Source organism: Arthrobacter sp. CAN_A2, from assembly GCF_015752045.1.
In the GTDB taxonomy this organism is placed as follows: domain Bacteria; phylum Actinomycetota; class Actinomycetes; order Actinomycetales; family Micrococcaceae; genus Arthrobacter_D.
In genome coordinates, this window is record NZ_JADOUS010000007.1 from 1 (window position 1) to 57,373 (window position 57,373).

The 57,373-nt window shown below is 69.3% G+C and carries 52 protein-coding genes (1 of these 52 cut by a window edge); 19 read left to right on the forward strand and 33 right to left on the reverse strand.

Annotated features, from left to right (window positions below):
• Positions 1-74: 74 nt before the first annotated feature.
• From IWX63_RS10395 to IWX63_RS10405, 3 genes are all read right to left on the reverse strand, one after another.
• A complete protein-coding gene (locus IWX63_RS10395; RefSeq protein WP_334685793.1) occupies positions 75-725 on the reverse strand; it encodes an MFS transporter in 651 nt (216 codons plus the stop codon).
• The gene (locus tag IWX63_RS16820) at positions 719-928 is read right to left on the reverse strand and encodes a hypothetical protein (protein ID WP_334685794.1); all 210 of its coding nucleotides are present in this window, start codon (positions 926-928) and stop codon (positions 719-721) included. Before IWX63_RS16820 ends, IWX63_RS10395 begins: the two co-directional genes overlap by 7 nt.
• Before the next feature lie 991 nt (positions 929-1,919).
• Positions 1,920-2,387 (reverse strand): VOC family protein, encoded by a 468-nt coding sequence (locus IWX63_RS10405; RefSeq protein ID WP_199278112.1) that lies wholly within the window; start codon positions 2,385-2,387, stop codon positions 1,920-1,922.
• 92 nt (positions 2,388-2,479) lie between these two features.
• Between IWX63_RS10405 and IWX63_RS10410 the strand changes: the two genes are divergently transcribed.
• Entirely contained in the window at positions 2,480-2,902 is a 423-nt protein-coding gene (locus IWX63_RS10410; protein ID WP_199278113.1) for a DUF3054 domain-containing protein, read from the forward strand.
• Between the two features lie 39 nt (positions 2,903-2,941).
• Positions 2,942-3,223 carry an Lrp/AsnC family transcriptional regulator gene (locus IWX63_RS10415; RefSeq protein WP_199278114.1) on the forward strand — a complete coding sequence of 94 codons (282 nt, stop codon included), beginning with the start codon at positions 2,942-2,944 and terminating at the stop codon, positions 3,221-3,223.
• Between the two features lie 27 nt (positions 3,224-3,250).
• Here the strand turns inward: IWX63_RS10415 and trpD are convergent, their stop codons facing one another.
• Complete coding sequence (gene trpD, locus IWX63_RS10420) at positions 3,251-4,312, reverse strand: anthranilate phosphoribosyltransferase (RefSeq protein ID WP_199278115.1); 1,062 nt, start codon at positions 4,310-4,312, stop codon at positions 3,251-3,253.
• Between the two features lie 147 nt (positions 4,313-4,459).
• Here trpD and ctaE point away from each other — a divergent pair, with 147 nt between their 5' ends.
• The 5 genes from ctaE to IWX63_RS10445 all read left to right on the forward strand — a co-directional run bounded on the left by ctaE (position 4,460) and on the right by IWX63_RS10445 (position 9,472).
• Positions 4,460-5,098, forward strand: coding sequence for an aa3-type cytochrome oxidase subunit III (gene ctaE, locus IWX63_RS10425; protein WP_199278116.1), 639 nt, complete (start codon positions 4,460-4,462; stop codon positions 5,096-5,098).
• An 85-nt stretch (positions 5,099-5,183) separates the two neighbouring features.
• Positions 5,184-5,975, forward strand: coding sequence for a cytochrome bc1 complex diheme cytochrome c subunit (gene qcrC / locus IWX63_RS10430; RefSeq protein ID WP_199278117.1), 792 nt, complete (start codon positions 5,184-5,186; stop codon positions 5,973-5,975).
• 69 nt (positions 5,976-6,044) lie between these two features.
• Entirely contained in the window at positions 6,045-7,067 is a 1,023-nt protein-coding gene (qcrA, locus tag IWX63_RS10435; protein WP_199278118.1) for a cytochrome bc1 complex Rieske iron-sulfur subunit, read from the forward strand.
• Position 7,068: 1 nt separating this feature from the next.
• The gene (gene qcrB, locus IWX63_RS10440; RefSeq protein WP_199278119.1) at positions 7,069-8,754 is read left to right on the forward strand and encodes a cytochrome bc1 complex cytochrome b subunit; all 1,686 of its coding nucleotides are present in this window, start codon (positions 7,069-7,071) and stop codon (positions 8,752-8,754) included.
• 100 nt (positions 8,755-8,854) lie between these two features.
• Entirely contained in the window at positions 8,855-9,472 is a 618-nt protein-coding gene (locus IWX63_RS10445) for a phosphatase PAP2 family protein (RefSeq protein ID WP_199278120.1), read from the forward strand.
• A 99-nt stretch (positions 9,473-9,571) separates the two neighbouring features.
• On the opposite strand, the gene IWX63_RS10450 is transcribed toward IWX63_RS10445, so the two are convergent.
• From IWX63_RS10450 to IWX63_RS10475, 6 genes are all read right to left on the reverse strand, one after another.
• Entirely contained in the window at positions 9,572-10,354 is a 783-nt protein-coding gene (locus IWX63_RS10450) for a GntR family transcriptional regulator (protein WP_199278299.1), read from the reverse strand.
• Between the two features lie 120 nt (positions 10,355-10,474).
• On the reverse strand, positions 10,475-10,876 hold the full coding sequence (locus IWX63_RS10455) for a cytochrome c oxidase subunit 4 (RefSeq protein WP_199278121.1): 402 nt from the start codon (positions 10,874-10,876) through the stop codon (positions 10,475-10,477).
• Entirely contained in the window at positions 10,873-12,600 is a 1,728-nt protein-coding gene (gene ctaD, locus IWX63_RS10460) for an aa3-type cytochrome oxidase subunit I (protein ID WP_199278122.1), read from the reverse strand. Before ctaD ends, IWX63_RS10455 begins: the two co-directional genes overlap by 4 nt.
• Positions 12,600-13,472 (reverse strand): aa3-type cytochrome oxidase subunit II, encoded by an 873-nt coding sequence (ctaC, locus tag IWX63_RS10465; protein WP_199278123.1) that lies wholly within the window; start codon positions 13,470-13,472, stop codon positions 12,600-12,602. Before ctaC ends, ctaD begins: the two co-directional genes overlap by 1 nt.
• A gap of 170 nt (positions 13,473-13,642) precedes the next feature.
• Positions 13,643-14,023 (reverse strand): HesB/IscA family protein, encoded by a 381-nt coding sequence (locus IWX63_RS10470; RefSeq protein WP_199278124.1) that lies wholly within the window; start codon positions 14,021-14,023, stop codon positions 13,643-13,645.
• Positions 14,024-14,180: 157 nt separating this feature from the next.
• Positions 14,181-15,605, reverse strand: coding sequence for a dipeptidase (locus tag IWX63_RS10475; protein ID WP_199278125.1), 1,425 nt, complete (start codon positions 15,603-15,605; stop codon positions 14,181-14,183).
• 109 nt (positions 15,606-15,714) lie between these two features.
• On the opposite strand from IWX63_RS10475, the gene IWX63_RS10480 reads away from it, so the two are divergent.
• The gene (locus tag IWX63_RS10480; protein ID WP_199278126.1) at positions 15,715-16,305 is read left to right on the forward strand and encodes a DUF3043 domain-containing protein; all 591 of its coding nucleotides are present in this window, start codon (positions 15,715-15,717) and stop codon (positions 16,303-16,305) included.
• 106 nt (positions 16,306-16,411) lie between these two features.
• On the opposite strand, the gene IWX63_RS10485 is transcribed toward IWX63_RS10480, so the two are convergent.
• Entirely contained in the window at positions 16,412-17,494 is a 1,083-nt protein-coding gene (locus IWX63_RS10485) for a quinone-dependent dihydroorotate dehydrogenase (RefSeq protein ID WP_199278127.1), read from the reverse strand.
• Positions 17,495-17,583: 89 nt separating this feature from the next.
• On the opposite strand from IWX63_RS10485, the gene IWX63_RS10490 reads away from it, so the two are divergent.
• The gene (locus IWX63_RS10490; protein ID WP_199278128.1) at positions 17,584-18,657 is read left to right on the forward strand and encodes an alpha/beta hydrolase; all 1,074 of its coding nucleotides are present in this window, start codon (positions 17,584-17,586) and stop codon (positions 18,655-18,657) included.
• Positions 18,658-18,669: 12 nt separating this feature from the next.
• Here the strand turns inward: IWX63_RS10490 and IWX63_RS10495 are convergent, their stop codons facing one another.
• The 3 genes from IWX63_RS10495 to leuA form a co-directional block, all read right to left on the reverse strand.
• Complete coding sequence (locus tag IWX63_RS10495) at positions 18,670-19,470, reverse strand: isoprenyl transferase (RefSeq protein ID WP_199278129.1); 801 nt, start codon at positions 19,468-19,470, stop codon at positions 18,670-18,672.
• A complete protein-coding gene (recO, locus tag IWX63_RS10500; protein ID WP_199278130.1) occupies positions 19,467-20,213 on the reverse strand; it encodes a DNA repair protein RecO in 747 nt (248 codons plus the stop codon). The genes IWX63_RS10495 and recO overlap by 4 nt, the downstream gene beginning before the upstream one ends.
• Positions 20,214-20,294: 81 nt before the next feature.
• Entirely contained in the window at positions 20,295-22,037 is a 1,743-nt protein-coding gene (gene leuA, locus IWX63_RS10505) for a 2-isopropylmalate synthase (RefSeq protein ID WP_199278131.1), read from the reverse strand.
• A 226-nt stretch (positions 22,038-22,263) separates the two neighbouring features.
• Between leuA and IWX63_RS10510 the strand changes: the two genes are divergently transcribed.
• Positions 22,264-24,222: a M13 family metallopeptidase gene (locus IWX63_RS10510; protein WP_199278132.1), complete on the forward strand. Its 1,959-nt coding sequence runs from the start codon at positions 22,264-22,266 to the stop codon at positions 24,220-24,222.
• Between the two features lie 91 nt (positions 24,223-24,313).
• Here the strand turns inward: IWX63_RS10510 and IWX63_RS10515 are convergent, their stop codons facing one another.
• From IWX63_RS10515 to IWX63_RS10535, 5 genes are all read right to left on the reverse strand, one after another.
• A complete protein-coding gene (locus IWX63_RS10515) occupies positions 24,314-25,876 on the reverse strand; it encodes an LCP family protein (protein WP_334685795.1) in 1,563 nt (520 codons plus the stop codon).
• Positions 25,877-26,043: 167 nt separating this feature from the next.
• The gene (gene era / locus IWX63_RS10520) at positions 26,044-26,973 is read right to left on the reverse strand and encodes a GTPase Era (protein ID WP_199278133.1); all 930 of its coding nucleotides are present in this window, start codon (positions 26,971-26,973) and stop codon (positions 26,044-26,046) included.
• Positions 26,960-28,270 (reverse strand): hemolysin family protein, encoded by a 1,311-nt coding sequence (locus IWX63_RS10525; protein WP_199278134.1) that lies wholly within the window; start codon positions 28,268-28,270, stop codon positions 26,960-26,962. Before IWX63_RS10525 ends, era begins: the two co-directional genes overlap by 14 nt.
• The gene (gene ybeY / locus IWX63_RS10530; protein WP_199278135.1) at positions 28,267-28,740 is read right to left on the reverse strand and encodes an rRNA maturation RNase YbeY; all 474 of its coding nucleotides are present in this window, start codon (positions 28,738-28,740) and stop codon (positions 28,267-28,269) included. Before ybeY ends, IWX63_RS10525 begins: the two co-directional genes overlap by 4 nt.
• Positions 28,737-29,771 (reverse strand): PhoH family protein, encoded by a 1,035-nt coding sequence (locus IWX63_RS10535; protein WP_199278136.1) that lies wholly within the window; start codon positions 29,769-29,771, stop codon positions 28,737-28,739. The genes ybeY and IWX63_RS10535 overlap by 4 nt, the downstream gene beginning before the upstream one ends.
• A 469-nt stretch (positions 29,772-30,240) precedes the next feature.
• Between IWX63_RS10535 and IWX63_RS10540 the strand changes: the two genes are divergently transcribed.
• Positions 30,241-31,227 (forward strand): GerMN domain-containing protein, encoded by a 987-nt coding sequence (locus tag IWX63_RS10540; RefSeq protein ID WP_199278137.1) that lies wholly within the window; start codon positions 30,241-30,243, stop codon positions 31,225-31,227.
• An 11-nt stretch (positions 31,228-31,238) separates the two neighbouring features.
• On the opposite strand, the gene IWX63_RS10545 is transcribed toward IWX63_RS10540, so the two are convergent.
• The 3 genes from IWX63_RS10545 to hrcA all read right to left on the reverse strand — a co-directional run bounded on the left by IWX63_RS10545 (position 31,239) and on the right by hrcA (position 34,268).
• Positions 31,239-32,003, reverse strand: a complete 765-nt coding sequence (locus tag IWX63_RS10545) for a 16S rRNA (uracil(1498)-N(3))-methyltransferase (RefSeq protein WP_199278138.1) — start codon at positions 32,001-32,003, stop codon at positions 31,239-31,241.
• A gap of 2 nt (positions 32,004-32,005) precedes the next feature.
• Positions 32,006-33,136, reverse strand: a complete 1,131-nt coding sequence (dnaJ, locus tag IWX63_RS10550) for a molecular chaperone DnaJ (protein ID WP_199278139.1) — start codon at positions 33,134-33,136, stop codon at positions 32,006-32,008.
• 118 nt (positions 33,137-33,254) lie between these two features.
• Positions 33,255-34,268: a heat-inducible transcriptional repressor HrcA gene (hrcA, locus tag IWX63_RS10555; protein ID WP_199278140.1), complete on the reverse strand. Its 1,014-nt coding sequence runs from the start codon at positions 34,266-34,268 to the stop codon at positions 33,255-33,257.
• A 176-nt stretch (positions 34,269-34,444) separates the two neighbouring features.
• Here hrcA and IWX63_RS10560 point away from each other — a divergent pair, with 176 nt between their 5' ends.
• Both IWX63_RS10560 and IWX63_RS10565 read left to right on the forward strand, forming a co-directional pair.
• Positions 34,445-35,308, forward strand: a complete 864-nt coding sequence (locus tag IWX63_RS10560) for a DUF3097 family protein (RefSeq protein ID WP_199278141.1) — start codon at positions 34,445-34,447, stop codon at positions 35,306-35,308.
• A 78-nt stretch (positions 35,309-35,386) separates the two neighbouring features.
• A complete protein-coding gene (locus tag IWX63_RS10565) occupies positions 35,387-35,803 on the forward strand; it encodes a DUF4870 domain-containing protein (protein ID WP_199278142.1) in 417 nt (138 codons plus the stop codon).
• Positions 35,804-35,818: 15 nt separating this feature from the next.
• On the opposite strand, the gene hemW is transcribed toward IWX63_RS10565, so the two are convergent.
• Both hemW and lepA read right to left on the reverse strand, forming a co-directional pair.
• Positions 35,819-37,048: a radical SAM family heme chaperone HemW gene (gene hemW / locus IWX63_RS10570; protein WP_199278143.1), complete on the reverse strand. Its 1,230-nt coding sequence runs from the start codon at positions 37,046-37,048 to the stop codon at positions 35,819-35,821.
• Positions 37,049-37,078: 30 nt separating this feature from the next.
• Positions 37,079-38,932 carry a translation elongation factor 4 gene (gene lepA / locus IWX63_RS10575; RefSeq protein WP_199278144.1) on the reverse strand — a complete coding sequence of 618 codons (1,854 nt, stop codon included), beginning with the start codon at positions 38,930-38,932 and terminating at the stop codon, positions 37,079-37,081.
• 191 nt (positions 38,933-39,123) lie between these two features.
• Between lepA and IWX63_RS10580 the strand changes: the two genes are divergently transcribed.
• Both IWX63_RS10580 and rpsT read left to right on the forward strand, forming a co-directional pair.
• Positions 39,124-39,654 (forward strand): type II toxin-antitoxin system PemK/MazF family toxin, encoded by a 531-nt coding sequence (locus IWX63_RS10580; RefSeq protein ID WP_199278145.1) that lies wholly within the window; start codon positions 39,124-39,126, stop codon positions 39,652-39,654.
• A gap of 219 nt (positions 39,655-39,873) precedes the next feature.
• The gene (rpsT, locus tag IWX63_RS10585; RefSeq protein ID WP_199278146.1) at positions 39,874-40,134 is read left to right on the forward strand and encodes a 30S ribosomal protein S20; all 261 of its coding nucleotides are present in this window, start codon (positions 39,874-39,876) and stop codon (positions 40,132-40,134) included.
• Between the two features lie 128 nt (positions 40,135-40,262).
• Here the strand turns inward: rpsT and holA are convergent, their stop codons facing one another.
• The 8 genes from holA to IWX63_RS10625 form a co-directional block, all read right to left on the reverse strand.
• Positions 40,263-41,276, reverse strand: a complete 1,014-nt coding sequence (holA, locus tag IWX63_RS10590; protein ID WP_334685796.1) for a DNA polymerase III subunit delta — start codon at positions 41,274-41,276, stop codon at positions 40,263-40,265.
• An 88-nt stretch (positions 41,277-41,364) separates the two neighbouring features.
• A complete protein-coding gene (locus IWX63_RS10595; protein ID WP_199278147.1) occupies positions 41,365-43,869 on the reverse strand; it encodes a ComEC/Rec2 family competence protein in 2,505 nt (834 codons plus the stop codon).
• A gap of 152 nt (positions 43,870-44,021) precedes the next feature.
• Positions 44,022-44,966, reverse strand: coding sequence for a helix-hairpin-helix domain-containing protein (locus IWX63_RS10600; protein ID WP_199278148.1), 945 nt, complete (start codon positions 44,964-44,966; stop codon positions 44,022-44,024).
• Between the two features lie 79 nt (positions 44,967-45,045).
• Positions 45,046-45,915 (reverse strand): DegV family protein, encoded by an 870-nt coding sequence (locus tag IWX63_RS10605; protein ID WP_199278149.1) that lies wholly within the window; start codon positions 45,913-45,915, stop codon positions 45,046-45,048.
• Positions 45,916-45,961: 46 nt separating this feature from the next.
• A complete protein-coding gene (gene leuS / locus IWX63_RS10610; RefSeq protein WP_199278150.1) occupies positions 45,962-48,460 on the reverse strand; it encodes a leucine--tRNA ligase in 2,499 nt (832 codons plus the stop codon).
• A gap of 307 nt (positions 48,461-48,767) precedes the next feature.
• Positions 48,768-50,285 (reverse strand): glycerol kinase GlpK, encoded by a 1,518-nt coding sequence (glpK, locus tag IWX63_RS10615; protein WP_199278151.1) that lies wholly within the window; start codon positions 50,283-50,285, stop codon positions 48,768-48,770.
• Positions 50,286-50,354: 69 nt separating this feature from the next.
• Positions 50,355-51,101 carry an MIP/aquaporin family protein gene (locus IWX63_RS10620; RefSeq protein ID WP_199278152.1) on the reverse strand — a complete coding sequence of 249 codons (747 nt, stop codon included), beginning with the start codon at positions 51,099-51,101 and terminating at the stop codon, positions 50,355-50,357.
• Positions 51,102-51,240: 139 nt separating this feature from the next.
• A complete protein-coding gene (locus IWX63_RS10625) occupies positions 51,241-52,983 on the reverse strand; it encodes a glycerol-3-phosphate dehydrogenase/oxidase (RefSeq protein WP_199278302.1) in 1,743 nt (580 codons plus the stop codon).
• Between the two features lie 122 nt (positions 52,984-53,105).
• On the opposite strand from IWX63_RS10625, the gene IWX63_RS10630 reads away from it, so the two are divergent.
• Positions 53,106-54,107, forward strand: coding sequence for a sugar-binding transcriptional regulator (locus tag IWX63_RS10630; RefSeq protein WP_199278153.1), 1,002 nt, complete (start codon positions 53,106-53,108; stop codon positions 54,105-54,107).
• Positions 54,108-54,156: 49 nt separating this feature from the next.
• On the opposite strand, the gene IWX63_RS10635 is transcribed toward IWX63_RS10630, so the two are convergent.
• Positions 54,157-55,125 carry an NAD(P)-dependent alcohol dehydrogenase gene (locus tag IWX63_RS10635; RefSeq protein WP_199278154.1) on the reverse strand — a complete coding sequence of 323 codons (969 nt, stop codon included), beginning with the start codon at positions 55,123-55,125 and terminating at the stop codon, positions 54,157-54,159.
• A gap of 152 nt (positions 55,126-55,277) precedes the next feature.
• On the opposite strand from IWX63_RS10635, the gene IWX63_RS10640 reads away from it, so the two are divergent.
• The 3 genes in view from IWX63_RS10640 to IWX63_RS10650 are tightly spaced (at most 57 nt apart) and all read left to right on the forward strand, a layout consistent with a single transcriptional unit that may run on beyond the window.
• The gene (locus IWX63_RS10640) at positions 55,278-55,925 is read left to right on the forward strand and encodes a TetR/AcrR family transcriptional regulator (protein ID WP_199278155.1); all 648 of its coding nucleotides are present in this window, start codon (positions 55,278-55,280) and stop codon (positions 55,923-55,925) included.
• Between the two features lie 57 nt (positions 55,926-55,982).
• Positions 55,983-56,816, forward strand: coding sequence for an aldo/keto reductase (locus IWX63_RS10645; RefSeq protein WP_199278156.1), 834 nt, complete (start codon positions 55,983-55,985; stop codon positions 56,814-56,816).
• Positions 56,816-57,373: the 5' portion of an alpha/beta fold hydrolase gene (locus tag IWX63_RS10650; protein WP_199278157.1), read on the forward strand. Its footprint extends 315 nt past the window's final position; 558 of the gene's 873 nt are visible here — the first part of the coding sequence; it begins with the start codon at positions 56,816-56,818; the stop codon falls past the right edge of the window. Before IWX63_RS10645 ends, IWX63_RS10650 begins: the two co-directional genes overlap by 1 nt.

Genomic DNA, 57,373 nt, shown 5'->3' on the forward strand with positions numbered 1-57,373 from the left:
GATGTCTGCCCGATCCGAGAACGTCAAAGCCCTGCGTCCCACCAGGCAACTCCCTCTATCCAGTTATGTTGTTGCTACGACGCTATGACACCAAGCAGTCCCACGATCGACAATGCGGATCCTACGAAATCAAGCCGGACCTTGGCAGCAGGTACGTCCTCAACCTTCCGCAGAACGAGCAGGATCCCCAGGACGATGACCACCTCGCCGACGAAGACATAACGCCACGATGCGAACGTGGTCACAGCGCCACCGATGAGAGGACCCGCGGCGACCGCCATGGCCCCTGCTGCGGCCACCAGTCCGTAGGCCCCGGCTCGGCGTTCCTGCGGGAAGTTGGCCGCGACGAGCGACACGATCGCGGGCATGATCAGTGCCGCCCCGATGCCCTCCAGAAGTGACCAGCCGAACAGCAGAACTGCCAGGTTCGGCGCAAGCGCCGTGGTCAGCGAACCTGCGGCATAGATGATCAGGCCCAGCGCGAAAGCCCGGCGGCGGCCCATGATGGTCCCTACCTTGCCGCCGGTGATCATCAGCGACGCCATAACGAGGGTGTACAGGGTGATAGCTGTCTGAATACCGGTGATCGTCGTCCCGAGGTCTGCCGCCACCGTGGCCATCGATACGTTCATCACCGAACTGTCGAGGGTCATCAGGAACTGGCCGGATGCCAGCACGCCCAGAACAAGTCCGGAGCCGGCCTGCGAATCCCGGACGCTCAACACGTGGCCTCCGTCTGCAGGTCACTGACCGCGGCCTGGACGTTGGCGGCTTCATCCCGCAGGGATCCGACCGCCTGGCTCAGGGTGGCATCGTCGGGAACAGCCTCGACGGCTGAGACGAGCTCGTCCTTGGCCGTCCGCACAGGATCCACCTGGTCCTCCGCGACGTCCTGACTCGCTTCGATCAGATCGTCGTAGGTCTTCACGACCTGATCCCGTGCCGAATCGAGCTGTTGAACGGTGACACCCGGGGCGAGTGCCCGTTTGAAATCTGTGAGGGCCGCAGCAAAGTCACTTGCTGCAGTGCACACCCCCGAGACGGTGTCCGGTGCCTTGCTGCTGCTAACGCTCGGCTCGGGCGTCGAGGTGCCGGATGTTGACGTGTTGCAGCCCGTGAGCATGGCGACAACTATCCCGAGTGCGATAGATCCAGCAAGGTTCGGGCGTGGTCTCGACATCGGAGGCTCCTTTGCGAAAGCTGACCTGGGAACAACCATTCGTCACTCGGGTCCTCGGGTTGGTTTGCGGGTCTACCGTGCCTCGGGTGCTGGTGCCCCTGACCCCGAGGTCATGACCACCCGTGGAGAGCAATCGAGTGGCATCACGAGGGACGCGCCGGTAGCGGTGTCAGTCCTGCGCCTGCGTCGTGCAGCCAGTGGCATGTCAGACTCCTTGCTGCAGTCCCTCGGTTGACCGGGTTGCGGCGACGGGTCGCCGCAGTCTCATCCTGTGTGCCGGTCACAGCCGGCGCGTCACCCACCCGGGGTGACCCCACTCCGAGCGGGGCGTGGAGACCCGTCCCGGTCGTTCGTCAGGGGCGGCCGTGATGTCGTCCTGGTCGCAGGACTCACCGACGGCCCACTGGAACACACCCGAGGACAGCTGGACGTACTCACGATCCCGTTGCGAACACACTGCAGGAGACACATTCCCGAGACACGGCGCGATCAACCACTCCCCCGCCAGTCCTGACGTTCGCCTCCCCGCCGCGCGGCGCTGCCGGACACCGCCTCCGCCCGGCCAAAGGATCCTGTACGAGACGAATATGGGCTGCCGGGCGTGCTGGCCAGTTCATACACCCAGGCACTGCTGCCCCGGCGTCGACGACTGTTCCGACGTCGTCTGCGTTGCCGCCGGGGCCATGCTCGTGATCCTGAGCCCCGCCCCGGCGACCAGTGCCGCCGTCCCTCGAACCGGTCAGTCCCCCTGGTAGGCGGCCTTCAGCGCGGCGATGTCGAGCTTCCCCATGGCGAGCATGGCGGTCATGGCCCGCCGCGCGCCGTCCGGATCGTCGCCGCCGATCAGGGCCGGCAGGGCCGTCGGGATCACCTGCCAGGAGAGCCCGAACCGGTCCTTGAGCCAACCGCACCGGCCCTCCTCGCCGCCATCGGCCGTCAGCGCCGCCCAGTAGCGGTCCACCTCGGCCTGGTCACCGCAGGCGATCTGGAAGGACGTCGCTTCCGTGAAGGTGTACTGGGGCCCGCCGTTGAGCGCTACGAAAGGCTGCCCGTCGAGCTCGAACGTGACCATCATGGCAGCGTCCTCGGGACCGTCGCCTGCGCGGGAGACCCCGAGGATGCGGGAGTTCCTCACCACCGAGGTGTAGAGCCGCGCGGCCTCCTCTGCGTCGCCGTCGAACCAGAGGCACGGGGTGATCGATCCCATCGGCTGTCCTTCGCTCAGGCCGCGCCACGGTGCACGACGATCGCCTGAACCTAGTCCACGGACACGACGGCGACAACCACTAGGCTGATCCCATGCCCCGTAGCGACTCCCTTCGTCCCGCCCACCCGGCTTCGTCCCGGTCGGCGCGTGCGCGGACGGCCCCGTTCGTGTGGGGCATCGCCGACGTCGTCCTCATCCTCGTCTTCGCCGCCTCGGGGCGCCGCACGCACGAGCACGGCGTCACCGTCGCCGGCGTCCTCGACACCGCGTGGCCGTTCCTCCTGGCCTACGCCGTCGCGGCCCTGGCCGCGCGTGCGTGGCGTTCGCCGGGCGCCGCGTGGCCCACCGGAGTGGTCCTGTGGCTGGTGACCGTCGCCGGCGGCCTGGCAGTACGGGCGATGTCGGGCGCAGGGGTCGCTCCCAGCTTCCAGGTCGTCACGCTGATCGTCCTCGGTGCGTTCCTGCTGCTGCCGCGCGTCGTCCTTCGGACGATCCGGCGGCGCCGGCGGCGGTAGCGTAGGTCCGATTCCTCCTCGTCTCCCGAAAGGCATGCCATGATCACCGCATTCGTCCTCATCCAGACCGACGCCTCCCGGATCCCCGAGAGCGCGCAGTCCATCTCAGAGATCGCCGGCATCAGCGAGGTGTACTCGGTGACAGGCGAGTGGGACCTCATCGCCATCGCGCGCGTGAGCCGCCACGAGGACCTGGCCGACGTGATCGCCGACCGCCTGTCGAAGATCGAGGGCATCCGTTCGACGACGACGCAGATCGCCTTCCGCTCCTACTCCCAGCACGATCTCGACGCGGCTTTCAGCCTGGGCTTCGACAGCTGAGGCCCGCCGCAGCACGCGCTGCGACGGTCAGTACGAGCGGCTGACCTCGACCCAGCGCTCCAGGACCCCGCGGGCCGCACCGGAATCGATCGACGCGCGCGCATGCTGCATTCCCGCTGTGATCCGGTCCAGGAGGCTTCCTTCCGCGGTGGGGTCGAGTGCCACGAGGCCGGCGGCGGTGTTGAGGACGACGGCGTCCCGGACAGGTCCGGTCTCGCCGTCCAGCACCGATCGGACCACCGCGGCGTTCCCTGCGGCATCGGAGCCGCGCAGCGCATCGACGGGGACGACATCGAGTCCGAAGTCCTCGGGGTGCACCTCGTGGGCCCTCACCTGTCCGTCGCGGACCTCCCACACGGTGGAGGACCCGCTGGTCGTCAGCTTGTCCCGGCCGTCGTCGCCCCGGAAGACGAGGGCGCGGGTTCCACGCGCCGCGAGGACACCGGCCATCAGGGGGGCCATCCTCGCGTCCGCGCAGCCGAGCGCCTGCGCACTGACGCCGGCCGGGTTGCTCAACGGCCCCAGGAAGTTGAAGGCGGTGGGGATGCCGAGCTCGCGGCGCGGCACCGCCACGTGCTTCATGGACGGGTGGAAGACCTGGGCGAAGCAGAAGGTGATGCCGGCCCGCTCCGCGGTCCTGGCGACGTCGGCGGGCGGCAGGTCGAGCCGGACGCCGAGTTCCTCGATCACATCCGCGGCCCCGGACGCGGAGGAGGCACCCCGGTTCCCGTGCTTGACGACCCTCGCACCGGCGCCCACGGCCACCAGCGACGACATCGTGGAGATGTTGAGGGTACCCAGTCCGTCGCCGCCCGTCCCGACGATGTCCAGCGTGGGACCTTCCACCTGGATCCTGTGCGCCCTGCCGAGCATCGCCTCGACCAACCCCGTGAGCTCGTCGACCGATTCCCCCTTGGCACGCAGCGCTACCAGGAAGCCCGCGATCTGGGCATGGCTCGCCTCTCCCGCCATGATCGTGTCCATCGCCCAGCGGCTCTGTCCCACGCTCAGATCCGTGCCCGCGAGGAGGGACGAGAAGATCGACGGCCAGGTGGGCTGCACCGCAGCGGGGCTTGTTGTCAGGCTCACCGTCCCAGATTATCTACGAATTGTAGAAAGTCATCTCGGGGAACTTCCCCGGAATACCGGGCGTTGCGCGTCCCCCTGCGCGGCAAGGCCCCCGCAACGGCCGTTTCGCGTTGGTGATCGCGCTGATCTTGGGGACATAATGAGTCTGTGACATCTGCGACCCAAGCCCCCAGCGCCGCCCCGCATCAAGCACTGAACCGCCCCAACATGGTTTCCGTCGGAACCGTGGTGTGGCTGTCCAGCGAGCTGATGTTCTTCGCCGGCCTCTTTGCCATGTACTTCACCCTGCGCTCCACCTCCGGTGAGCTGTGGGCGATGGAGACCGAGAAGCTGAACGTCCCGTTCGCGCTCGTGAACACCGTCATCCTGGTGTCGAGCTCGTTCAGCTGCCAGTTCGGCGTGTTCGCCGCGGAGCGCCTCCAGCCCCGCAGGACGGGCGGACTCCTCCAGCTGTCCCGCTGGGGCATGGTCGAGTGGTTCCTGCTGACGTTCGTCATGGGCGCGATCTTCGTCTCCGTCCAGGCCTACGAGTACGCAGAGCTGGTCGCCGAAGGCGTCGCACTGAACTCCAACGCCTTCGGGTCCGCCTTCTACATCACCACAGGCTTCCACGGGATCCACGTGGTCGGCGGCCTCGTCGCCTTCCTGCTGATCATCGGCCGTGCGTTCATCGCCCGCCAGTTCGGGCACTTCGAGGCCACCTCGGCCATCGTCACGTCCTACTACTGGCACTTCGTCGACGTCGTCTGGATCGGCCTCTTCATCATCATCTACTTCCTTCAGTAACTCCTCCTGTAGGCTCTTCTACTAGAGGTAGAATTCACTGAAGAATCTCCGCAGCGCTCGCACCGAAAAAGGCAGGAACCACCCCGTGAAGGCACTCTCCCAGAGGCGGCGTCACCCACTCGCAGCGTTGGCGCTGCTGTTAATGGCGCTCCTCGTCACCGGCGGAATCTACGCCGCAGCCAGCACCGCCAACGAGGCGCAGGCACAGACCACCACATTCACTGCCGACGACGTCGAAGAGGGCAGTAAGCTCTTCACGGCGAACTGCGCCTCCTGCCACGGCTTGGGGGCCACGGGATCGGACGCTGCGCCGTCGCTCGTCGGCGTCGGAGCCGCATCCGTCGACTTCCAGGTCGGCACCGGCCGCATGCCGATGCAGATGGACGGTCCGCAGGCCCAGGTCAAGCCGGTCCAGTTCAATGACGAGCAGATCAGCCAGATGGCCGCATACGTGGCCTCGCTCGGTGCCGGCCCGTCCATCCCGTCCGAAGACATCCTCGACGCGTCCGAAGGCGACCCGGCCAACGGCGGTGAGCTCTTCCGTGTGAACTGCGCCATGTGCCACAACGCTGCCGCTGCCGGTGGCGCCCTGACCCGCGGCAAGTACGCCCCGTCCCTCGCGGGCGTGAGCGAGAAGCACATCTACGAGGCGATGGTCACCGGTCCGCAGAACATGCCGGTCTTCAACGACGCCAACGTGAGCCCCGAGGACAAGCAGGACATCATCGCCTTCCTCAACACCATCGACGAGCAGGGCTCTCCCGGCGGAGCGGATCTCGGTTCGCTCGGCCCCGTCTCCGAGGGCCTGTTCATCTGGGTCGCCGGCCTCGGCGTCATCATCGCGTTCACCGTGTGGCTCACGTCGCGCTCCTCCTGACCATCCAGGAGCGTCTCGTGAACGAATCAATTACAGACTCGCAGTACCTAATGAAAGATAAGAGGGATCATGGCCGACTCTAGTCACGGCGCCCCCGGCAGCTCGGTCACTGTTGCCACGCCCGGGCGGGCGCTGGACGAGTTCGAGAACCCGGGCCTCCCGCCCCACCGCCCGCGCCTCGCCGATCGGGATCCGCGTGCCGAGAAGCGTGCCGAACGCCAGGTCGCTCTGCTGTTCTTCGTCTCGGTCCTCGGGACGCTGCTCTTCTTCGCCGGATACTTCCTGGTACCGCTCGACGAGACCATCGCGCGGCTGCGCCTCCAGAACCTGCTCCTCGGGCTCGGCACCGCCTTCGCGATGCTGGGCATCGGCGTCGGGATCGTCCACTGGGCCAAGACCCTCATGCCCGACCACGAGGTCACGGAGCAGCGTCACGAGATCCGCCCCGAGCAGGACCGCCGGGACGCCGAGAAGATCGTCAACGACATCCTCGACGAGTCCGGCATCAAGCGGCGTCCCCTGATCCGGAACACGCTCCTCGGAGCCGCACTCCTCGCCCCGCTCCCTGCGATCGTCATCTTCCGCGATCTAGGACCCCTGCCCGGCAACGTGCTCAAGGAGACCATGTGGGACACGGGTGTCCGCCTGACCCGGGATCCGAGCGGTACGCCCATCCGGGCGTCGGACGTGACCATCGGTTCAGCTTTCCACGTGATCCCCGAAGGACTGAACGAGGTCGAGAACAAGCTCGAGGAGAAGGCCAAGGCGGTCGTCCTGCTCATGCGCCTCGATCCGGAAGAACTCAACCCTTCTCCTGGCCGGGAGAACTGGGCGTACGACGGCATCGTGGCGTACTCCAAGATTTGCACGCACGTCGGCTGCCCGGTCGCGCTGTACGAGCAGCAGACGCACCACCTGCTGTGCCCCTGCCACCAGTCCACCTTCGACCTCGAGCAAGAGTGCAAGGTGATCTTCGGTCCTGCAGCACGTCCGCTGCCGCAGCTACCCATCGAAGTCGACGACGAGGGCTACCTCGTCGCGTCTAGCGATTTCCAAGAACCCGTAGGACCTAGTTTCTGGGAGCGAGGCTGACATGAGCAGCTCAACCGCGACACAACCGTACGCGCCGAAGACGCGCGTGGGTAAGGTCACCGACTACGTGGACTCCCGGGTCGGCGGCTCTGCGATCGTCAAGGAGTTCGGCCGGAAGATCTTCCCGGATCACTGGACCTTCATGTTCGGCGAGGTGGCGCTGTACACCTTCGTCATCCTGCTGATCTCCGGAACATTCCTCACCTTCTTCTACGATCCTTCGATGGCAGAGACGCACTACGAGGGCAGCTACCTGCCCCTCCGTGGCGTCGAGATGTCCGTGGCCTACGCCTCCTCACTCGATATCTCCTTCGATATCCGCGGCGGCCTGTTCATGCGGCAGATCCACCACTGGGCGGCACTCCTGTTCGTGGCCTCCGTGGCCGTGCACATGCTGCGCGTCTTCTTCACCGGTGCCTTCCGCCGCCCCCGCGAGTTCAACTGGGTTGTCGGCTGCACCCTCCTGATCCTGAGCCTCGCGGCCGGCTTCACCGGCTACTCGCTCCCCGATGACCTGCTCTCCGGCAACGGCCTGCGCATCATCGACGGCGTCATGAAGGCCATCCCGGTGGTCGGTACCTACCTGAGCTTCTTCCTCTTCGGCGGTGAGTTCCCGGGCACCATGATCATCGGCCGCCTGTACGTGCTGCACATCCTGCTGATCCCGGCGATCATCCTTCTCCTGATCGGCATCCACCTCTTCATGGTCGTGCTGCACAAGCACTCGCAGTTCCCCGGCCCCGGACGGACGAACACGAACGTCGTCGGCTACCCCGTAGGGCCCGTGTACGCCGCGAAGGCCGGCGGATTCTTCTTCATCGTGTTCGGTGTCCTGGCAGCCATCGCGGCCGCCTTCACCATCAACCCGATCTGGAACTACGGTCCGTACGACCCGTCTCCCGTGTCCGCCGGTACCCAGCCCGACTGGTACATCGGCTGGGTCGACGGTGCGCTGCGCCTCATGCCCGGGACGATCGGAGACAGCTTCGACTTCGAGTTCCTGCTCCCCTTCCCCTGGGGTGTCAACACGCTCTCGCTGAACGTCCTGATCCCCGCCCTGGTCCCCGCCATCATCGTGTTCACCGCGATGTTCGCCTGGCCCTGGATCGAAGCCTGGGTCACGAAGGACAAGCGGGAGCACCACCTGCTCGACCGTCCCCGCAACGCACCGACCCGCACCGCGATCGGCGTCGCAGGAGTCACGTTCTACTGCGTCATGTGGGCGGCCGCAAGCTCCGACCTCATCGCGACCCACTTCCTGGTCTCGCTGAACGACGTCCTGTACTGGCTGCGCTTCCTGGTGATCTTCGGCCCGATCCTCGCGTTCATGGCGTCGCGTCGGATCTCCCTCGCCCTGCAGCGCAAGGACCGCGAGATCGCACTCCATGGTCGCGAGACCGGACGGATCGTGCGCCTGCCACACGGCGAGTTCATCGAGGTCCACGAGCCTGTCGACGACTACAAGCGGTACAAGCTGGTCGCCTTCGAGTCGCCCGAGGTCATGGTCCCGAAGCCGGACGAGAACGGCAAGGTCTCGATCCTAGACAAGGCCCACGGCCGGATCTCGAGCTTCTTCTTCGAGGACCGCGTTGCACCGGTGACGCCGAGGGAACTCGAAGCGTCGCACGGCGATCATCACGGCGAGGTTGCCGGCGCGAAGGACCGCGAGTCCATCGCCAGCCACTAGGGACCACCTCCCCGCAGGCTGACAGAAGGGCCCGGACATACCGTCCGGGCCCTTCGTGCGTCTCCGGGTCCTCCCTCCCGCACCGACGAAGGAACCCCCTATGACCGGCACCCGCCCCGTCCTCTCCGCCCCGCCGCAGCCCGGGGCAGTCGCCGCTGCGATCAGCGAGATCTGCGCGCCCGCCGTGCTCGTCAGCCTCTTCCTGGTGGGTACGGCGCTCGGCGCGGCCGGTTGGCCGAACGGGATCCTGTACGCCGTCGTCGCCACCGGATTCACCACCGCACTCCCCCTTGCCGCCGTCCTCATTCTGGTGCGGCGCGGGTACGTGACCGACCATCACATCAGCGACCGGCGCCAGCGTGCGCCGGTGCTCGCCGGCACGCTCGTCTCCATCGCGGTTGGACTGTGGGCCCTCACGCTTCTCGGGGCACCCCGGGTGGTCACCGGCGCGGTCTGGTGTACCGTCGCGGGCGTGGCCGTGGTGCTCCTCGTGAATCTGTGCTGGAAGCTCTCCGCCCACTCCGCGGTCGCTGTCTTCGTGACGGCTGGGACGATCGCCGTCGTCGGACCGGCCGCCCTCCTGCTCCTGGTCGTACCGGCAGCGGTCGGGTGGTCGCGCGTACGCCTCCGCGCCCACACACCGTCCCAGGTGGCTGCCGGATTCCTCCTCGGTGGCCTGATCGGCGCTGGGTTCGCCATGGTCGTCGTCGCCGGCTGACCTCTCGGGTCCCGACCACGCGCCGTCGACCACGGCGGGGTCTGCGGTCTCGCCCGTTGCCAGGAACTGGCGCGTGAGCCTCCAGGACCGCCGCAGCGCCTACCGCAGGCGCTTGGCGCTGTATGCCCGTGGCGTGCGCACGCCGGGGCGCTGCAGGGGCACCCACAGTTTGTACCGGTCGGCGCGGTAGTAGGAGACGGAATAGTCGACCATCGTGCGGGCAACATAGGCGTGCCGCTGGATCTTCAGGAGCGGGGCGTTCATCTCCACGTTGAGCAGTCGCGCGATCGACGGCGAGGCGGCGGTTGCCTCGATGGTGTCCTCACCCCACTCCATGACCAGGCCGTACTTCTCGCTCAGGACGTTGTAGAGCGACGTCGGCGGAGGATCGTCGAGGATGCCCGTCACGCAATGGGCGGGGATGAAGTTCTCGTCGACGCTCATGGGCTCGCCGTCGGCGAGGAGCTGACGCCGGAAGCGCACCACGGGCTGGCCGATCTCGATCTGGAGTTCCCGCGCGACGAGCGGCGATGCCCCCTGCTGTTCGAAGCTGAGGACCCGCGCGTCCGGGACCATCCCGCGCCGGATCATCTCCTCCGTGTAGGACGTCATCTTCATGTGCAGATCCATCTTGCTGCGCGCGACGAAGGTCCCCAGCCCCACGACCCGCTCGAGCACCTCCTCGGCGACGAGCGCGTCGATCGCGTGGCGGACCGTCATCCGGGCCACCCCGTAGTAGCTGCCGAGGTGCCGCTCGGAGGGTATGGCCGCGCCCGGCTCCCCGAACTGCCGGACGTAGCGCCGCAGGCTCTCACGCAACTGCACGTGTTTCGGCGTGGTCGATGCGTCGTCGAGCGGTTCGGCGTCGAAGGGTCGAGGCATCACGGCCATGCGTTCCCTCTCCTGTGATCGGCGCGTCGGGCAACGGTGCGAGTGTACGACGCGGTCAAACGAAAGGGAGCCCGCGCGTGGCGGGCTCCCTTTCATTGATGGTCGGATCGATCAGTGGGCGTGGTACCCGCGGCTGTACTCGTAGACCCAGCCGACGAGGGCGATCACAGCCAGCCCCATGCCGATGTACAGGATCCAGAAACCGACCGCCAGTCCGGCGAAACTGGTCGCTGCGGCCAGGCCGAGCACCAGTGGCCACCAGCTCCAGGGGCTGAAGTGCCCCTGCTCGCCGGAACCCTCGTGGATCTCCGCGTCGAGGCGGTCCTCCGGTCGGTCTCCGACGCGCTTGCCGGTGAAGCCGAGGTAGAAACCGATCATCCCGGAGAGTCCGGCCGTCAGGTACAGGGCGAGGAATCCGACCGGTTCCGTCCATTCGACGAGGAAACCGTACACGGTGCCCACCAGGAGGAAGAACGGCGTGAGGTAGGTGAAGAGCTTCGTCTCGATCCTCATGCGCTGGCGTCCTCTCGGTCAGCGGCGCCCATGAAGCTGGCGGCGCTGCTGTCGGGGGTGTGTGTCTGCTGCAGCTCGGGGTGGTGCAGGTCGAGCGCGGGGCGCTCGGACCGGATGCGCGGCAGCGACGTGAAGTTGTGGCGCGGAGGGGGGCAGGACGTCGCCCACTCCAAGGAGGCGCCGAAGCCCCAGGGGTCGTCGACCTCGACCTTCTTGCCCGTGCGCCAGGTGATGTACACGTTCCAGAAGAACGGGATCAGCGAGGCGCCGAGAACGAAGGACCCGATGGTGGAGAACTGGTTCATGGCGGTGAAGCCGTCCTCGGGCAGGTAGTCCGCGTAGCGGCGGGGCATGCCCTCGACGCCGAGCCAGTGCTGGATGAGGAACGTGGCGTGGAAGCCCAGGAACAGCATCCAGAAGTGGATCTTGCCGAGGCGCTCGTTGAGCATCTTGCCCGTGAACTTGGGCCACCAGAAGTAGAACCCGGCGAACATCGCGAAGACGACGGTCCCGAAGACCACATAGTGGAAGTGGGCGACGACGAAGTAGGTGTCCGAGACGTGGAAGTCCAGGGGCGGCGAGGCGAGGATGATGCCGGTGAGGCCTCCGAAGAGGAACGTCACGAGGAAGCCGAGGCTCCACAGCATCGGGGTCTCGAAGGTGACCGATCCCCGCCACAGGGTGCCGATCCAATTGAAGAACTTCACGCCCGTGGGAACCGCGATGAGCATGGTCATGAAGGCGAAGAACGGCAGGAGCACGGCCCCGGTGACGTACATGTGGTGGGCCCACACGGTCACGGAGAGGGCGGCGATGGCGATCGTCGCGTAGACGATGCCCTTGTAGCCGAAGATCGGCTTGCGGGAGAACACCGGGAAGATCTCAGAGACGATCCCGAAGAACGGCAGCGCGATGATGTAGACCTCGGGGTGGCCGAAGAACCAGAAGAGGTGCTGCCAGAGGATGGCCCCGCCGGCTTCGGGGTCGAAGATGTGGGCTCCGAAGCGGCGGTCGGCACCGAGCGCGAACAGCGCGGCGGCCAGCGGCGGGAAGGCCATCAGGACGAGGATCGCCGTGATCAGCGTGTTCCAGGTGAAGATGGGCATGCGCCACATGGTCATGCCCGGAGCGCGCATGCAGATGATCGTGGTGATGAAGTTGACGGCGCCGAGGATGGTACCGAACCCGGAGAGCGCGAGTCCGAAGACCCACAGGTCCCCACCCACGCCCGGTGAGAACGTCGTACTCGACAGCGGGGCGTACGCGAACCAGCCGAACGACGCCGCGCCCTGCGGGGTGATGAAGCCGGAGACGGCGATGGTGCTGCCGAACAGGAAGAACCAGAAGGCCAGGGCGTTCAGGCGAGGGAAGGCGACGTCGGGCGCGCCGATCTGGAGCGGCATGATCACGTTGGCGAAGCCGGCGAACAGCGGGGTCGCGAACATCAGCAGCATCACGGTGCCGTGCATCGTGAACAGCTGGTTGTACTGCTCCTTGGTCTGCAGGACCTGCATGCCGGGCTCGAACAGCTCCGCCCGGATGATCAGGGCCATCACGCCGGCGAAGCAGAAGAACACGAAGGAGGCGATCAGGTACATGAACCCGATGGTCTTGTGGTCGGTCGAGGTGATCCAGTTGACGACGATCCGCCCCTTGGACCTCGGAACAACACGCGGAGCCGCGACGGTGCCGGCTTCCTCAAGGGTGTATTCGAAGGTGGACATCAGCTGCTGCTCCTGGCTGGGTCGGTATCGGGATCATCCTCTGGGTAGGAGTCGCGATCGTACTCGTCGCCGAGCTGACCGTCCTCCAGTTGCGCCATCCGTGCGTCGAACTCCTCCTGCGAGACGACCTCCACGTTGAAGAGCATCTCCGAGTGGTACTGGCCGCACAGCTCGGCACACTTGCCGGCGAATACGCCCTCCTTCGTCGGAGTGAGGTTGATGTAGTTGGTGCGGCCCGGGTACAGGTCGCGCTTCTGCAGGAACGCGGGCACGAAGAACGAGTGCTGCACGTCGCGGGCATTGAGCTGGAGCTCGACGGACCTGTTGACGGGCAGGTACAGGGTCGGCAGGTTCTCCGGCACGCCCTCTTCACCGTTCAGGTTCCCCTGGACGCCCGTGGAGTACTTGTCTTCCTTGACGTAGTTGAAGTCCCACGACCACTGCTTGCCGCGGACGTCCACGATGACGTCGGGATCCTCGACGCGGGCGTCGATGGTCGCGATGTCGCGCTCCGTGAAGTAGAAGAACACGAGGACCATGAACAGCGGGATGGTCAAGTAGAAGATCTCGAGGGGCAGGTTGTAGCTGATCTGCCGGGGGTAGCCGGTGTCGTTCTTCCGGCGACGGTACGCGACCATGCACCAGATGATCAGTCCCCACGTGATGATGCCGACGACGAGCGCCGCGATCCACGAGTTGACCCACAGATCGGTGATGGCCCCGGTGTGATTGGTGTTGTCACGGTCTGCCGGAAGCCAGCCCCTTTGGGCTTCTGCCGAACAGCCGGTCAGTAGGAGGGCGCCGGCCAGCGAGATGCTGGAGATCTTTGCGATCCTGACGCGCTTGCTACCGGTTCGGTCCTGCGAACTCACAGACGGACCTTCCTTTTCTACGTGCGTTGCCACCCGCCCGTGAAGCGGCCCGGGGTGCACATCCAGTTTTACTACTCACTGTAGAGCTTACCCGGAAGACCCGCGATCCGGTGACACGCAAAAGGCCCGGAACACACCTCGACGGTGATGCTCCGGGCCCCGCGATCGTGCTAGTGGAAGGAGTCTCCACAGGCGCAGGATCCGCCCGCGTTCGGGTTGTCGATGGTGAAGCCCTGCTTCGAGATGGTGTCCTCGAAATCGATCGAGGCCCCCGACAGGTACGGGACGCTCATCTTGTCCACGATGACCTCGACGCCGTCGAAGTCACGGACGGCGTCACCGTCGAGGACGCGCTCGTCGAAGTACAGCTGGTAGATCAGGCCCGAGCAGCCGCCGGGCTGTACTGCGACGCGCAGCCGGAGGTCGGTCCGGCCCTCCTGCTCGAGGAGGCTACGCACCTTGCCTGCCGCGACGTCGGACAGGTTGACCTCGTGCGCGGCCAGCTCCGTGGACTCCTGGAGGGATCCGGTCTCGGTGGTCGATGTGCTCATGGTGTTTCTCCTCGCTCGGACCCCACCGTGGTGTGTCCGCTCTCAATGCCGTCCGCGGTATGGGGCGCACGGCTTTGCTTCATCGTACGCCGGGCCCGCATGAGTCATAACGGACGGCAGGGCGGAAACATTTCCGCCCTGCCTCCCGTCCCCCGGTTCAGCCGCGGGTGAGCCCGCCGTCGTTGACCCGGGCGAGGAGGATCGCCTCGGCCAGGACCGCCTTCCTGAACTCGTCGAGGTGCAGCGACTCGTTCGCGCTGTGCGCGCGGGAGTCGGGGTCCTCCACCCCGGTGATCAGGATCTGCGCGGACGGGAAGAGCTCGGTGAGGTCGGCGATGAAGGGGATCGAGCCGCCCATACCCGCTTCCACGGGCTGGACGCCCCAGGCCTCTTCGAGCGCGTCGAGGGCGAGCCGGGATGCCGGTTCGGTGGTGTCCGTGAGGAAGGGGCTCCCCGTCTCCCCCGGTGTGAACGTCACCCGGGCGCCGAATGGCGCGTGGGCTTCGACGTGGGCCCGGACGGCTTCCATCGCGGCCTGGGGCTCCTGGCCGGGCGCGAGGCGCAGGCTGAACTTGGCGCGGGCCCGCGGAAGGAGCGTGTTGGAGGACAGCGCGACGGTCGGGACGTCCATGCCGATGATCGACAGCGCGGGCTTGTGCCACAGGCGCGAGGCGATGGACCCGGTGCCGGCGAGGCGCACGCCGTCGAGCACCGATGCATCCGCCCGGAAGTCGCCCTCGTCGTAGTCCACGGTCGCGTGGTCCCCACCGTGCAGCCCCGCGATGGCGACGTCGCCGGCGTCGTCGTGCAGCGTCGCGATCAGCCGGGACAGGAGTGTCGGGGCGTCCAGCACGGGGCCGCCGAACATGCCCGAGTGGACGGCGTGGTCGAGGACCTGCACCTCGATGGTGCCGTCCACCAGGCCGCGCAGGCTCGTGGTCAGGGCGGGCACACCCACCTTCCAGTTGCTGGAGTCGGCGACGACGATCACATCGGCCCGGAGATCGTCCTGGTACGTCTCGAGGAAGGAGCGGAAGGTCGGCGAGCCGGCCTCCTCCTCGCCCTCGATGAACAGGGTCACGCCGACGCCGAAGGCATCGCCGAGCACTTCGCTGAGGGCCCCGAAGGCGCCGATGTGCGCCATGATGCCCGCCTTGTCGTCGGCGGCACCCCGGCCGTACAACCGGCCGTTGCGTTCCGTCGCGACGAACGGCTCGGACTCCCAGAGCGCCGGGTCCCCCGGCGGCTGCACGTCGTGGTGCGCGTAGAGGAGGACGGTCGGCTGTCCCTCGGCCGCCGCGCGGCGGGCGACGACGGCGGGACCGCCCGGCGTGCCGTCGTTGTCCACGCGCAGGATGCGGACGTCGTCGAGGCCCACGCCGCGGATCAGGTCCGCCACCGCCTCGGCGCTGCGGTCGAGCTCATGGGCGTCGAAAGCGTCCCAGGCGATGCCCTGGATGGCGACGAGGCTCGAGAGCTGCTCGACGATGCGGGGGAAGGACGCGTCGACACTGGCGCGCAGCTGGTCGGCGACACGCGACGGTTCGTGCGGGTGGTCAGTGGTGGGGTTCACGGAAGTCATGCCAGAACCCTACACACGCACACCCCGCCAGGCCCGGGGCCGCGCACCGCCCGGGAACCGGTCGGCCGCGTCAGGCCTCCGGGCGGCAGGGACCCGGTATCCTGAAGAGGTGTTCGGACGAAACAAAGAAGCCCCCTCTGCCCAGGAAGCCGTTGACAGCGCTTCACGCCCCCCCGAGGCGCCGCGCGCGCAGGGCAAGGGTGCGCCCACGCCCAAGCGCAGCGTGCAGGAGGCCGCCCGCAGGCGGCCCCTCGTCCCGGACGACCGCAAGGCGGCGCGCGACCAGTCCCGCGCCTCGGTGCGGGACGAGCGCACGAGGATGCGGCAGGCACTCGACACCGACGAGGAACGCTACCTCCCGCTGCGCGACAAGGGTCCGAACCGCCGGTACATCCGCCAGTTCGTCGATGCCCGGGTGAACATCGGGGAATTCCTCATGATCGCCGCGCTCGTGTTCGTGATCCTCAGCTTCTTCCAGTCCCTCGCCGTGCAGAGCGCCGTCCTCATGGCGTTCTGGTTCCTGATCGTCGCAGTGATCGTGGACTGCGTCCTGCTGCGCCGGAAGCTGAAGAAGAGACTGACCGAGAAGTTCGGCTCCCCCAACCAGGGCGATCTCTGGTACGGCGTCACCCGCGCCCTGCAGTTCCGGCGCCTCCGCCTGCCGAAGCCCCAGGTCCGCCGGGGCCAGTACCCCGCCTGACCTACCCACCGTCTCCTTCCGCACCTTCCCTGCGCACCGCGTGCCGGTGCGATCGACAGCGAAGAGCCGGGCCTCCCCAGGCCCGGCTCTTCGCGTCGACCCGTGGTCAGGCCGCCGTGCTGCGCCGGGCGCGCAGGATCCCGCGGTTGATGCGGCGCGCCCAGAACGGCCCCTCGTAGAGGAACGCCGTATACCCCTGGACGAGGGTGGCGCCGGCGTCCAGCCGCTCGAGGACGTCCTCCGGCGTCTCGACGCCGCCGACGGCCACGATGGCCAGCTGGTCCCCGACCGCCGACCGCAGCCGCTTGAGGACCTCCAGGGACCGCGCCTTCAGCGGCGCGCCGCTCAACCCGCCGACGCCCTTCGCCACGACGACGGCGGGGTCCGTGACCAGGTTCTCGCGCGTGATCGTGGTGTTGGTCGCGACGATGCCGTCCAGGCCGAGGGAGAGAGCGAGGGCACCGACGTCGTCGATGTCCTGGTCGGTCAGGTCGGGCGCGATCTTGACCAGGAGCGGTACGTGCCGACCCGCCGCGGCGTCCGCGGTGCGGCGGACGGCCTCGAGGAGTGGACGGAGCGACTCGACGCTCTGGAGCAACCGGAGGCCCGGGGTGTTCGGGGAGGACACATTGACCACGAGATAGTCCGCCACGGACGCCAGCTCCTCGGCGCTGACGAGGTAGTCGGCGACCGCGTCGACGAGGTCCACCTTCTTCGTCTTGCCGATGTTGACGCCGACCACGGGACGCCGACTCGACCGGTAGCGGCGCGCCAGCCGGCGGCGCGCGGACCGGAGGCGGGGAGCGACGGCGGCGGCGCCGTCGTTGTTGAAGCCCATCCTGTTGATCACAGCCCGGTCCTCGACGAGCCGGAACAGGCGTGGCGCGGGGTTGCCCGGCTGGGCCTGGCCGGTGATGGTGCCGATCTCGACGTGGCCGAAGCCCAGGGCGGTGAGGGACAGCACGCCCTTGCCGCCCTTGTCGAAGCCCGCGGCGAGTCCGAACGGCGAAGGGAACTCCACGCCGAAGGCGGTGGTGGCAAGGCTCGGGTCGGGAGCGCAGACACGGCGCAGCGCCCAGCCGATCGGCGTGGGATCGACCGCCCGGATCAGGGCGAACCCGATCCGATGGGCCCTTTCGGCGTCCATCCCGGAGAAGACGATCCTGAAGAAGGTCGGGTAGAAGCGCATGTCACCAGAGTTCCACGCTCCCGCGGCGGGCACCAACTCGATGGGACCGCCCGCGGGCGCCTCGCGGCGCGCACCGGTAGGGTCGGGGCATGGACGAGAGCTGGTCGGAGGACATCCTCGGGGATCCCTTCCGCGCACTGACCCTCCAGCTCGAGCCCGACGACGAGGGCCCCCGGGTGGCCACCCTCGTGGCCTACGAGCCCGACGCACCCCCCGACGCAGCCCCGGATGCGGCCGGTGACGCACCGGGACCCGCCCGGGCCGTGCTCTACATCCACGGTTTCAGCGACTACTTCTTCCATGCGGAGCTCGCCGAAGCGCTCTCCGCGCAGGGCTGGGCGTTCTTCGCGCTGGACCTCCACAAGTACGGCCGCAGCCTCCTGCCCGGCCAGACACCCGGTTTCGCGAGGTCCCTCGAGGAGTACGACGCCGACCTTGAGGCGGCACTGGCCGCACTGCGCGTCCGGCTCGCGACACGCGCGGGGAGGCAGGGCGCGGCGTCCGAACCGAGGATCGTCCTCATGGCGCACTCGACGGGCGGACTCACCGCGACACTGTGGGCGGCACGCAACCCGGGGCGGATCGCGGCGCTCGTGCTCAACAGCCCCTGGCTCGACACCCAGGGCAGTACCCTGCTGCGCAGCGCCGCCCAGGGCATCCTCGACACCCTCTCGCGCCGTCGGCCCAAGACGCGCCTGCGCCTGCCCGAACTGGGGTTCTACTTCAGGAGCATCAGCGACACGCTCGACGGCGAATGGCCGATCGACGCCGCCTGGCGGCCCGAGACGGGATTCCCCATCCGGGCCGGGTGGCTCGCCGCGGTCCTCGCGGGCCACGCAGCCCTGGCCCGCGGCGTGACGGTCGACGTTCCCGTCCTCGTCCTGTGCTCGACGGCGTCGGTGATCAGCGCCACCTGGAACGAATCGATGCGGGAGTCCGACATCATCCTCGACGTGGTGCCGATGGTGCGGCGGGCGGCGGAACTCGGGCACGACGTCACCATCCGGCGCCTGCCCGGCGCCCTGCACGATGTCTTCCTGTCGCGCCCCGAGGTCCGCGGCACCGCGGTCCGGGCCGCCGCGTCGTGGATGGACGCGCACGTTCCCGCAGGGGCACGGTCGCCGGTCCCCGGGAGGCCGGACCCTGCCTCGGTGAAGCGTTGAGGCGGTGGGACGCTAGGAGGAGGCCCGGTCCGCCGCCTGGTCCACCGCTCCCCCGTACCGCCGGTCGCGCGAGGCGTACTCCTCGATGGCGCGCCACAGGGTGCGACGATCGACATCAGGCCACAGCGTGTCCATGAAGACCATCTCCGCATAGGCGGACTGCCACAGCATGAAATTGGACAACCGCTGCTCGCCGGAGGTCCGCAGGAACAGGTCGACGTCGGGGAGATCGGGCTCATCGAGGTAGCGCTGCACGGTCTTCTCGCTGACCGAGGAGGCCTTCAGGGTCCCGGCGGCGACGTCCTCGGCGATGGCCCGCGCAGCATCGGCGATCTCCGCGCGTCCGCCGTAGTTGACGCACATCGTCAGGGTGCAGGTCGTGTTGCCGACGGTGTGCCGCTCGGCGTCCTCCAGCTCCCGGATGACCGACTGCCACAACCTCGGCCGGCGGCCCGACCAGCGGATCCTGACCCCCCACTCGTCGAGCTGGTCGCGCTGGCGCCTCAGCACGTCCTTGTTGAAGCCCATCAGGAACCGCACCTCCTCGGGGGACCTCTTCCAGTTCTCGGTGCTGAAGGCGTACACGGAGACATGCCGGACGCCGATCTCGATCGCGCCGGCCATGACGTCGAGCAGGGCCGCTTCGCCCGCCTTGTGCCCTTCGGTGCGGGGCAGCCCACGCTCGTTCGCCCAGCGGCCGTTGCCGTCCATCACGATCGCCACGTGGCGGGGCACGAACTGGCGCGGGATGGACGGAGCCTGCTCGCCGCTCGGGTGCGGCCAGGGCGCCGCGGGTCGGGCGGGATTCTTCATGCACGCTCCACATGTTTGAGGGAGGCGACCCCGCGTTCGAGGTGCCATTGGAGGTAGGCGGCCACCAGACCGGCGGCCTCGCGCCGCGCACCGTTCTCCGACGCGTCCGCGACCACCCAGTCGCCCGTGAGCAGCGCCCCGAGCAACTCCATGGTCGCGGACGACGGCGACGCCGAGCCGGGCGGGCGGCAGGCCGGGCAGACCGCTCCGCCGAGCGGCGCGGAGAAGGCCGAGTGGGGACCGGGTGCGCCGCAGCGGGCGCAGGCCGTGAAGCTGGGGGCCCACCCCGCCGTCGCCAGGGCGCGGAGCAGGTAGGAGTCGAGGATGAGTTCCGAGGCGTGCAGGTCACGGCTGAGCGCGGAGAACGCACCGGCGACGAGCGCGTACTGCGCTCCCCCGGCCTCGCCGACGTCCGTGAGGCGTTCGGCGGTCTCGGCGATGGCGGTCGCGGCGGTGTACCGGCCGTAGTCGGCGGCGATGCCGTGGCCGTAGGCGCCCTTGGTCTGGGCCTGGGTGACGACGTCGAGGTTCCGCCCGTGGGCGAGCAGGAGATCCACGGACATGAACGGTTCCAGGCGGGAACCGAACTTGCTGCTGGTCCGGCGGACGCCCTTGGCGACGGCACGGACCTGCCCGTGCTCCCGTGTCAGGAGGACGATGATGCGATCCGCCTCACCGAGCTTGTAGGTGCGCAGCACGACGCCTTCGGTGCGGTAGGTGCGTGAGGCTGACGAGGAGGGCACTGGATCATTCTCCCACCTGCCGCCCCCGCGGGCCCGCTCGGCGCGGGACTGCGGGGACGGGGGGTCCGGGCTCGGCGGGGCTCAGGCGGCGTCGCGGATGGCGCGGTTGACCGCAGAGATGACGGCCTTCAGTGCGGCCATCGTCGTGTTCGCGTCGATCCCGACACCCCACAGCACGCGCTCGCCGACGGCGCATTCGACGTAGGCCGCCGCACGGGCGTTGCCGCCGGAGGACAGGGCGTGCTCGGTGTAGTCGAGGACGCGGACGTCCACGCCGTCCTGGCTGAGGATGGTGAGCAAAGCATCGATCGGGCCGTTGCCCTGGGAGGCCTTCCGCTGCTGCACGCCGTCGACGAGGAGCGTCGCCACCAGCTTGAACGAGCCGTCCTCGGCCGTGTCGGTGTTGACGGAGGTGAGCTCGTAGTGGCCCCAGGACTCCGGACCGCCCTCGGTGCGGGTGGGCAGGTACTCGTCCTGGAACACGGACCACAGCTGTGCACCGCTGACCTCGCCGCCCTGGGTCTCCGTGCGGCGCTGGATGACCCCGGAGAACTCGATCTGGGCACGGCGCGGCAGGTCGAGGCTGTGCTCGTTCTTGAGCAGGTACGCCACGCCGCCCTTGCCGGACTGCGAGTTCACCCGGATGACGGCCTCGTAGGACCGGCCGATGTCCTTGGGATCGATCGGCAGGTACGGGACGGCCCACGGGAGGTCGTCGACGCCGACGCCCGCCGCGGCGGCGTCGTGCTCCATGCTCTCGAACCCCTTCTTGATGGCGTCCTGGTGGGAGCCGGAGAAGGCGGTGAAGACGAGGTCGCCACCGTAGGGAGAGCGCTCCGGCACGCTGAGCTGGTTGCAGTACTCGGCGGTACGGCGGATCGAGTCCATGTCGGAGAAGTCGATCTCCGGGTCGATGCCCTGGCTGAACAGGTTCATTCCCAGCGTCACCAGGTCCACGTTGCCGGTCCGCTCACCGTTGCCGAAGAGGCACCCCTCGATGCGGTCCGCGCCGGCCAGGTAGCCGAGCTCCGCCGCGGCCACGCCGGTCCCGCGATCGTTGTGGGGGTGCAGCGACATGATGATGCTGTCCCGGTCCGTGAGGTTGCGGCTCATCCACTCGATGGAGTCCGCGTACACGTTCGGCGTCGCCATCTCGACGGTGGCCGGCAGGTTGAGGATCATCTGCCGGTCGGCGGACGCCTCGAACACGGCCGACACCTCGTTGCTGATGCGTGCCGCGAACTCGAGCTCCGTCCCCGTGAACGATTCCGGGGAGTACTCGTAGGTGATCGCCGTGCTGCCCATGTTCTCCTCGAACTTGCGGCACAGCCGGGCGCCCTGGAGGGCGAGGTCGATGATGCCGTCCTGGTCCTGGTTGAACACCACGCGCCGCTGCAGCACAGAGGTCGAGTTGTACAGGTGCACGATCGCGCGGTCCGCACCCTCGAGGGACGCGTAGGTGCGCTCGATCAGGTGTTCACGCGACTGCGTCAGGACCTGGATGGTGACGTCGTCGGGGATGCGGTCGCCCTCGACGAGCTGGCGGACGAAGTCGAAATCGGTCTGTGACGCCGACGGGAAGCCGACCTCGATCTCCTTGAAGCCCATTCGGACGAGCAGATCGAACATCTTGTGCTTGCGCTCGGGGTTCATCGGGTCGATCAGCGCCTGGTTACCGTCGCGGAGGTCGACGGCGCACCAGCGGGGCGCCTTCGTGATCAGGCGGTCGGGCCAGGTGCGGTCGGGGAGCTCGACGGTGATCTGGTCCTGGAAGGGACGGTACTTGCCGAACGGCATACCGGAGGTCTTCTGTGCGTTTCGCATGGGATCGGCCTTGTCTGTGGGAACTGAGTGTGCCGGCGGCCGGGCATCGCGGACTCCGCGGCGAGGGATGGCCAGTGGCTCTTCGTCCTAGATGGCCTCGCCGCGGCACCGAAGAAGAGTTGTCTGTGCGCGCACCCTGCCACGATAGCACGGCACATAGGATGGCTTCCGGGGGCGCTCGGACGAGTGCCGGCCCCGCCGCACCACGAGGAATCAGGAAGCGACTATGACGATCAGCACCTTCGATCCGGCCACTCTCGACACGACGACACGGCCCCAGGACGACCTCTTCCGCTACGCGAACGGCGTCTGGCTGAAGGACACGGTCATCCCCGACGACCGGCCGCTCACCGGCTCGTTCACCGCCCTCCGGGACGCCTCGGAGCTCGCCGTCCGCACGATCATCGAAGAGGCCGCGGCACAGGCGGCCGACGGCTCGACCGACGGGCTCGACGCGAAGATCGGCACCCTGTACGGGGACTTCATGGACACGGCGCGCATCGAAACCGAGGGGTCCGCCCCGATCGCCCCCCTGCTGGAACGCATCAGGGCGGTGGCCGCGGTCGAGGACCTCGTCGCCCTCAGCGCGGGCCTCACCCGCTCGGGCGTCCAGGGCTTCGTGGCCCCGTATGTGAGCAACGACGCCGGCAATCCCGAGCGCTACCTGCTGCACCTGTACCAGTCGGGCCTCGGCCTGCCGGACGAGTCCTACTACCGTGAGGAGGGCTTCGCCGAGACGCGCGACAGGTACCGGGAGCTCCTCGCGCGGCTGTTCGACGTCGCCGGGACCGCTGATCCGACCGGCGCCGCCGCCCGCGTGCTCGCGCTCGAGACGCGCCTCGCGGCGTCGTCGATGGGGTCCGTGGAACGGCGGGACCCGCAGAAGACGTACAACCTCGTCCGGCACGACGCCGTCGCCGGGCTGTCGGACCAGCTCCTCCCGTGGCTGGACATCGTCACGGACACCCCGGACCAGGCTGCGGAGCTCGTGGTCAACCAGCCGGACTTCGTGCGTGGCCTCGACAGCGCCCTGCGCTCCGAGGACCTCGGCACCTGGCGGGAGTGGCTCGAGAGCCGCGTCCTCCTGCACGCGGCCGACTACCTCGACGAGCGGTTCGTCGACGCGGCCTTCGCCTTCTACGGCACGCACCTGGCCGGCACCCCCCGCATCAAGGACCGCTGGAAGCGCGGCGTCGCGCTGGTCGAGGGTGCGGTGGGCGAGGCGATCGGGCAGCGGTACGTCGAACGGCATTTCCCTGCGACGCACAAGGCCGCCATGCTCGCACTGGTCGGTAACCTCATCGCGGCGTACGAAGCGAGCATCTCGTCACTGGCATGGATGACCGACGAGACCCGGGACCGTGCCCTCGAGAAGCTCTCGCAGTTCACCACCAAGATCGGTTACCCGGAGACGTGGATCGACTACGGCCCCCTCGAGGTGCAGGCGTCGGACCTCTACGGCAACGTGCTCCGCGCCTCCGAGTTCGAGCACCGCCGGCAGCTCGACAAGCTGGGCGGACCGATCGACCGCGGCACCTGGCTCATGACGCCGCAGACCGTCAACGCCTACTACATGCCCACCATGAACGAGATCGTCTTCCCGGCGGCCATCCTCCAGCCCCCGTTCTTCGACATCGAGGCCGACGACGCCGTCAACTACGGCGCGATCGGGGCGGTCATCGGGCACGAGATCGGCCACGGCTTCGACGACAAGGGATCCCAGTTCGACGGCACCGGACGCCTGCGCAACTGGTGGAGCGAGGCGGACAGGACGGCGTTCGACGCCCTGACCGGACGTCTCGTCGCCCAGTATGCAGCGCTCGAGCCCTCGGAGGTCGCAGGGCAGACCGTCAACGGCGAGCTCACCCTCGGCGAGAACATCGGCGACCTCGGCGGGCTCGGCATCAGCTACCGCGCCTACCTGCTGAGCCTCGGGGGCGCGGAGGCACCGGTCATCGACGGGCTGACCGGGACCCAGCGCTTCTTCCTCTCCTGGGCCACATGCTGGCAGCAGAAGATCCGGCCGGAGGAGGCCAAGCGGCGCCTGACCGTGGACCCGCACTCCCCCAACGAGTTCCGCTGCAACCAGGTGGTCCGCAACCTCGACGAGTTCCATGCGGCATTCGACCTCGGCGCGGAGGACCGGCTGTGGCTGAAGCCCGAGGACCGCGTGCGGATCTGGTAGGCCTCGTCGCCGTGGACAGGCCGGCTCCGGTGTCCCGCAGGGCACCGGGGCCGGCCTGTCCCGCGCCGGCCGGTTCCGCAGGAGGCTCTTCCTAGAGGCCGGACGCCGACTGGCAGGTCACTTCGTCGGCCGTCTGGCCGTCCAGTGCGGTTCCGAGGGGCGGTACGACGGCCCTGGATCCGGTGGCCAGGTCGGCGCCGACGAGCAACTGGACACCGGCCGCCGCCTCGTCGAGGGCGACCTGGCTCTGCGGTATGCCGAACCGGGCGGCGACATCCGCCGCGGCAGCCTCGTAGCCGGTGCTGAAGTAGACCTGCGACAGCTCTGCCGGCACGGCCTCGAAGAGTGCGGCCTGCGTGTAACCGGCGGCGGCGAGCAGCTCCTGCACCTCGGCCGCCCGCTCGGGGTTCGATGTCGCGTTCACGACGAGGACCGGGACCGTCCCGGGATCGACAGCCGGAGCCTCGGCTGTTGCGGGCGCCTGCGGGGTGGGAGCCGCCGTGGCCGTCGTCGTCGCCGCCGACGACGGCTCGGGCGCCTCTTCGGTGAGGCCCCGGTCCTCGCGCAGCGCGTCGAAGAGCGGCGCAGCCGCGTCCTCATCGAGCACCAGGCGATTGGGATCCTCGATCCACTGCTCGGTGGGTACCGTCACGAAGGCGATGTTGCCGAGGTCGACGTCCTTCATGCGGTCGGCGATCTTCAGGAGCTCCGCGGGCCGCGACAGGCCCTCGTCCACCGTGAGGTTGCGTGTGACCGTGTCGGCGATCGAGTAGAGCCGAGGGAGATTGGTGAGGGTCCCTTCGGCGCGGACCTTGCGCGCCATCGACGCCATGAACGACTGCTGGGCTGCGATACGCCCCGTGTCGCCGCCGTCGCCGAAACTGTGGCGCGTGCGCAGGAAGGCCAGCGCCTGGTCCCCCTCCACCTCGCTGGTCCCGGCGGGCAGGGACAGGCCGGAGTACTCGTCGTCCACGGGTTCCTCGACGCAGACCTCGACGCCGCCGAGGGTGGAGGACAGCTCCTTGACCGCGTTGAAATCCGCCATCATGAAGTGGTCGATGGAGAGTCCGGTGAGATTGTTGATCGCGGCGACCGTGCAGCCGGGTCCGCCCTCGCCGAGTGCTCCGTTCAGCTGGCCCAGGTCCATCGCCTGGGACGTCTCCCCGGTCCCGGGGTTCACGCAGCCGGGCAGGGGTACCAGCAGATCGCGCGGGAACGAGACGACGGTGACGTCCTCCCGGTCGGCCGAGAGCGTCAGCAGCATCATGACGTCCGAGTTGCCCTCACCGGCCGAATCGTCCTCGCTGCCGAAGAACTCCCCGGAATTGCCCGTGCGCGTGTCGGTGCCGAGGATGAGGATCTGGAGGGGGTCGGTGCTGGAGTCGACGGGCAACGCCGATTCCCCGTTCTCGCCCAGGTTCAGCGGGGAGGTCGCGACGTTCGACTGCAGGCGGAACACCTGGACCGCTACGAACGCCACCGCGGCGACGAGCACGGTTGCCATGACCATGGCGGCGATCGCGAGCCCCCGGTGGCGCCCCCCGCGACCGAGGTGCCGTCCTGCCGGGACCGGACCGCCGGTCGCTCCAGCGGGGATCGCCGCGGAGGCGTCGCCGGCGCTCTGTGCGCCATCACTGGACGGTCGGCGGGTCATGCCCGGGCTCCTTCGGATCATTGGGCGTGCGTGTCACCGGCGACCTCGACGGTCGGGACGACAGCACACCGGTGCGCGGTGGCCGGCGGCGACGTCGGTCGGCCGGCTGGGACTTCTGGCGGGCGTGTTCCGGCGGTCCAACGAGTGGTACCGGGAAGTAGTGCCCGCTAGAACCCTAGCTTGACGAGCTGCTTGGGGTCCCGCTGCCAGTCCTTGGCCACCTTGACGTGGAGGTCGAGGTAGATCCGGGTCCCGAGCAGTGCTTCGATGCCCCGGCGAGCGTTGGTGCCCACTTCCCTGAGCCGTGCACCGCCCTTGCCGATGATGATCGCCTTCTGCGACGGACGTTCGACGTAGAGGTTGACGTGGACGTCGAGCATGGGATTGTCCGCGCTGCGCCCTTCCCTCGGGATCATCTCCTCGACGACGACGGCCAAGGAGTGCGGGAGCTCGTCGCGGACGCCCTCCAGGGCGGCCTCGCGGACCAGTTCGGCCACCATCACGGCCTCCGGTTCGTCCGTCAGCTCCCCGTCGGGGTACAGGACGGGAGACTCCGGCATGTGCCGACTGAAGACCTCGGCGACGGTACCGACCTGGAAACCGTCCGCCGCGGAGACGGGCACGATGTCGGCCCACCCGTCGGCACCCGCCACGTCCGTGCCGAGCTTCGCGACGGCCAGGAGCTGCTCCGTGAGGGCACGGCGGTCCACGAGGTCTGTCTTGGTGACCACCGCGATCAGGGGCTTGCGGTTCAGTCGGGCCAGCTGCTCGGCGATGAAGCGGTCCCCTGGACCGATCTTCTCGTTGGCGGGCAGGCAGAAGCCGACGGCGTCCACCTCGGACAGGGTGTCGGCGACGAGATCGTTGAGGCGCTGCCCCAGCAGGGTGCGGGGGCGGTGGAGGCCGGGGGTGTCGACGAGGACGATCTGCGAGTCCTCGCGGTTCACGATTCCCCGGATGGTGTGGCGGGTGGTCTGCGGCTTGGCCGACGTGATGGCGACCTTCTGCCCCACGAGGGCGTTCGTCAGGGTCGATTTGCCCGCGTTGGGTCGTCCGACGAGCGAGACGAATCCGGCCCTGTGCTTAGCGTCGCTCATTGTCAGCCTCTATCGTCTCTCGTTCGTCCTGCGCTGCGGGTTCGGGTGGTACGCGGTAGGTGATCACGTGGGAGACCCGGTTACGCCGGCCCTCCACGCGTTCGGCCCGCAGGCCGATACCGTCAATTGTGACCTCTGATCCGACGATCGGCACCCTGCCCAGGGTCTTGGCCAGCAGGCCGCCGACCGTGTCCACTTCTTCGTCGTCGAGGTCCAGACCGAACAGCTCCCCGAGGTCGTCGATCCCCATCCGGGCGCTCACCCGGTACTCGCCGCCCTCGAGCTGTTCCTGTTCCGGCACCTCGGAGTCGTACTCGTCCACGATCTCGCCGACGATCTCCTCGATGAGGTCCTCGAGCGTGACGAGGCCGGCCGTACCGCCGTATTCGTCGATGACGATGGCCACGTGGGTCGACTCGCGCTGGAGTTCGCGCAGCAGGTCGCCGACCGGCTTCGACTCCGGGACGTAGCGCGCGGGGCGGCACTCGGTGTCGACGGGCCGGGACAAATTCGACGCCGGACGACCGTGCAGGTTCGCCACGACGTCCTTCAGGTACAGCAGACCCCGGATGTCGTCCGAGCTCTCCCCGATGACGGGGATGCGGGAGTAGCCCGAGCGGAGGAAGAGGGACATGGCCTGGCTCAGCGTCGAGCCGGATTCGATCGTGACCATGTCCGTGCGCGGGACCATGACCGAGCGGACCTTGGTGTCGCCGAGTTCGAACACCGAGTGGATCAGTTCCGCCTCGTCGTCCTCGATCATCTCGGCGTCGGACGCACGGGAGAGGAGCTCACGGAACTCCTCCTGCGTAAAGAATGCGGCCTCGTCGCGGGTCGCGCCCGGCGTGATGGAGCTGCCGATGCGCACGAGCCACCGGGGGATCGGGCCGAGGATCGCACACAGGAAGGACACGAGCCCCGCCGTCAGGCGGACGACGGCGGGAGCGTGGATACGCCCGAGCTGCCGGGGTGACACCCCGACGATCACGAAGCCGATGCCGGCCATCACCGCCGTGGCGAGGAGACCGGCGAGCCAGATGCTGTCGAGCAGGTCGTGGAACAGGATGGCGACGGCGACGGCCCCCGCCATCTCGAACCACACCCGCCAGAACCGGAGGGCGTGCATGTGGGCGACGGGGGCGTCGAGGATGCGACGGATCGACTGCGTCCGGGACTCCTGGACGAGGGCCTCACCCTCCTGGCGCGGCAGGTAGCTGAAGGCCGCCTCGGCGGCGGTGACGAGGGCAGCCGTGAGTGCGAAGAGCAACCCCATCAATGCGAGAAGCCAGATGGTCAAGCGCGCGTCTCCTGGGGGGCGTCGCCGCCGAGGAAGTCGGACAGGAGCTGGCGCTGGAGGCCGAACATCTCCTTCTCGTCCTCGGGCTCCGCGTGGTCGTAGCCGAGGAGGTGGAGGACCCCGTGCGTCGTGAGCAGCAGCAGCTCGTCCCTGGTACTGTGCCCGGCGGCCGCGCCCTGGGATGCGGCGACGTCCGGGCACAGCACGATGTCGCCGAGGAGCCCCGCGGGCGTCATCCGGCCCGGTGTCCCCGGTCGCAGCTCGTCCATGGGGAAGGAGAGCACATCGGTGGGGCCGGCTTCGTCCATCCACTCGATGTGCAGCTTCTCCATCGCGGCGGTGTCCACGAGGATGATCGACAGCTCGGCCTCGGGGTGGACGAAGAGGGATTCGAGCAGGAAATTCGTAAGGCGGACGAGGGAGGCCTCGTCGACGTCGTGCCCGGACTCGTTGTTGACCTCGACGCTCATCGGGCGGCCGCTGGCCGGCCCGTGCGCGCTTGGGCGGCGCGCTGGCCCTCGTCCCAGGCGCCGTAGGCGCTGACGATGTCCCCGACGAGCCGGTGCCGGACGACGTCGGAGGCGTCCAGCTCGCTGAAGTACACGTCGTCGACGTCGTGGAGGATCTCGCTGACGACGCGCAGGCCCGAACTCGTACCGCCGGGGAGGTCGACCTGGGTGATGTCACCCGTCACGACCATCTTCGACCCGAAGCCGAGGCGCGTGAGGAACATCTTCATCTGCTCCGGGGTGGTGTTCTGGGCCTCGTCGAGGATGATGAACGCGTCATTGAGGGTCCGGCCGCGCATGTAGGCGAGCGGGGCCACTTCGATGGTCCCCGCGGCCATGAGGCGCGGGATGGAGTCGGGGTCCATCATGTCGTGCAGCGCGTCGTACAGGGGGCGGAGGTACGGATCGATCTTGTCGTTCAAGGTGCCGGGCAGGAAGCCCAGTCGCTCGCCCGCCTCGACGGCGGGCCGCGTCAGGATGATCCGGTTGACCTCCTTGTGCTGCAGCGCCTGCACGGCCTTGGCCATCGCGAGGTAGGTCTTGCCGGTACCGGCCGGACCGATGCCGAACACGATGGTGTTGCGGTCGATCGCGTCGACATAGGTGCTCTGGTTGAGGGTCTTCGGGCGGATCGTCCTGCCCCGCGAGGAGAGGATGTTGACGGACAGCACCTCCGAGGGACGGGCCGCGCTCTGCGTCTTCAGCATGGTGACCAGCTGCTCCAGGACCTGGGGCGAGACCGGCGCGTTGTTGGCGGCCATGGAGCGGATCTCGGCGACGAGCCGCTCGGTCCGCAGCACATCGGTCGAGGGGCCGGTGATGGTCAGTTCGTTCCCGCGGGCGTGGAGGCCCACGCCCGGGAACGACTCCTCGATCAGTCGCAGCGCCTCGTCGTTGGAGCCCAGCGCCTGCACCATCTGCTCCGTCGAATCGAAGAGGAACACCCTGGTGTCGAGTCCTGCCGCATTGATGCCTGTTGAAGTTTCGCTCATACCTCGGCCGTCCGGCCTTCGATCGCCCCTCATCCGAATTGTCGTACTGATGGTCTGGTCCCGCGTCCGCCCATGAGGCGGGGATGCCAATGTTACGCCATCCCGCCCGCGCCGGCCCTTCGTCCAACGGGCCGCGAGCATCCCTGATTCCCCGGAATCGTCAGGATTGCAAGCGAATTCTCGGTCCTCCGCACCGGTTCCGCACCGGTTCCGCCCCGACTCCCGATTCCGCGGCGAATCGCCCCCGGCTTCGTATCAATCAGGTTTCAGTCATCCTGCAGGCCCCTATTCGACCGGGCAGCGCCGCCGCGCTGTGCCAAGCTGAAACAGGTCCGCCCCGAGCGAGCCGACCGTCCGCCGGCCGCGCCGGGGCGGCGTCGCCGGAGCCACGCTCCCGGGGACGGCACGACACGACCCATCGCCGGGCACGACCGATCTACCCGCCCGCACCTGACGGAAGGAGGCACGCATGAACCACCAGGACCCGCTGAAGAAGAACCGGCTGGGGCTCGGCGGCATCCTTGTGGTGTCCGGTGCCGTGCTGGTGGGCAGCGGCGCCTTCCTCCTCCCCGATCCGGGACTGCTGGCGGGCAACGCGCAGATGGCTCCCCTCCCCGATTCCCGCGCGACGACGGCGCCCGACGGCGCCGTCACGGCATCGCCCGACGCCCTGTCCGGGCAGGCGACCACCACGGACCCCTCGGACGCCGTTCGGCCGCTGGTGCCCGTCTACTGGCTCGGCGACGAGGACGGCGCGGAGCGGCTCTTCCGCGAATTCCTGACACCGGAGGAGTCCGGTGGCGATCCGATCGCCGACGCCGTCCGGCTGATGACCTCGGGGCAGCCGCTCGATCCCGACTACCACTCGTCCTGGCAGCCGGCGTCGAGGGTCACCGCCTCCATCTCGACGAAGAACGTCATCACCCTCGATATCTCCTCCGATGCCTTCCCGCAGCGCCTCGGCGAGAAGCAGGGGCGCCTCGCGCTGCAGCAGCTGGTGTACACGGCCACGGCGGCGGCCGCCGATGCCGGGCTCATCGCGGGCGGTGAGGCGAGTTCGGTCGTCGTCCTGGTCGATGGCGCGGCGGACTACCGGGCCTTCGGCTCCGTGGACCTGGGCGGCGAGTGGACCCGGGATGCCGCGACCCTCGCCCCGCTGTGGATCATCGATCCACAGGAGGGTGTGCAGGTCGATGGGGACCGCCTGACCGTCCACGGGACCGGCCCGGCGTCGGAGGACGAGCTGGCCTGGCGGATCGATCACAGTCTCGACGGTTCGGCGGAGGGCCCCACGGAACTCTTCCGGGACGGTTCCGTCGACATCGCACCCCAGGACGGCGCGCCCGGTGCGTACTCGTTCTCGGTGACGCTGCCTCCGGGCCGGTACGAGATCACCGTCTCGGCTCCCTCCACCGACGGAGCGGCCAGGGACTCGAAGACCGTCGTCGTCCGCTGAGCGGGAGCGGGCTACCAGCGCCCGAGCAGGTGGTTCAGCAGGACCAGGGCGGCCGGGCCGGCCGTCGAGGAGCGCAGGACGTGGGGGCCCAGTCGGGCGGTATCGGCACCGGCGTCGCGCAGCTTCCCCAGTTCCGCCTCGCTGATGCCGCCTTCCGGTCCGACGACGACGGCCGTCGATGTCGTGCCCGACGACCCGGCCGCGAGCAGGGCGGAGACCTGGTCCGCGAGGGGGACGTCGGCGTCCTCGTGCAGGACGATCACGCGGTCGACGGTCTCGGCCCACACGGCAAGCCGCGAGGTGTCCATCACGGCGTGGACGTCGGGCACGAACGAACGGCGCGACTGTTTCGATGCGGCCCCGACGAGCGACGTCCACTTCTGCCGGCCCTTCTCGGCCTTGTCGCCGCGCCAGCGCACGATGCTCCGCTCGGCATGCCACGGGACGACGGCGTCGATCCCGAGTTCGGTCGCGGCCTCCACGGCCTGCTCGTCGCGGCCGCCCTTGGCCAGGGCCTGGACGAGGATCAGCCGGTGCCGAGGTGCAGGCTCCTGGCCTGCCGTCTCCACGGCGACCTCGACCGTCCCGTTCCCGACCGCGGTGATGACGCCGCCGATCCGGTAGCCCGCACCGTCGGAGACATCCAGGCGCTCACCCTCGCCGAGGCGTCGGACCGTGGCGGCGTGGCGCCCCTCGTCACCCCCGAGCACGAAGACGCTGCCGGGGGCCGACGCACGGACCGCCTCGCCCGGCCCGAAGAACAGGGGACGCGTCATGGTCAGCGGTTTCCGAGCCGCTCCCGCAGGCGGGCGAAGACGCCGGAGCCGCTGCTGGCCAGCTGGCCGTCGGTGTACTCCTCGTTGCGCAGTTCCGCCAGCTTGCGCAGGAGCTCCTCCTGCTGCGGGTCGACGTTGCGCGGGGTCTCGACATTGAGGTGCACCCGCAGGTCCCCCCTGCCCTGGCTCCGCAGGTGCGTGACCCCGAGGCCCCGCAGGGTCAGGATCTCGCCCGGCTGGGTGCCCGGCTTGATATCGAGCTCCTGGTCGCCGTCGTAGGTGTCCAGGTGCACCGTGGTGCCGAGCGCCGCGGCGGTCATCGGGACGCTCAGCGTCACGTGCAGGTCGTCGCCGTCGCGCAGGAAGGTGGAGTCGGTGGCGACCCGTATCTCGACGTACAGGTCGCCCTGGGGCCCGCCGGCCGTCCCGGCCTCGCCCTGGCCGCCCAGCTGGATGCGCGTGCCGGTCCCGACGCCGGCGGGGACCTTGATGGTCAGGGTGCGGCGGGCGCGGACGCGGCCCTCGCCGCTGCACTCGTGGCACGGGCTGGGGATCACGGTGCCGAAGCCCTGGCAGGTACCGCAGGGGGCGCTCGTCATGACCTGTCCGAGGATCGAGCGCACGGCCCGCTGGACCTGGCCCGAGCCGCGGCAGATGTCACACGTCCGGGGTGAGGTGCCCGGCTGGCAGCAGCTGCCGTCGCACGTGGGGCACACCTCCGCGGTGTCGACCTCGATCTTCTTGTTGGTGCCGAAGACCGCGTCCTTCAGGTCGATGCGCACGTTGATGAGCGCGTCCTGTCCGCGACGCGTCCGCGAGGGAGCGCCGGCCTGCTGGCCGCCGCCGCCGAAGAAGGTCTCGAAGATGTCCTGGAAGGCGAAGCCCGAGCCCGAGTACCCCGCGCCGTAGCCGCTGTCCGTCCCGTTCTCGTTGCCGGTGGTGTCGTAGACCCGGCGCTTCTGCGGGTCGGACAGGACCTCGTAGGCGTGGCTGACGCGCTTGAACTCCTCCGAGGCGTCCGGCCCGGAGTTGACGTCGGGGTGGAGCTTCCGGGCGAGCTTGCGGTACGCCTTCTTGATTTCCTCCCCGGTCGCACCCTGCGCTACACCGAGGACCTCATAGTGATTACTCACTCGTACACATCACTTCCTGTTGAATGTTCTGTCGTCTGCACGCCGGTTGCACCGGCGGAAAGGCCATGGTCGGCCCTGGGTGGCCGTCGACAACCCAGAACCGCTGCCCGCGCCCCCGTTATTCCTCGAGGATCCTCGAGAGGTAGCGGGCGACGGCGCGCACCGCCGCCATCGTCGTCGGATAGTCCATGCGGGTGGGGCCGAGGATGCCGAGCTTCGCTCCGGCATCCGGCCCGTACCCCGTCGCCACCACGGAGGCCTCCGACAGCCCTCCGTAGGGATTCTCGCTCCCGATCCGCACCGAGATGCCGCGGGCGTCGTATTCCATCTCCGACAGCAGCCGCAGCATGACCACCTGCTCCTCGAGCGCCTCCAGGACCGGGCCGATGCTCAGCGGGAAATCCCCGGTCGAGCGGGCCAGGTTGGCCGTCCCGGCGAGCAGGATGCGGTCGTCCCGCCCGAGCCCGGCGAGCTGCTCGAGTACCTTGACGATCGTACCCCCGTGGGCACGCAGACCCTGAGGGAGCTGGGAGAGCGCGATGCCGAGCTCGCCCGGCAGCGCCGTGAGCTTCACGCCCGACACCGCGGACAGGATGCGCTGCTTGAGCTCAGCGAGCTCCGACTCCTCGATGTCCGACCGGGTACGCACGATCCGCTGCTGCACGGTGCCGTTGGTCGCGATCAGGACGACGAGGATCTGCTGCGGCGCCAGGAGTACACACTCGATGTGGCGCACGGACGCCCCGCCGACGCGGGGGAACTGGACGACGGCCACCTGGTTGGTGATCTGCGCGAGCAGCCTCACCGTGCGGTCCATCACGTCGTCGAGGTCCTCGGCGCCCTCCAGGAGGGTCTGGATGGCCTTCTTCTCCGGCGCGGACAGGGGCTTCACCTCGGAGATGCGGTCCACGAACAGGCGGTAGCCCTTGTCGGTGGGAATGCGCCCCGAGCTCGTGTGCGGCGCGGTGATCAGGCCCTCCTCCTCGAGGACGGCCATGTCGTTGCGGATGGTGGCCGAGGAGACTCCCAGGCGGTGGCGGTCCACCAGGGCCTTGGACCCGACGGGCTCCCGGGAATGGACGTAGTCCTCGACGATGGCCCTGAGCACCTCCAGGCGTCGCGGTTCACTCATTCCTGTGTCACCTCCGGCTCCGTTCCTCTCCCCTGGGCACGCGCAGCGGATAATCCCCGGGCGTTAGCACTCGACACGCCCAAGTGCCAAGTCTAGTACGTCCGCTTCGATTGTTAGCATTGGGATCCCGGGCTGCGGCAGACCGCCGGAGCCCCCGTGGGAAGGACACACCCGGGATGGACTACGGCTGGGGAGCCCAAGATATATCGGCTCCGAAGCGGGTAGGACTCGCCGAGGTCCCCGTCGCGAAGGACATGGTCCTCGAGGACGTCCAGAGCGGGTTCGTCGGCGCGGTGGTCCGGGTGGAGAAGTCCGGCGGACTCCATGTGATGGTGCTCGAGGACCGTCGCGGCAAGACGCGCACCTTCCGCCTCGGCCACGGCTTCCTCCTCGACGGCCGTCCCGTCCACGTCGTCGCGCCCGTCCCGGGCACAGCTCCTGCCGCCAAGGCTGCCGCCAACCGGACCGCATCCGGGTCTGTCCGGGTCGAGAACGCGCGGGCGAGAACCGCCCGCGCGAGCAGGATCTGGGTGGAGGGCCAGCACGACGCCGAACTCGTCGAGAAGGTATGGGGCGACGATCTGCGCCTCGAGGGGATCGTCGTCGAACCGCTGCACGGCGTGGACGACCTGGAAGGCGCCATCCGCGCCTTCGGCCCCGGCCCGCAGCGCCGACTCGGCATCCTCGTCGACCACCTGCTCCCGGGCACCAAGGAGTTCCGGATCGCGCAGCAGGCGATGACCGCTCCCGGCGCCCGCGGCAACGTGCTCATCGTCGGCCACCCGTACGTGGATGTCTGGCAGGCCGTGAAGCCGGCGGCCCTGGGCCTGGAGGCCTGGCCCGTCATCCCCCGCAACCAGGACTGGAAGACCGGCATCCTGGCCGGCCTCGGCTGGCCGCACCACAACCAGGCCGCCGTGGCCAACGGGTGGAAGCGCATCCTCGGTCGGGTCAGCACCTACGCCGATCTGGAGCCCTCGCTGCTGGGCCGGGTCGAGGAGGTGATCGACTTCCTCACCGCAACCCCCGGCAGTCCCTGAGCCGACCGGCGCCGGTACCACGTATCCTTGGAACACATTCCGGGGGAAGATTCCCGACAGCCAGCAAAGGAATTGACGTTGTCCAACACCGCCGACCAGCAGCATCACGAACCGGGCAAGTCGCAGCCCGCGTTCGAAGGCACCCCGGCCAACGCCCTTCCCCTGACGGCTTCGGAGGATCGCCAGTACGCCACCCTGGCCCACTTCGGGGGCATCCTCGGGTTCATCCCGTCCCTGCTGATCTTCCTCATCTTCAAGGATCGCGGCCCCTTCACCGCCCAGGAGTCGAAGGAGGCGCTGAATTTCACGCTCCCTCCCACGATCATCGCGCTGGCCGCGTGGCTGCTCTCACTCATACCGGTCATCGGCGGGGTGTTCGCCGTCCTGAACGCCGTCATCTGGCTGACCATCACCATCTTCTCGGTGAACGCCGGCATCCAGGTCAATCGCGGCCGGCCCTACCGCTACCCCCTGAATCTGCGCCTCATCCGCTGACCCGCGTCCGACGCGTCAGTCGGGCAGCAACCTGCGCACCACGGCATCCGCGAGCAGGCGACCCCTGAACGTCAGGATCACGCGGCCGGCGAAGGCCGCAACCGGCTCGACGAGCCCGTCCGCGATCAGTCCGGCGACGGCCCGACGCCCCGACGTCGTCAGGATGTCCGTCGCGAGGCCCTCGCGCAGGCGCACCCGCAGCATCACGTCCTCGACGTAACGGTCCTCGTCCGACAGGACCTCGCGTCCGGCCGCCGGCGAATGGCCCGCTGCGAGGGCATCCGCGTAGGGGCGCGGGTGCTTCACGTTCCACCAGCGGGTCCCGCCGACATGCGAGTGGGCTCCCGGGCCCGCTCCCCACCAGTCACTGCCGCGCCAGTAGGCCAGGTTGTGGCGGCATGCATCGGCGGGAGTGCGTGCCCAGTTGCTGACCTCGTACCACTCCAGCCCGCCCGCGGTGAGCATCTCGTCGGCCAGCGCGTACTTGTCGGCGTGGTCGTCGTCGTCGATCGGTGGCACCTGCCCCCGGCGGATGCGCGACGCGAGCCGCGTCCCGTCCTCGATGATGAGGGCGTAGGCGGAGATGTGGTCGGGCCCGTAGGACAGCGCCGTGGCCAGCGATGTCCGCCAGTCCTCCAGCGACTCCCCCGGTGTGCCGTAGATCAGGTCGAGGCTGACCTTCAGCCCGGCCTCCCGGGCCCATTGCACGGCCTGCGGGACGCGCTCCGGGGAGTGCGTGCGATCGAGGACGGCCAGGACGTGCGGCACCGCCGACTGCATGCCGAAGGAGACCCTGGTGAAGCCGGCGTCCCGGAGGACGCGCAGCGATTCCGGGGTGACCGAGTCGGGGTTCGCCTCCGTGGTCACCTCGGCGTCCGGCGCCAGGCCCCACTGGTCGCGGGCGGCCCGCAGGATGGCGGCGAGGTCCTCAGCGGGGAGCAGTGTAGGCGTGCCGCCGCCGAAGAAGACCGTCGCCAGCGGGCGGGGCGGCACCCCGGAGGCTTCCAGCGCCTGCACCCCGAGAGCGAGTTCCGCGAGGACGGAGCCGGCGTACGCGTCCTGCGACGCGCCGCCGCCGAGCTCGGTGGCCGTATAGGTGTTGAAGTCGCAGTAGCCGCACCGGACGGCGCAGAACGGGATGTGGACGTAGAGGCAGAAGTCGCGCTCGAGGGCTCCCTCGGCCGCGGAGGGCGGCAGGACGCCGTCCTCCGGTGCCGGCAGGCCGAGCGGCAGGGCGCTAGGCATGCGGCCCCGTCCGCCCGGAAGCGTGGTGCGTCACTTCTTGGCTTTGTCCTTCGACTCGTCGGACGACAGGGCGGCGATGAAGGCTTCCTGGGGCACTTCCACGCGCCCCACCATCTTCATGCGCTTCTTGCCCTCCTTCTGCTTCTCGAGCAGCTTGCGCTTGCGCGTGATGTCACCGCCGTAGCACTTCGCGAGGACGTCCTTGCGGATCGCGCGGATGCTCTCGCGGGCGATGATGCGCGCCCCGATCGCGGCCTGGATGGGCACCTCGAACTGCTGGCGCGGGATGAGCTCGCGCAGCTTGCCCGTCATCATCACGCCGTACGCATAGGCCTTGTCGCGGTGGGTGATGGCGCTGAAGGCGTCCACCTGCTCGCCCTGCAGGAGGATGTCCACCTTGACGAGGTCGGCCACCTGGTCGCCGTCGGCCTTCCAGTCGAGGGACCCGTACCCTCGGGTCTTGGACTTCAGGAGGTCGAAGAAGTCGAAGACGATCTCCGCCAGGGGCAGCCGGTAGCGGATCTCGACGCGGTCCTCGGACAGGTAGTCCATGCCGCCGAGCACGCCGCGGCGCTGCTGGCACAGCTCCATGATCGCGCCGATGAACTCCGACGGCGCGAGGATGGTGGCGGACACCATGGGTTCGCGCACCTCGGCGATCTTGCCCACAGGGTACTCGCTGGGATTGGTCACCTTCACGGCGCGCTTGTCCTCGAGGGTGACCTCGTACTCGACGTTGGGCGCAGTGGAGATCAGGTCGAGGTTGTACTCCCGCTCGAGGCGCTCGCGCGTGATCTCGAGGTGCAGCAGGCCGAGGAAGCCGACACGGAAACCGAAGCCCAGCGCCGCGGACGTCTCGGGCTCGTAGACGAGGGCGGCGTCGTTCAGGGTGAACTTGTCCAGGGCGTCGCGCAGCACGGGATAGTCCGTGCCGTCAAGGGGGTAGAGGCCGGAGAAGACCATCGGCTTGGGGTCCTGGTAACCGCCGAGCGACTCCGCGGCCGGCTTGGCGAGGTTGGTGACGGTGTCGCCGACCTTCGACTGGCGGACGTCCTTCACCCCGGTGATGAGGTAGCCCACCTCGCCCACGCCGAGGCCCTTGGACGGCGTCGGCTCGGGCGAGCTGACGCCGATCTCGAGCAGCTCGTGGCTGGCCCGCGTGGACATCATCTGGATGCGCTCGCGCGGGCTCAGCTTGCCGTCGACCACCCGGACATAGGTGACCACACCGCGGTAGGTGTCGTACACCGAGTCGAAGATCATGGCGCGGGCGGGTGCATCCGGATTCCCGGTGGGCGGGGGGAGGTCGCGGACGATCTTGTCCATGAGCACCTCGACCCCCATACCGGTCTTGCCGGAGACCCTCAGCACGTCCTCGGGCTCCCCTCCGATGAGGCTCGCCAGCTCCGCCGCGTACTTCTCGGGCTGGGCGGCCGGGAGGTCGATCTTGTTGAGGACCGGGATGATCGTGAGGTTGTTCTCCATCGCGAGGTACAGGTTCGCGAGGGTCTGGGCCTCGATGCCCTGCGCCGCGTCGACGAGCAGGATCGCACCCTCGCAGGCCGCGAGCGAGCGGGACACCTCGTAGGTGAAGTCGACATGGCCGGGGGTGTCGATCATGTTCAGCGCATAGGCGGTGCCGTCGACCTCCCAGGGCAGGCGGACCGCCTGGGACTTGATGGTGATACCCCGCTCGCGCTCGATATCCATCCGGTCGAGGTACTGCGCCTTCATGTCCCGCTGCTCGACGGCTCCCGTGAGCTGCAGCATGCGGTCGGCCAGCGTGGACTTCCCGTGATCGATGTGGGCGATGATGCAGAAATTCCTGATGATCGCCGGATCGGTGGCGGCAGGCACCGGAGCGGTGCGGGCCATGGGTGACACGTAGCTTCCTCACTCTTACGGAACAGGGTCCGGCGTGCGACGGCCGGGCGGGCGGACCTCGGGTCCGATGGCACCGGTCCGCGGCGGCCTCCCCTAGTGTCCCACGACGCTGCACGGCTGCGGCAATCGCACGCACGGGCTCCCGGCCCACCCGTCCCGGCGCCATCGGGTGTGCTCGCTAGGATGCGAGCATGGCGATCACCGTGCGTTCCCTCCTGTCCCTCGCGAACCGTATCGTCCGAGCCGTGGGCAGCACCGCGCCCGCCGAGCGGAGCAGCGCCCCTCCCCGGCGTCGATCGGCCGTGCACCCGGGGGCGTCCCCGTCGGGGCGCGTCCCCGCGGGTCGCCGGGCGGCGCTGCTCGCGTACTGCCCCACCTCGGACGGCAAGCCCGATCCGGGTGAGATCGTGTGGACGTGGGTGCCGTACGAGGACGACCCGTCACAGGGCAAGGACCGCCCGGTGCTGCTGGTGGGCCGGGAAGGTGGCACCCTGCTCGGCCTGATGCTCACGAGCCGAGACCGCAACAACGCCGGCGACCACGACGACCGCTACGTCGATATCGGGGCCGGGGCGTGGGACCGGCGGGGGCGCCCGAGCGAGGTGAGGATCGACCGACTGCTCCGCATCCGGCCGGACGACGTCAGGAGGGAGGGCGCCGTCCTTCCTCGCCAACAGTACGAACGGGTCGTCGCACAGGTCCCCGGACACCTGCTCGGCTGAGGGACGCGCCCCGACGCCGTCGGTGCCCCGGCCGGGATCAGGGGTCGACGCCGGGCCGCTCGGGTTGGGCGCAGGTTTCTGCTAACCTGTATAGCTGTGTGTCCGCGCAGGTCTTCGGGCACTTTGGCCGATCGCCACACGGTATCCCCACGCCGCTCAGTCTTCGGTTGGCCGAGATACCCTCACGACCAGTCCGCAATACAAAGAAAGTTCTCATACGTGGCAAATATCAAGTCCCAGAAGAAGCGCATCCTCACCAACGAAAAGGCGAGGCAGCGCAACAACTCGGTGAAGTCCGAGCTCAAGACCGCCATCCGCGCCGTGAACACGGCCGTCGAGGGCTCCGACAAGGAGGCTGCCGCTACGGCGCTGCAGGCGGCCAGCCGGAAGCTCGACAAGGCTGTCACCAAGGGTGTGCTGCACAGGAACAACGCAGCGAACCACAAGTCCGCGATCTCCAAGAAGGTCAACGCGCTCTAAGCTGCGGAACCTTCGACGAAGGGCCGGCTCCTCACGGGGCCGGCCCTTCGTCGTTGATCCGGCGCCCACCCGGCGCCCGGCGCCCCTGCGGGGGCGCCGGGACGGCCGTTCCGCCGTCCCCGAGCCGTTCAACCGTCCCCGAGTGCGATGACGGTGACGGCACGTTCGACCGCGTACACGGGGTCGCGGGACTCACCCTTGACCTGGGCGTCGGCCTCCGCGAGGGCCCGCACGCAGCGGGCCAGGGCATCGGGGCTGAAACGCTGTGCTTCCTTCCGTGCCTGGTCCACCTGCCAGGGGGCCATGCCCAGGTCCTTCGCGAGCTGCACGGAGGAGCCCCGGACACCGTGCACCTTCGCCACGGCGCGCACCTTCATCGCGAGGGCGGCCACGATGGGGACGGGGTCCGCGCCGGTCGCCAGGGCATGGCGGAGCATCGACAGGGCCTGAGCCGTCCGTCCTGCCAGGGCTGCATCGGCCACCTTGAAGCCCGTCGCCTCGACGCGGCCTCCGTAGTACTTCTCCACCGTCTCGACGGTGACATCGCCGGTCATGTCGGCCATCAGCTGCTGGCAGGCGGCAGCGAGCTCCGGCAGCTGGGAACCGACGGCCGCCACGAGGGCCCGGACGGCATCCGGATCGATACGCCGGCGCGCGAGGCGGAATTCGGTCGTGACGAACTCGGCCTTCTCGCCGTCCTTCTTCAGCGGCTGGCAGTCGACGACGGTGGCACGGGCGGCCTTGATCGCATCCAGCAGCTTCTTGCCGCGGTTGCCGCCCGAGTGGCGCAGCACCAGCACGACGTCGGGTGCCGGGTCGGCGAGGTAGGACAGCGCATCGACCAGGAAGGCGTCGCTCATCTGCGCCAGCCCGGCCACTTCGATGACCTTCCAGTCCCCGAAGAGTGAGGGGCTGGCCTGCATGGTCAGATGGCCCGCTTCGTAGGATCCGGCGTCGAACCGGACCAGTTCCGCGTCGGGCTGCGCCGTCCGGACCTGCTGCCGGATCGACTCCGCCGCCCTCGACGCGAGGTAGTCCTCCGGGCCGGAGAGGAGGACGACTCCCGCCGGTTGCACCTCACGCCAGGGGGCCGTCTGCTGCTGGGCGCCGCTGGTCCGGCCGGCCGGTGATCTCGTTGCCACGTGGCGAAGTTCCTTCCTTCGAAACACCTCCTACTGTCGCACGGCGCCGACGTGCCTCAAAGTCGCCGCCCGCCCTGTCCGGGACGCGTCATCGGAGCGGGCGGGCCTCGACGGTCGTGCCGACGACCTGCACCGTGAAGGACCCCAGCTCGTCCGTGCGGGCCGCCGCGATACCGGCCCCGCCGAGGGCGTCGAGGATGACCGGATGCGGATGACCGTACTCGTTGTCCTCTCCCACCGAGATGAGCGCCAGACGCGGGCGGACCGCGTCGATCAGCTCAGTGCCCCCGTTCCGCGCCCCGTGGTGCGCGATCTTGAGGATGTCGACTCCCCTCTCCGCCAGGCCGGGATCGACGCCGAGCAGCGCGGCTGCGGCGTCCTCCTCGAGGTCGCCGGTCAGCAGGATCCTGACCGGGCGGTCGTCGGACGGCACCTCGACGTCGAGCACCGCGCTTGCGTTGTTCTCCTCCGACAGGTCCGCCGCCGCCGTGGGCCAGAGGACGTCGATCCGGAGCGGGGCGAGGTCGAGGCTGGTGGTGCTGTCCAGCCGCACGGGCTCGACGCCACTCGCCGCCGCGACCTCGGTCACCGCCGACGGGAGGCTGTCCTCGCCGCTGGAGTAGTAGAGGGCGGAGAGGGTTCGTCCGCGGGGGATGCCCTCGACGCCGCCGTAGTGGTCGTCGTGCAGGTGCGTGATGACGAGGGCGTCGATCACCTCCACGCGCAGGACATCCAGGCAGCGGTCCATGGCGTCCGGATCGGGCCCCGCATCGACGACCAGGGCGTGGCCGGGAGTCGTCTCCAGCACCACGCCGTCACCCTGGCCGACGTCGCACATGGCGAGATCCCACGCCCCGGCCGCAGGCCCTGCCCTCGCGCGGACGACGACCGCGACGACGCACAGGATAAGGACCACGAGGACGACCGCCGCCGTCCACCTGCGGCGGACCCGCGCGGGAGCCTCGGCGGGCCGCAGTCCCCGGGACCGGCCGCGCCCGGCCGCGCCCCGCCGGGAGGCAGGCAGGACGCGCGCGAGGAGCCCCGCGCGGGACGACGTCCCTGCGGCGCCGATGATCCGGGTGTGCGGGGTCGACCGGGTGTACGGGATCGACGGGACCTCGGGCGGCCGGCGTCGTCGGCGGCCGCCGGCGCCTCCCCGCGCGGCGGCGGGAGATTCCCACCGTGCCAGGATCAGCAGGACCGTCAGGGAGACCAGCGCCGCCGCGGCTGCTCCGGGTGCCCCCGGGAGCCAGGGCACGGCGGCACCCGGACCGGCGGACAGCGCCTCCGCCACGCCGGCCACCCACCGCGTACCCCACTGGGCGGAGCCGATCAGCGGTGGCACCAGGACCGGCGCACCGACGAGCGCCAGGACCGCGAGCATGCCCAGCAGGGTGATCGCGGGGACGACGGGCGATGCAAGGACGTTCGCGGGCAGCGAGTACAGCGGGAGCGTGGGCTGGATCAGCACGAGGATCGGCGTGCAGAACAGTTGCGCGGTCAGCGGGATGGCCAGCAGCTGCGCGGCGGGTCGCGGCATCACACGCTGGAGGGCCTCCGACACCCGTGGTCCGGCGGTGACCAGTCCCAGGGTCGCGGCGACCGAGAGCAGGAAGGCGTATGACACGGAGAGCCATGGATCCGCTGCGAGCAGGACGATCACGGAGAGCATCAGGAGGGTCAGGGACACCCTGCCCCGCCCGGACAGGACGGCCGCGACACCGATGGCTCCCATCACCGCTGCGCGGAGGACGCTCGGCTCGGGCCGAACCAGCATGACGAACCCCACGAGGGCGGCCACGGCGCCCACTGCCGCCGGCAGGCGGGGAGCACGCGCGAGACGCAGTGCCAGGAAGGCGAAGGCCATGACGTAGGAGCAGTTCGCCCCGCTCACGGCTGTCAGGTGGGTGAGGCCGGTCGCCCTCATGGCCTCCCCCAGACGGGGGTCGAGACCGGTCCTGTCACCGAGCGCCATCCCCGGGAGCAGTCCTCCGTCGCGATGGTCGCGCAGGGAGAGCTCCCGGAACTCCTTCCTCAGGCGAGCGGTGTAGGCCAGCCATCCGTCCGCCTCGTCGACGGTCGGTGTGCTCGCGGGCAGGAAGACCGCTGCCGCCCGGCCCACGCGGTCGGACGGCTTCGCGGTCCCCAGCACGCGCACCGTGTCGCCGGTCCCGAGGCCGGCCCATCCCTGCGGGGCGAGGACCGCGACGGGCGTCGCGGCGGCGAACCGGCTCCCCTGCAGGACGCCTCCGACCACCTCGGCGTCCACCAGGTAGCGATCACCACCGCCGAACGGGCCGGGCGGCAGGAGGGTCGGCTCGCCCGAGATCCGCAGGACCGCCGTGAACGGCACTCCTGCCTGCACGGCCCGGTCGACCGGTCCCGACTCGGCCCGGGCGAGGCTGCCGCCCGCGGCCAACAGGACGAGCGCGAGCGCCGCCGCCGGTGCGAGGGCCTGGGTCGGCACCGCCGCCCACGTCGGTGCCCGCCCGCGAGGGACCAGGAGGAGCGCGCACCCGATGGCGAGGCCCACCGCTCCGGCGAGGAGGCCTCCCGCCGTCGCGCCCCGCGCTCCGCCGTGGATGGCGGCCACGGCCGCCATCCACGCAGCCGCGGCGGCCGGCACGAGCCTGAGATCGCCTCTCCAGCGGCGGAATTGCCGATGATCCGACACGGCGCCCGCCGGGTGCCCATGGCGCCCCGATCCCCCGCCGGCGGCCGGCGGGGCGGGCGCGGCCATCCCGCTCACCGGACCGCGACGAGGGGGAGGATCCCCTCGAGCAGTGCCGGACCGATCCCCGGCACGGCGTCGACATCGGCGGCCTGGGCGAAGGGGCCGTGTTCGTCCCGCCAGTCGACGATCCGCTGTCCGAGCACGGGCCCCACCCGCGGCAGCGACTCGATCTCGGCCAGGGTGGCGGTGTTGATATTGACGATCCCCGGGCCTGCGCCGTCGGCGCCGCCGGTCCCGCCGGACGTGGCGCCGGTTCCGGTTCCCGGCGCGCCCGCCGGGGGCGTGGGCAGCAGGGGCTCCGCGACGACCGGGCGCGGCTCCTCACCCACCGCCAGCAGATGGATGTGCTGGCCATCGGTCGGGATGCCCGCGAGATTGATCCCCTCGAGGTCGGCCTCCGGGAGGGCGCCGCCCGCGCGCTCGATGACGTCGACGAGGCGTGTGCCGGCGGGAACCGTGATGACCCCGGGGGACGCCACCGCCCCCGTGACGTACACGATCACCGGGCCCTCCGCCGCGCCGGTCCCGGACGCGGCGGCCGGCCCGCCGCGGCCGTCCGGTGAGGCGCTCCCGCCCCCCGGACCGGCAGTCCCCTCGACCGGACCGGAACCACCGTCCGCGGGACCGTGACTCCCTTCCGCAGGACGGGAGCGTTCAGCAGGTCCGGCCGGGCCGGCATCGAGTTGCACGGACACCGCGGCAGCGGAGGGTTCGGAGCTGCGCACGAGGAAGAGTGCCGCTCCGACCGCCAGCGCCACGCCCAGGAACACGAGCGCCGCCGAACGCGCGACACGCCACTGGATGCCCGCGCCACCGGGAGGTTCGCGGTCGCCCCCGAGGCTGTGGCCAGGACCGTCGACGTCGCGGTCGCCGTCGCCATCGGGCTCGCCGGGCGGAAGGGCCCGGGGCGGTAGCGTCCAGGCGTCCCCGGCTGTCGGCCATCGGTGCTTTCCCATGCAGCCACCCTAGGAAGGGGGCGGCGCCAGTCCGGGCGCCCATGCCGCTATGTGGACATCTCGACAGGTTCCCCGTCCATCAGGCCAGGCCGGGCGGCTCCGCACTGACCGTGACCGCCACGACGCCGAGGCCGGCGTGGGCGGCGAGCACAGCGGGGCAGGGGGCGAGGGAGACCTGTCCGGCGCCGATGGACGCTTCGAGCCGCTCGAGAAGGGCTGCGGCCTCCTCCTCGTTGCCGAAGTGGTGCACGGTGAGCCGGGCTCCTCCGCCCCGCCGCGCGACATCAGCCTCGGCCAGTTCCTGCAGCCGCTGGATCCCGCGGGCTGCTGAGCGCATGCGTTCCAGGGGCACCAGGCGCCCGCCCTGCACATGGAGGATGACCCGGACGGAGAGGAGCGTTCCGAGCCATCCGGCGGCGCCGGTGACCCGTCCCCCGCGCCGCAGCTGCTCGAGGCTCGGGACGTAGAAGTAGAGCGCCGACGCGCGGGCCGCCATCGCTGCGGCGGCAGCCGAGGCCTGCAGGTCCCCACCGCGGCGCGCGGCCGCCAGGGCTGCGAGGGCGGCCCTGCCCTGCGCCATGCCGGCCGTCCGCGTGTCGATGATCTCGACGGGGAGCACCGCGCGGGAGGCCGCGAGACGCGCAGCGTCCACCGTCCCGGACAACAGCCCCGACAGGTGCACGGACACGATGCCGTCGTAGCCCTCGCGCTGGAGCCGGTCGTACACCCCGTCGAACTGGCCGGGCGACGGACGCGAGGTACGCACGTCCGCCCCGGCGGCGAGGGCCATCATCAGCGGCGCGGTGACGTCGTCGTACTCGCCGGTGAGGATCTCGTCGCCCACGAGCACCGGCATCGGGACCACCTCGATCCCCTCGGCGGGCGCCCCGGGCAGGCGCCAGCCGGGCGGGAAGCCCGCGGCGGAGTCCGTGACGACGGCTATCCGCATCCCGCCTCCCCCGCCACCCGCCGACGCCGCGCCCATCGGGACCCCATCAGGCGGGGACGATGTTGACCAGTTTGGGCGCGCGCACGATGACCGTCCGGACGTCGCGACCGTCCAAAACGCGCTGCACCTGCTCGCTGGCCAGGGCGAGCTCGCGGAGGGCGTCCTCGCCGATGTCCGGCGAGACCGTGAGGCGGTCGCGCACCTTGCCCTGCACCTGCACGACGGCGACGACGCTGTCCTGCGTCAGCAGGCCCGGGTCGACCACGGGCCAGCCGGCCGTGGCCACGGTGGCCTCGTGTCCGAGCCGCTCCCACAGGTCCTCGGCCGTGTAGGGCGCGAACAGGCTGAGGATGATCGCGACGGCCTCCGCCGCCTCGCGCACGGCAGGGTCCCCGCCGCCCACCCCGGAGTCGATCGCCTTCCTCGTCGCGTTGACGAGTTCCATGAGCCTGGCGATGACGACGTTGAACTTGTTGGCCTCCATCAGCTCCGAGGCGTCGGCGACCGTCCGGTGGGTCACGGAGCGCAGCGCCCGGTCACCGGCCGACGGGTCCGCGCCGACGGTGCTGGTCACGTCTCCGCCGAGCCGCCAGGCGCGGGCCAGGAACTTCGCGGAGCCCGACGGCGACACGTCCGCCCAGTCGACGTCGTCCTCGGGAGGCGAGGCGAACACCATGGTGAGGCGGACGGCGTCGACGCCGAAGCGGTCGAGCTGCTCGCCGAGGTCCACCCCGTTGCCGAGGGACTTGCTCATGGCCTTGCCGCCATTGAGCACCTGACCCTGGTTGAGCAGTGCACTGAAGGGTTCCGTGAAGGACACCATGCCCAGGTCGAACAGGACCTTGGTGAAGAACCGGCTGTAGAGCAGGTGGAGGATGGCGTGCTCGACACCACCCACGTACTGTCCCACCGGCAGCCAGCGGTTCACCGCCTCGGTGTCGAAGGGTGCCGTGTCCAGGTGCGGGTCGATGAACCGCAGGTAGTACCAGGACGAGTCCACGAAGGTGTCCATGGTGTCGGTGTCCCTCGTCGCCGCGCCCCCACAGGAGGGGCACGCCACGTTGACCCACTCCTCGACGGCGGCCAGCGGCGAGGTGCCCTTCGGGGCCAGCGACTCGCCGCGGAGCCCCTCCGGCAGGGTGACGGGCAGCTGGTCGTCGGGGACCGGGACCTCCCCGCAGGACGGGCAGTGGATGATCGGGATGGGCGTCCCCCAGAAACGCTGCCGCGACAGCAGCCAATCGCGCAGCCGGTAGTTGATGGTGTGCTCGCCGGTGCCCTGCTCCTCGACCAGCTCGAGGGCGCGGCGGATGGCGGTCGCCTTGTCCAGGCCGGTCAGCTCCCCCGAGTTCACGAGGATGCCTTCACCCGTCGTCGCGATCCCGGTGTCCGCGGCGTCCTCCGCCCCGGTGTCGACGACGGTGCGGACGGGCAGGCCGAACGCCCGCGCGAAGTCGAGGTCGCGCTGGTCGTGCGCGGGGACGGCCATGATCGCGCCTGTGCCGTAGTCGGCCAGCACGTAGTCCGCGGCCCACACGGGCAGCTTCTCGCCGTTGAGGGGGTTGACGGCGTACCGGCCGGTGAAGACGCCGGTCTTCTCCCGCTCGCTCGCCTGCCGTTCGATCTCCGACAGGCCCTTGACCTGCTCGCGGTACGCCTCGAGGGCCGCGCGGTGCTCCGGGGTGACCAGCTCGAGCGCCAGCCCGGCATCAGCGGCGACGACGAAGAACGTCGCCCCGTACAGGGTGTCGGGACGCGTCGTGAAGACGGTGACATCGGTGTCCGGCAGGTCGCCGTCGGCCCCGATCCGGAAGCGGACGTGGGCTCCCTCGGACCGGCCGATCCAGTTGCGCTGCATGGCGAGCACACGCTCCGGCCAGTGGCCCTTGAGCTGCTCCATGTCATCCAGCAGGCGGTCCGCGTAGTCGGTGATCTTGAAGTACCACTGGTTCAGGCTCTTCTTGGTGACCATGGTCCCGCAGCGGTCGCACGCCCCGTTGATGACCTGCTCGTTCGCCAGCACCGTCTGGTCCTTCGGGCACCAGTTCACCGGCGAGTCCCGGCGGTACGCCAGGCCCTTCTGGAAGAACCGCACGAACAGCCACTGCGTCCAGCGGTAGTACTCGGGATCCGAGGTGTGCAGCCGGCGGTCCCAGTCCGCGCTGATCGCGTAGCGTCGGAAGGAGTTCGCCTGGGTCTCGATGTTCGCGTACGTCCACTCGGCCGGATGCGCGTTGCGCTTGATCGCCGCGTTCTCGGCGGGGAGCCCGAACGAGTCCCAGCCGATCGGGTGGAGGACGTCGAAGCCCTTCTGCCGGTAGAAGCGCGCCGCGACGTCGCCCATGGCGAACGCCTCGGCATGGCCCATGTGCAGGTCGCCCGACGGGTACGGGAACATGTCCAGCACGTAGCGCCGCTCGCGCGACCCGTCGTCGGCCGGGGCGAACGCCTCGAGCCTGTCCCAGACCGCCGGCCACTTCGCCTCGATGGCCGAGAAATCGTAGGTGCCGTCGTCCGGCTGGGCGACCTCGGGATTGCTGCTCACTGTATGTTGGCCTGTCCTGTCGGTGGAACGTGGTTCTGCGGTGGTGCGTCGCTGCCTGGCTCGTGCTGCGGCCCGGCGGCCGCGGTGGCTGCGGACGGGCGGTCCTGCGCCGGACACACAAAAGCCCCTCGCAGACGGGAGGGGCTGGCCGCACGGCGGGGACCGTACGGCTACGTAAGGAGCGTGGTGCGCAGCATGCCCTCACTTTAGCAGTGCGCACGGAATGGTGCCCGGCCGGGGCTGTGCGTGGGCAGGGCACTCCCGGCCCGTCGGACGACGGACCGGGGGTGCCCTCGATGCACCGGTGCTAGCGCACGTCCTCGTCGATCCAGTCGAAGGTCTTCGTGACGGCCTTCTTCCACATGCGGAGCTGGCGCTCGCGCTCCGCCTCGTCCATCGCCGGGTTCCAGCGCTTGTCCTCAGCCCAGTTGGTGGCGAGCTCGTCGGTGTCCTTCCAGAACCCGACGGCGAGGCCCGCGGCGTAGGCTGCGCCGAGGGCCGTGGTCTCCGTGACCTTCGGGCGGATGACCGGGATGCCGAGGATGTCGGCCTGGAACTGCATCAGCGCGTCATTGGCGACCATGCCGCCGTCGACCCTGAGGTCCTCCATGTTCACCCCGGAATCGGCGTTGGCCGCGTCCAGCACCTCACGGGTCTGGAAGGCTGTCGCCTCCAGTGCCGCACGGGCGATGTGACCCTTGTTCACGAAGCGGGTCAGGCCGACGATCGCGCCGCGGGCGTCGGAACGCCAGTACGGTGCGAAGAGGCCGGAGAACGCGGGGACGATGTAGACGCCGCCGTTGTCCTCGACCGTCCGCGCGAGCTGCTCCACCTCGGGGGCACTCTTGATGATCCCGAGATTGTCCCGGAGCCACTGGATCAGCGAACCGGTGACGGCGATCGATCCTTCGAGCGCGTAGACGGGCTTCGCGTCCCCGAGCTTGTAGCAGACCGTGGTGAGCAGGCCGTTCTTGGAGTGGACGATCTCCTCACCGGTGTTGACGATCATGAAGTTGCCGGTGCCATAGGTGTTCTTGGCCCCGCCCTTCTCGAACGCCGCCTGGCCGAAGGTCGCGGCCTGCTGGTCGCCGAGGATGCCGGCCACCGGTACCTCGCGGAGGAGCTGCGAGGTGTGGACGGTGCCGTAGACCTCCGAGGAGGACTTGATCGCCGGCATCATCGAGAGCGGGACACCGAAGTCGGCGAGGATCGACTCGTCCCAGGACAAGGTCTCGAGGTCCATGAACAGCGTGCGGGAGGCGTTGGTGACATCGGTGATGTGTACGCCGCCGTCGGTGCCGCCCGTGAGGTTCCAGGTGACCCAGGAGTCGGTGTTGCCGAACAGGAGGTCGCCCGCCTCGGCCTTCGCCCGCGCACCCTCGACGTTGTCGAGGATCCACTTGATCTTTGTGCCGGAGAAGTAGGTGGCCAGCGGGAGGCCGACCTTCTGCTTGTACCGCTCGACGCCGCCGTCCTTGGCGAGCTCGTCGACGATGTTCTGGGTGCGCGTGTCCTGCCAGACGATGGCGTTGTACACCGCCTGGCCGGTGGTCTTGTCCCAGACGACGGCGGTCTCACGCTGGTTGGTGATGCCGACGGCGGCGATGTCGTGGCGGGTGAGGTTCGCCTTGGACAACGCGTTGCCGATGACTTCGCGGGTATTGGCCCAGATCTCGGCGGGGTCGTGCTCCACCCAGCCGGCCTTCGGGAAGATCTGCTCGTGCTCCTTCTGGCCGGAGGACACGATATCGCCCTTGTGGTCGAACACGATGGCACGGCTGGAAGTGGTGCCCTGGTCGATGGCGATGACGTACTGCTGCGACATGTCTTACTCCTTCATTGGATGACGACGTGGAGAAGCGGGCGGCCGTGAGGCCGCCCTAGGCGATGCTCCCTAGGCTGGAAGGGGAGGGAAAGAGACGAACTGGACGACGAAGCCGCCGAGGGCGCCACCGATGATCGGTCCGACGACCGGGACCCAGGCGTAGCCCCAGTCGCTGCCACCCTTGCCCCTGATGGGGAGCAGGGCGTGGGCGATACGGGGGCCGAGGTCACGGTTCGGGTTGATGGCGTAGCCGGTGGGACCACCGAGCGAGGCGCCGATGCCGACGACGAGCAGTGCGACGGCGAGCGGGCCGAGGCCGGTGGGGGTGTTGCCGAAGGACAGGATCACGAACACGAGGACGAACGTGCCGATGATCTCGGTCACGAGGTTCCAGCCGTAGGACCGGATGGCCGGGCCGGTCGAGAAGACGCCGAGCTTGTTCGCGGGCTCCGGCTCCTCGTCGAAGTGCTGCTTGTAGGCGAGCCAGCAGAAGACGGCGCCGAGGATGGAGCCCAGCATCTGCGCGGCCAGGTAGCCCATGGCGTTGATGAAGTCCTTGTCGACGCCGGGAGCGAACTGGGCGACATCGGGGTTCACCCAGAGACCCATCGTGACGGCGAAGTTCAGGTGGGCTCCGGACAGCGCCGCGACGTAGACGCCGGCGAAGACGGCGAGCCCCCATCCGAAGTTGACCATGAGAAAGCCGCCGTTATTGCCCTTGGTCTTGGCGAGCGCGACGTTCGCGACCACGCCGGTACCGAGCAACAACAGCATGAATGTGCCGAATGCTTCGGCAACAAATACATCCAGAGACATCTTTGACTCCTTTGTCTATTCACTTATCGACGGGTGCCGCCGCCTCGACGGCACCCGTTCGGTTCCCCCCGGCAACCACTGCCGTTGGCACTGCACCGCTGCTGGCAGCAGCGGTTCGACCCCGATGCGGCGGATACCGCTACGGGGTCAAGTTCTTGACGTGCACCCGGTGCGCGTCGGCGAGGACCTTTTCGGCCAGCTTGATCTCGGCTGCTGATCGCGCTGCATCCCATCCGAGGAGGGGCGCCAGGGTGTCGGCGAGTTCTGTGAGCAGCTCCCCGGTGACGAGTCCCCGGAAAGCGAGCGAGGTACGGCGGATCAGCACGTCGATGAGGTGGCCGACCTGCTCGTGCTCCACCATGTAGGCGAGTTCGCGCGTGCTCAGCTCCCTGGTGGAATTGAACACCCTGTCGGGGCCCTCGGTCAGGTATTCGACGACGTCCGTCGCGCGTGTCCCGTAGCGGGTCAGCAGCACCTCGACGCGTGCTTCATCGACGCCGGGGCGCACGGCCTTCCTGACCCAGGCACGCTCCGCAGCCTGGTCGGTCGGGAAGTCCATGCCGCCGCCGATCGCGACGCCCGCCGTCGAGGTCTTGCGCCTGGCGCCGAGGGCGGTCAGCGTCTCGTCGGTGAGGTGCTCGGACAACGCCCTGAAGGTGGTCCATTTGCCGCCGACGAGGCTCAGCGTCGTGACCTTGCGGCCGCCGAGCTTCTCCTCGCGCTTCTCGATGCGGTAGTCCCGCGACACGAACCCGGGCTGCGTCTCGTCGTGCCGCGGCAGGGGGCGGACTCCCGAGAAGCTGTAGACGATGTCCTCGTTGGAGACCTCGATGTCCGGGAAGACGTGCCCGATCAGCTCGAAGAAGTAGTCGATCTCCTCATCGGTGCAGACGGCCTGCTCCTTGACGTCGACGTCGATGTCCGTGGTGCCGACCAGGACACGATCGCCCATGGGGTAGATGAGGACGATCCGTCCGTCGACGTGTTCGAAAAAGATCTCGGTGCCATTGCACGCCTTGAGCAGCTCCGGGTGGTCGAGCACGATGTGCGAGCCCTTGGTGCCGCCCATGAAGCGGGTCTCGGTGCCGAGTGTCTCGTTGGTCCCGTCGGTCCACGCGCCGGTCGCGTTGACGACGACGTCGGCCTGGAAGGAGAAGGTCTCACCGGTGAGCTCGTCGCGCAGGAGCACGCCGTCGTCGCTCGTCCCGATGGCACTGACGTAGTTCGCGGCACGGGCGGACGGGTTGGCGAGCTGCCCGTCACGCAGGACGTCGAGGGTCAGGCGCTCCGGGTTGTGCACGGAGGCGTCGAAGTAGGTCGCCGCATACTTGATGTCCTTGCGGAGGTCCGGCATGGTGGCGAGGGCCTTCTTGCGGCCCACGAACGAGTGGCGGGGCACATTGCCGCCGTCACGCGAGAAGAAGTCGTACATGGTGAGGCCGGCCTTGATGAGCACGGCGCCTCGCTCGACCTGCTTGCCCTGACGGTGTGTCAGGAAGCGCATGGGAGCGGAGAGGATCCCCGAGAACGTCGTGTAGATCGGGATCGTGGTCTGCAGGGGCTTCACGTAGTGCGGGGCGATGCGCATGAGGGCGTTGCGCTCGACGACGGATTCCTGGACGAGGCGGAACTCGCCGTTCTCGAGATAGCGGATGCCGCCATGGATCATGTGCGAGGACGCCCCTGAGGCACCCTGGCAGTAGTCGCCGCGCTCGACGAGCGCGACATCGATCCCCTGGAGTGCGAGGTCGCGGAACGTGCCGACCCCGTTGATGCCGCCACCGATGACCAGGACCGTCGCCCGGGGGTTGTCCCGGAGCTCCTGCACCACGTTGCGGGTCGATGTGGTTGTGCCTTCACCGTTGATCCGGTCGGCTGGAATGCTCAAGGTACTACTCCGTAACGTCAATGTCGGGATTGGTTACTGCACTCCTCATTCTTGGAGGACTGGGAATTGCAGTCAACTGCATTGCACAAACGTGCAGTCCGGTCCACACTGACGGGATGACGACAACGAGAGGCGGCTTCGAAGCGGGCGACGCCGCGCACGAGCGGTCACAGGGCTCCCGATCGAGGGACGCCCTGAGGGCGGCGCAGATGTACTACCTGCAGGACCTGACCATGAATGCAATCGCCCGGGAGCTGCGCACCTCGCGGTCCACCGTCTCGCGGCTGCTCTCCATGGCCCGTGAGACCGGACTGGTGCAGATCCAGGTCAACAACCCGTCCGAGCGGGCGCCCGCGCTGGAGCAGCAGATCCGGCGCCGCTTCGGCGTGGAGGCACACGTGGTCCCCGTGGCGGATTCGGTGAACGACTCCGAGGTGCTCGACCGCGTCGCGATCCAGGCCGCCCGGACCATCGGACCGCTCGTCGACTCGAACGCGATCATCGGCGTGGCCTGGGGCTCCACGCTCAGCGCCGTCAGTCACCACCTCACGCGCAAGCAGACCCACGACAGCACGATCGTCCAGCTCAACGGTGCGGGCAACACCCAGACCACCGGCATCACGTACGCGAGCGAGATCCTGCGCCGCTTCGGTCAGGCCTACGGCGCGCGCGTCGAGCAGTTCCCCGTGCCCGCCTTCTTCGACCAGGCGGAGACGAAGGCGGCGATGTGGGACGAACGCAGCGTCCGGCGCATCCTGGATCTGCAGCGGCGCATGACCATGGCGATCTTCGGTGTCGGCTCCATCGGCGCGGGGGTTCCCAGCCACGTGTACAGCGGCGGGTACCTCGACCGGAAGGACCTCGACACGCTGGAGCGGGACGAGGTGGTCGGCGACGTGGCCACCATGTTCTTCCGCGCCGACGGCAGCCACAGCGACATCCTCCTGAACCGGCGCAGCACGGGACCGGACCTCGACGCCCTGAGCCGGGTCAGGCGGCGCATCTGCGTGGTCTCCGGTGAGTCGAAGATCGACGGCCTGCGAGGCGCCCTCGCCGCGAGCCTCGCGACGGACCTCATCCTCGACGAGGGCTCCGCCCGCCGGCTCCTGCACGCCTAAAACTCCCGTCAGCGCCCGCGGCAGGCGCCCCGGGTGGGGCCGGGTGCGGTCAGGGCGTGAGGACGATCTTGCCGCGGACCCGTCCCGACTCGAGGTAGTCCAGCGCCTGGGCGGCCTCTCCGAGCGTGAACGTCCGGTCGATGCTGGGCACGATCGCTCCGGCGTCGATCAGGGGCAGGAGCCGCTCGAGGCTGTCCGACCGCACGAGGGCCAGCAGCGTGGTCAGCTTCTGCGGGATGAACGGCGACAGTGCGAGCGCGGCGAACTGCCGGTGCAGGCCCCCCGAGAACCGGCCGCCACCCTCTCCCCCGACGATGACCGCGGTGCCGCTGCCCGTGAGCGCGCGGCGGAGGCGCGCCACCGACGGGTTGCCGCCGATGTCGAGGACGAGGTCGTACGACTCCCGGCCGTCGGCGAAGTCCTCGGCCGCGTAGTCGAGGGCGCGGTCCGCACCCAGGGAGAGCACGTAGTCCCGCTTCGCGCCGCTGCAGACGGCCGTGACATGAGCCCCTGCCGCCTTCGCGAGCTGGACCGCGTAGCTGCCGACGCCCCCGGAGGCGCCGAGGATCAGCACGCGCCGGCCCTCGGCGACGCGCCCGGCGTCGTGCACCGCCTTCAGCGCCGTGACCGCCGACACCGGCACGGCCGCCGCCTGCACGAAGGTCAGGGCCGCCGGCTTGTATGCCAGGGACTGTTCCCCGGCGGCGGCGTACTCGGCGAAGGTGCTCCGCCCGCAGCCGAACACCTCGTCACCGACGGCGAAACGCGTGGCCCGGGCTCCGACCGCGACGACGACACCCGCCAGATCCATGCCGGGCACGGGATTCCGCGGGCGCCGCAGACCGAACGCGAGCCTCCCCAGGTAGGGCAGGCCGGTCATGGTGTGCCAGACGCCCCTGTCCACACCCGCCGCCCGCACCTGCACCAGCACCTCGTCCGCGGCGATCTCCGGCACCGGACCCTCGCGCAGCTCGAGCACGTCCGGGCCGCCGAAGGCCCTCTGCACCACGGCGCGCATGGTCCGGCGTGCCGTCGTCGTCGTGGTTGCCTGCCTGCCTGCCTGGACGTTGCCGCATGACCGCCTCCTCCGGGCCGCGCACGGTGCGCTGTCCCGTCTGCGCAGCAGAGTATCGTACAGTGTACGAAAAGACGAGGGGTGGGATGGGAACAATGAACGACGCGAGTGGCCGGGCCCCGCTGACGCGGGATCGCGTGCTGCGGGCGGCCCTCGCCCTGGCCGACCGCGACGGCATCGCCGGCCTGACGATCCGTACGCTCGCGCAGGACCTCGGCAGCAGGCCGATGAGCCTGTACTACTACGTGGCCAACAAGGACCAGATCCTCGACGGCATCGTGGACCTGGTGTTCGCGGAGGTGCACCTGCCGGTCATCGGGAATCCCTGGCGCGAGGAGATGCTGCGTCGGGCACGATCGATGCGCGAGGTCCTGGCGCGGCACCGCTGGGCCGTCGGCCTCCTCGAATCCAGGGCCGCTCCCGGCCCGGCGACGCTGCGGCACCACGACGCCACGCTGGGCACCCTCCGCAGCGCAGGATTCCCCCTCCGGGCGACGGCGCACGCCTACGCCCTGCTCGACAGCTATATCTACGGCTTCGCGCTCCAGGAGGCCGCCCTGCCCCTGAGCGGGGTGGACTCGGTAGCCGAAGCGGCGGCCCCCATCATGGAGCTGTTCACCGACGGTCGGTACCCGTGGATGGTGGAGATCGCGACAGGAGTGGTGATGCAGCCCGGCTACGACTTCGCGGACGAGTTCGAGCACGGGCTGGACCTCATCCTCGATGCGATCGCCCCGCACTGACCGACGCACCGCGCCTCCGCGACGGCGCCGCGGCGCCGGCCTCGGTAGAGTTCCCCCATGGACTCCTCCGTGCCCCGCGCCCCGCTCGCCGATGGTCACTCGATCGACATGATCGGGTACGGCGTCTACAAAGTGCCCGCCGAGGACACCGAGGAGCTGTGCTCGACGGCGCTCGAGGAGGGGTACCGCCTCCTCGACACGGCGGCCCTCTACGGCAACGAGGCCGGCGTCGGTGCCGCCGCGCGGACGTACCTGGAGACCGGCGAGCGCGAGGACCTCTTCATCACCTCCAAGGTGTGGAACGACGACCACGGGTACGACGCCACCCTTCGCGCCTTCGATGCCAGCCTGCGGCTGCTGGGCCTGGAGTACCTCGACCTTTACCTCATCCACTGGCCCTGCCCGTCCAGGGACCTCTACGTCGAATCGTGGCGCGCCCTCGAGCGGCTCCGCGCCGACGGGCGCGTCCGGTCCATCGGCGTCTCCAACTTCCAGCAGGACCACCTCGAGCGCCTGCTCGCCGAGGCCGGGGTGGTCCCGGTCCTCAACCAGATCGAACTTCACCCGTACCTGCAGCAGCGCGCACTCCGCTCCTTCCACGAGCAGCACGGGATCGCGACCCAGGCCTGGAGCCCGCTCGGGCGCGGCAAGGTCCTCGCCGATCCGGTCATCGCGCGGATCGCGGCGGACCTCGGACGCACGCCTGCACAGGTGATCCTGCGGTGGCACCTGCAGCACGGCATCCTGACCATCCCGAAGGCCAGTTCGCGCGAACGGATCAGTTCCAACCTGGACATCTTCGGATTCCGCCTCGACGAGGACCAGATAGACGCACTCGAGGCACTGGAGCGCGATCAGCGCTTCGGGTCGCACCCGGACAGGGTGGGCTGATGCGACAGGCCGTGGTCCGGACCCTGCCGTGGGAGGGCACCCTCCAGCGCGTCTGGGACTTCCCGGCGATCGGGGAACCCGGCGCCCGGCAGGGTCCGCCCATCGTCATGGTGCACGGATTCCGCGGCGACCACCACGGACTGCTGCGCCTCGTGGAGGAACTGCCCGGCCACCGCGTCCTGCTGCCGGACCTGCCCGGCTTCGGCCAGGGCCAGGAGCTGCCCGGCACGCACGACGTCGGAGCCTACGCACGCTTCATCACCGACTGCTCGCGGCGGCTCGCGCCCGGGCCCCGCGTGCTGCTGGGGCACTCGTTCGGCTCGATCGTCGCCGCGGAGGCCGCAGCGCTCGCTCCGGACCTCGCAGCGGCCCTGGTGCTGGTCAACCCCATCAGCGCTCCCGCCCTCGAGGGGCCGAGCCGCACCGCGTCGCGCGTGGCGGAGGCCTACTACGTGGCAGCGGACCGGCTGCCCGAGGCCGCCGGGCGGGCCCTCCTCTCGAATCCCGTGATCGTCCGCGGGATGAGCATCTTCATGGCCAAGACGAGGGACCGGGCG

Bases quoted from the DNA above. Each gene is read 5' to 3' on its own strand.
- IWX63_RS10415 (WP_199278114.1), top strand. From the start codon at position 2,942: ATGATCACCGCATTCGTCCTCATCCAGACCGACGCCTCCCGGATCCCC.
- qcrB (WP_199278119.1), top strand. From the start codon at position 7,069: ATGAGCAGCTCAACCGCGACACAACCGTACGCGCCGAAGACGCGCGTG.
- IWX63_RS10485 (WP_199278127.1), bottom strand. From the start codon at position 17,494: ATGCGCTTCTACCCGACCTTCTTCAGGATCGTCTTCTCCGGGATGGAC.
- IWX63_RS10635 (WP_199278154.1), bottom strand. From the start codon at position 55,125: ATGCGCGCCGTGGTGCAGAGGGCCTTCGGCGGCCCGGACGTGCTCGAG.
- IWX63_RS10540 (WP_199278137.1), top strand. From the start codon at position 30,241: ATGAACCACCAGGACCCGCTGAAGAAGAACCGGCTGGGGCTCGGCGGC.
- IWX63_RS10630 (WP_199278153.1), top strand. From the start codon at position 53,106: ATGACGACAACGAGAGGCGGCTTCGAAGCGGGCGACGCCGCGCACGAG.
- IWX63_RS10640 (WP_199278155.1), top strand. From the start codon at position 55,278: ATGAACGACGCGAGTGGCCGGGCCCCGCTGACGCGGGATCGCGTGCTG.
- IWX63_RS10560 (WP_199278141.1), top strand. From the start codon at position 34,445: ATGGACTACGGCTGGGGAGCCCAAGATATATCGGCTCCGAAGCGGGTA.
- leuA (WP_199278131.1), bottom strand. From the start codon at position 22,037: ATGCGAAACGCACAGAAGACCTCCGGTATGCCGTTCGGCAAGTACCGT.
- IWX63_RS10405 (WP_199278112.1), bottom strand. From the start codon at position 2,387: ATGGGATCGATCACCCCGTGCCTCTGGTTCGACGGCGACGCAGAGGAG.
- ctaD (WP_199278122.1), bottom strand. From the start codon at position 12,600: ATGTCCACCTTCGAATACACCCTTGAGGAAGCCGGCACCGTCGCGGCT.
- IWX63_RS10510 (WP_199278132.1), top strand. From the start codon at position 22,264: ATGACGATCAGCACCTTCGATCCGGCCACTCTCGACACGACGACACGG.
- IWX63_RS10580 (WP_199278145.1), top strand. From the start codon at position 39,124: ATGGCGATCACCGTGCGTTCCCTCCTGTCCCTCGCGAACCGTATCGTC.
- IWX63_RS10535 (WP_199278136.1), bottom strand. From the start codon at position 29,771: ATGAGCGAAACTTCAACAGGCATCAATGCGGCAGGACTCGACACCAGG.
- IWX63_RS10475 (WP_199278125.1), bottom strand. From the start codon at position 15,605: ATGACTTCCGTGAACCCCACCACTGACCACCCGCACGAACCGTCGCGT.
- era (WP_199278133.1), bottom strand. From the start codon at position 26,973: ATGAGCGACGCTAAGCACAGGGCCGGATTCGTCTCGCTCGTCGGACGA.
- IWX63_RS10620 (WP_199278152.1), bottom strand. From the start codon at position 51,101: ATGTCTCTGGATGTATTTGTTGCCGAAGCATTCGGCACATTCATGCTG.
- hemW (WP_199278143.1), bottom strand. From the start codon at position 37,048: ATGCCTAGCGCCCTGCCGCTCGGCCTGCCGGCACCGGAGGACGGCGTC.
- qcrA (WP_199278118.1), top strand. From the start codon at position 6,045: ATGGCCGACTCTAGTCACGGCGCCCCCGGCAGCTCGGTCACTGTTGCC.
- IWX63_RS10515 (WP_334685795.1), bottom strand. From the start codon at position 25,876: ATGACCCGCCGACCGTCCAGTGATGGCGCACAGAGCGCCGGCGACGCC.
- IWX63_RS10450 (WP_199278299.1), bottom strand. From the start codon at position 10,354: ATGCCTCGACCCTTCGACGCCGAACCGCTCGACGACGCATCGACCACG.
- IWX63_RS10605 (WP_199278149.1), bottom strand. From the start codon at position 45,915: ATGCGGATAGCCGTCGTCACGGACTCCGCCGCGGGCTTCCCGCCCGGC.
- IWX63_RS10455 (WP_199278121.1), bottom strand. From the start codon at position 10,876: ATGAGGATCGAGACGAAGCTCTTCACCTACCTCACGCCGTTCTTCCTC.
- IWX63_RS10490 (WP_199278128.1), top strand. From the start codon at position 17,584: ATGGACGAGAGCTGGTCGGAGGACATCCTCGGGGATCCCTTCCGCGCA.
- glpK (WP_199278151.1), bottom strand. From the start codon at position 50,285: ATGTCGCAGCAGTACGTCATCGCCATCGACCAGGGCACCACTTCCAGC.
- IWX63_RS10410 (WP_199278113.1), top strand. From the start codon at position 2,480: ATGCCCCGTAGCGACTCCCTTCGTCCCGCCCACCCGGCTTCGTCCCGG.
- IWX63_RS10600 (WP_199278148.1), bottom strand. From the start codon at position 44,966: ATGGGAAAGCACCGATGGCCGACAGCCGGGGACGCCTGGACGCTACCG.
- IWX63_RS10495 (WP_199278129.1), bottom strand. From the start codon at position 19,470: ATGAAGAATCCCGCCCGACCCGCGGCGCCCTGGCCGCACCCGAGCGGC.
- IWX63_RS10445 (WP_199278120.1), top strand. From the start codon at position 8,855: ATGACCGGCACCCGCCCCGTCCTCTCCGCCCCGCCGCAGCCCGGGGCA.
- IWX63_RS10545 (WP_199278138.1), bottom strand. From the start codon at position 32,003: ATGACGCGTCCCCTGTTCTTCGGGCCGGGCGAGGCGGTCCGTGCGTCG.
- IWX63_RS10470 (WP_199278124.1), bottom strand. From the start codon at position 14,023: ATGAGCACATCGACCACCGAGACCGGATCCCTCCAGGAGTCCACGGAG.
- ybeY (WP_199278135.1), bottom strand. From the start codon at position 28,740: ATGAGCGTCGAGGTCAACAACGAGTCCGGGCACGACGTCGACGAGGCC.
- IWX63_RS10645 (WP_199278156.1), top strand. From the start codon at position 55,983: ATGGACTCCTCCGTGCCCCGCGCCCCGCTCGCCGATGGTCACTCGATC.
- hrcA (WP_199278140.1), bottom strand. From the start codon at position 34,268: ATGAGTGAACCGCGACGCCTGGAGGTGCTCAGGGCCATCGTCGAGGAC.